The organism is Seinonella peptonophila (genome assembly GCF_900129355.1).
GTDB lineage: Bacteria > Bacillota > Bacilli > Thermoactinomycetales > Thermoactinomycetaceae > Seinonella > Seinonella peptonophila.
On record NZ_FQVL01000005.1, the window covers coordinates 57,672 to 115,342 of the forward strand.

Below are 57,671 nucleotides of genomic sequence, written 5' to 3' on the forward strand. Positions count from 1 at the left end.
CATAGCCATAGGAAAAATAGTATTATTATAAATCAAGCCGCGTAAATCAAGCTTCTCAATCGCTCTTTCTGCTCGATGCATAAAGTAAACATTGATCACCGTATTTTGTAATGTCTCAACAATTTGTCCAATCAGAGCAATTGGTAAAGCGGTTGCAATAGCAAGTTTTGCCCCGCCTCCTCCAATCACTGCGAAAGCAGTGGCAATCGCTGTACTGATTGTAGGATTTGGTGGTACCGCTGTACCGACAAAGATGACAGCTAAAAACATCAATTCAACCGTTGCACCCACAACAAGTCCTGACTGTAGATCGCCCATGATGAGTCCGACAATGGGGCCTGTAAATATAGGCCGGAAAATATGCAATTGAAACGTATGGGAATCGATAAAAGCGATTGTTACCCAGACCCCGACAAGTATTGCTTTGAGCAGTAAAAGATCCATCCGGCACCACCCCTTTATCTAAAATGTTTATCAATCAATTCAATTGCATCCTGACTACGATCTGTTGGTACTGTTCTGACATCAAGTTTTACTTGTAACGCTGCTAATTTGCGAAAAGCGGCAACTTCTTGTTCATCCAACCAAAGACTAGACAAAATTTTCGTCTTTCCTTTTTTCATATTGATATTGCCTACATTTAGGCTTGCAATATCCAAACCATTCTCGATTAACGCTAGTGCTTGCTGAACACCTCTTACAATTAGAAAGGATGGCTCATCGGATTGATCTTCCTTGATAAGAGAACGCGCCTCTTCCTCCGAGACCATTGTTAGTTTCACATTTGCAGGAGTCGCCATCTTTAATAAGGTCTGTTGAAACTCATCATTTGCCACTAGGTCATCGACTACTAGAATTCGATCTGCATTTGCATAAGCAATCCAAGCTGTTACGATTTGCCCATGAATTAAACGGTCATCAATTCGCATCAGATTTATTTTCATAATTGTCCTCCTAAAACATCCCGATTCCTAAACTATTTGCAGCATTTGTAGCTAACTCTTCAGCTAAAGCGTTTACATTTTTCCCTTCTCTTTGCATGATTGCTTCTAAAAAGATGGGTAGATTCACACCATGAAAAACGACAATATGCTGATTTTGATAGGATAGTTTACTTGCGATGTTAAAAGGTGTTCCTCCTAAAATGTCGCAAAAAATAAGACATTGTTGATGTTCATCCGTTTCTCCAATCAATTGAGCAAATCTTTCTTGGAAATGATCAATATTTTCTCCTGCTTGCAGTTGAATGGAAGCAACATCTTGCAATACTCCAATTAACATCTTAGCTGCATGGATCAAACCTTGAGATAGTTCCCCATGTGTGGCAACGATTATTTTCATCACTCGATGCACTTCCTTTACATTCTCCATAAATACTCAGCATTCTTATGGAAAATATGTTCTAATTGCTGTTCAGGTATTTTAAGCAAATAAAACTTTTCCACTTCAATATTTACCAACTTATAGGGCCAATCGACACCAAAGGCGACTCGTTCTGGGCCTAGTAGGTCAATTGATTTTGTTAAGACCTCAACATCCATTTGCCCTGATGTTTCTACCCATACATTTGAAAGCTCTCTCACCGCTTCAATGCTTGCAAAGCCAAATTCATAAAACCCTGTATGAGTGAATAAAAAGTCTAGTTTTGGAAATTTCTTTGCATACTCTGCCCATATAAATGGGGTGCTAAGTGGTGCAGTTCCTACATGTGTTTGAACATGGACACCATACTTCTGGATTTCAAATAAGATATCTGGCAAACTTGGACAATTATCTGGATAATAGCCATGTTTCCATGAATGAAACTTGATTCCATTCATTTTGTATTCACCTAAACACTTGTGTACCTCTTCAATTGCTTGTGGATCTTTTGGATTAATAAAGGCGTACCCTTCGACTACACCGGGAAATTTACACATTGCGTCATAGATCAAATCATTTTGTGCTCGGGTGGAGACACCTGATAAAGAGCTGATTCCCACCTTTGAAATACCAAATTGACTTAATTCATTTACTAATTGTTCAGGGGAATTTTCCTCCCCTGAGCTTGTTTTTCCAAGGTGAGAATGAATATCATATATTTTCATATTCTCCCCTTCTTCCTACCGATATTTCTCTACAATTTCCATCAATCGAGCAGTACGGTCATAGTCAACTGGGTTCCACCAAGCCCCATCTTCTTTCAATGACGACCCAACAATCGCACCATCAATATGTGGTAATAGCTCATCTGCATGATCAGTATCGATTCCACTTCCAACTAACACTGGTAACTCAGTATGATCCTTGATTCCTAAAATTTCACTCAACATGGTGGCATCACCTGTTCGATTTCCGGTAGCAATCAGGATGTCCGCATCAAAGAAAATATTATCCCGAGTCTGTTCTTCCAAACTTCGATCCGCTACAATCGAGTGACTCCCATGCTTCACATGTACATCAACCATCACTTTTACTTGATCCGCCTGAATATTTGCCCGGTAACGCATCGCCTGCGAGGAAGCCCCATTCATAATCCCCTCGTTGGCTACATATGCATTTACCCATTGATTACAACGAACCCAATTCGCGTTCGTTGCTTTTGCTGAAGCCAACGATTGGATAACACCATTTGCCAAGTAATTAAAACCAAATGGTATCTGCACAGTTCTTGTCACTTCATTTGCTAACACAGTCAATGCAGCAACCGTTTCATAACCAATATCTTCAGGTCTAGGGAATGGAATATCTCCGGCATTCTCAAACATCAATCCATCAATGCCAGCTTTTTGTAAAGTGATTGCATCCTGCAAAGAGTATTCAATAATCTCTTGCATACTCTCACCTTTGTAACGTGGTGCACCAGGTAATGGTTTAACATGAATCATGCCGATGATCGCTTTTTTCTTCCCGAAAATCTCAACAATCGCATTCTCTTTTTGTGGAAGTACACTAATTTTCGACATTTACAAAATCCTCCTGATTAATAGTAGCGTGGTCAAATGGTTTATTTTTTTATCTTCATCGAAGCCTTATAGCGATAATGGTCAGCTAGATAAAAAATCTCTACATACTCGATTGGTTTATCCAGTAAATCGTAAGTGACACGTTCCTTATAAAAAATCGCTTGTTCGCCGTTTACCTTTAAAATTTCTTTCAACTCGTTATCTGCGATTCTTGCTTCTATGACTTCATCTGCATGATCCAACTGGACCCCTTTTTCCGTTAATAAACGATACAAAGAAGTCTCACTATGAATCTCATTTGGATCAATCTGGATTCGTTCATTTTTAATGATATAGGTTTTATGCAAACCAACGATCCGATCATCACTAATACGTAAACGTTCAAGATAATAGACCGTCTCTCCTATTTCAACACCTAGTGCACTGGCAATCTTGATATCTGCTTCCATCTCTTGAAATGCTCGAACGACAGACTTGGATGTGCCACCGATCTTTTCAATATCAGAACTAAAACTGGTTAACTCTTCTAAGCTGTAATCATGCTTGACCGGCATAACAACAGTGCCAATCCCTTGGCGCTTTTGGACATATCCATCTCTCTCTAAATCTTCAATTGCCTTTCGAACCGTAATTCTGCTCACATCAAATATCTTTTGTAAGTCTGTTTCAGAAGGAATTTTATCCCCTTCTTTCCATCTCCCTTCTTCAATCGATTCCTTAATCTGTAAAAAAATCTGATGATGCAAGGGAATTCTTGCCTTTTTATCAATTTGAAAGCCAAAATCTCTCATATAAATCTCCTAGCTCTAGATATAATGACATAACGTCATGACGTTTGATTGCGCTTTCATCATATAGCAGGAGAATTTAACTGTCAAGCAAAATATATATTTTTATACATAATTAAAATGATATCAGCTTGTAGACAATGTATAAGTCGCTATCATTATTAGGAGTCAAGGTTTATGCTACGTGTTATTGAAAAGGATGGATGCCTCCAGTTCAAGCTACATCGCAAACCATCTCCTCCTTTAAACATGCTTTTTTTCATTTGGCTATAACCATAATATAGGATTTTCATCAATCTGAATGAGATTATCTATTCTAGGGAATCCAGTCTATTCATTTCTATATTCAATAAAAACACTCTAATATAACCCATTATTCAGCCTATTGATATATAATAGAATCAACCATGTACAGTCGAATAGTATGAAGAAGGGATTAAAAAAGCACTTTCGACATGCCGATCTGATCGGAGCATACCCCTTCGAGCTTCGAAAGGAGTGAAATCTTGAAGCTGCCCCTTGTCCCAGGCAAAGGACCTGAGGAGAATGATGATGACATCACCGACACTCGTGTCTTCATCGATGATGCAGATCCCGAGTAAGAGCGGTTGCAACTGATCCAACATCGGACCGAGCAGGGAGCGTATCCTGCTCGGTCCTTTGTTATATTATATATCGAAATATTATAAATACTTCGGCTACCTATTAGACTACTCTATACCTGCATTTCTCTCCTCAAAAACAAACAACTTTTCAGAACACATTTTCAGATACTCCTATATTTATTCATCAATCTGCTGACTGTGATCCCTAGCTCGACGAAAACCGCCAGCAACAGCCCTACTCTATCTTTCCCCTTTGCACGGCGTGTGCAGACAGTACTACCGCCTATTCTTCGCTACACAGTCGTGGCTTTGTAGCGCCTAGGCAAATACGGGGTAAGGAGCATTTGTCCGGTCATCGCAAACCATCTCCTCCTTTAACCATAATATAGGTTTTTCATCAGTCTGAATGAGATTATCTATTCTAGGGAATCTAGTCTATTCATTTCTATATTCAATAAAAACACTTAATATAAACCATTATTCAGCCTTTTGATATATAATAGAATCAACCATGTACAGTCGAATAGTATAAAGAAGGGATTAACAAAACACTATCGACATGCCGATCTGATCGGAGCATACCCCTTCGAGCCTCGAAAGGAGCGAAACCTTGATGCTGTCCCTTGTCTCAGGTAAAGGACCTGGGGATGATGATGACATCACTGACGATCGGCCGCACGTCGACGGCAGGGACCCCGACGAAGATGATGACTAAGAGCGGCTACAACTGATCCAACATCGGGCCGAGCAGGGAGCGTATCCTGCTCGGTCCTTTGTCATATTATATATCGAAATTTTATAAATACTGTGGCTACCTATTAGACTACTCTATATCTGCATTTCTCTCCTCAAAAACAAACAACTTTTCAGATACTCCTATATTTATTCATCAATCTGCTGACCGTGATCCCTAGCCCGACGAAAACCGCCAGCAACAGCCCCACTCTATCTTTCCCCTTCATCAGACTGTATGACAAAAATCTTCAAGCATCATTATATAGAGATACGAATAATACTGTGACCTTTCATCCAGAATATATTAGAGAAATGACTGGCTAGTATATTTACATATAACACCCTAAGGTGTTATAATAAATTTGACACCTTAGGGTGTTATAATCGATTAGGAGGTATATCATGCAAAAACAAGAGTTTATGCCAGAAATCAGAAAGACAATACGACTTCATGCACCCATTGAAAAAGTATGGACAGCAGTCGCAACGTCAGAAGGGATTGCTTCTTGGTGGATGCCCAATACGTTTGAGCCAAAACTCGGTCATCATTTTATTCTTCGTTCAGATCAATTTGGGGACTCACCTTGCAAAGTTACAGAATTAGAACCACTAAAGCGAGTTAGCTTTGACTGGGGAAAAGATTGGCAACTTACCTTCGAATTAACAGCATTAACAAATGACATTACAGAATTTACGCTCATTCATTCTGGATGGGATGAAAATAAAACAACAGAGTTTGATCAACCGCATACGATCATACGCAGCATTATGGACGGCGGATGGGAGAAGATTGTCACAGAGAAACTTCCTGCATACATCGAGGGTTAACATGGCTGAAACCTCACCTCACCAAGATGTATTTCAAGCAATCGCTGATCCGAACAGAAGAAGATTATTAAAATTACTCGCTGACAAAGAAATGTCGATTACAGCGATTGCGCAACACTTTCCCATCAGCCGTACTGCTGTTAACAAACATTTGCATGTACTTACCACTACAGGTCTTGTCAGTCGTCGAAAATTGGGCCGGGAAACACGTTATCGACTGAAACCCGAACGCTTAATCATCCTCAAACATTGGCTCTCCTTTTTTGAGCACTATTGGGATGAGAAGCTACTTTCTTTGAAAGAATTTGTTGAACACGATGAAAAATAGTCATTTGCTTAGGTATGAACCGAATAAAGATACCAAAGCCTACAACTATAAATCTACAAAGGAAAGAAATTGAACAATTTTCGTTATCAATCCATCTGCCGAACAGTCTCATAAAACAAACGATAAGATTGACGTCTTGCTTGCTGATCATAAATATGAGATACAGCGATTAATTCATCAAATTCAACTTCACTTGCTAGATATTTTAGTTGTGATTGAACTGTTCGGGGACTCCCTTTGATAGTGTAGTAGGCCATACTCTTCACTGATTGCTTCTCAAAGGCAGTCCATTGGTCTTCAACCGAAGTTACTGGTCGAGGAGTTAAACCCTCGCGACCTTGGATAATCTGCAAAAACAATTGCTCCGTCGTGGTAAATAGAAAACGTGCCTCTTCATCAGATTCTGCTGCTACGACATTGACACAAACCATTGCATATGGTGATGACAGGAATTTTGAGGGACGAAACTCGCTACGATAGGTTTGCATTGCCTGAGTAAGATAGGTTGGTGCGAAATGCGCTGCAAATGCATAGGGAAGACCCAATTCAGCAGCCAAATGAGCGCTCCATAAGCTCGATCCTAAGACATATATCGGAATTTCAGTCCCCACACCTGGATACGCTCGAACAGATGATTGTTTTTCAAGGGGCTGTAAATATTGTTGTAGCTCCATTAGATCATCAGCAAACGTTTCTGCTCGCTCCTCCACTGTTCTACGCAAGGCAATCGCTGTTGCTCGATCTGTCCCTGGGGCTCGCCCTAATCCCAAATCTATACGGTTTGGATATAATGTTGCTAATGTCCCAAACTGTTCGGCTACTGTAAGTGGTGAATGATTGGGCAACATCACGCCTCCAGAACCAACGCGCATCGAATCTGTATGTTCAAGTACATGCTTGATCAAAATGGGAGTTGCGGAACTAACTACACGAGGGTTATTGTGATGCTCTGTTAGCCAATAGCGATGGTATCCCAGTTGCTCTGTATATTGGGCAAGTTTTACCATATGTTGAAATGCTTCCTGAGCGCCCTCGCCTTCTAAAACATTTACTAAATCTAATACAGAAAGTGGAATTCCCCGTAATTGTCTAGTCAATATTAACGCATCCTTTTTAGTTATAGGTTGTTATTATTCTGCCACATAAAAGAAAAAACAAAAAGTTGCCAAAGGGCAACCATCTCTATAAAGAAAGGATTCATCCTGATTCAAATTCATCAATCCATAACGCCCACAGGCCATTCACACAACTGTGCAAATGGCCTGTAGGTAGAGGCTAATGGGAACAAGGTCAAGACTTCGTTCATCAAAAATCTACTTGGTGGTCACTGTTACCCCTGAGTAGCGGGCTAGTGTAGTCAGTGTTTGTCCTTTTTTTGCGCCTTCCGTCGCTGGATCAATCCTCCCACAACAACACGGATGGAGCAGATCAACATCAAAACGATCAAAACCCAGTAGAATGCCGGGCTCAAGGTGTACATGCAGATCAAGGCCACCAACCCGATCAAGGCCGCCAGCCAGACTTCCCATTCCGTCATTGTTCCTCCTCAAAGACTACATTGTCTCGGACTGAAGTCCGTAGCTTCGGATCACGAAATCGTTTGGGATTGCTCCTACGATAATGACTATGATATATATTTAGTTTAGCTAATTTGCTTTGCTTTATAAAGAATGTTCATGACGGATCGAGCAAAACAAAAATTGCTAAATGAAAAAGTCATCCTAAAAAAGATGGTTCTTGAAATGAATTTTGTTGCACCTACCAGGATTCGAACCAGGTGCACAGGTTCGAATCCTGGTAGGTAGGGGAATAAAACGAAATTTGAACCAATAAAGTACAATGTATCAAGGGTTTGATGAATAGCCAATAACTTGATGAAAGACAAGTAAACTTGTTATGTTTACAGTTATGTTTACAGTTTTGTTTGCAATTGCAATTTTAAGTTAAAGAGAGTCTAGTCTGAAAACCCAGCTCTCTTTTTCGATATGCAGAAATATAAATTTCACTTAGTGTAGGGGCGTTCTATGATCATATTTAGCGATCTTCCTTCAAAAATGACTCTTCTTATTAACTTATTTCGCATGTTTGTTCAAGACCTTATTAGCGCTCTCTTCCATCTTCTTCTTTCAAACCATAATGGTCTTCTTCTGCTATTTCGTCTAATTTTTTTCCTCCATCTTTACCTCCTGGACGTAAAAATTCCTCTTCAGAAGTTCCTTGTTGTCTTTGATGTACCTCAGTAGCAACCTCAAAAAGCGCTGCTTTTATTTTATCTTTAAATCCCATTCAACCATCTCTCCATTTTTGCAATTACAATCAATATAATATATATCTACTAAAATAATAAGATCGTTTATCAAGTGATCAATTAAGTAACAATAGATTTCTAAATATATCCCTCCTTATCATTTTCATTTTTTATATCCTTTATTTGATTGATATAAGTAATTTGCTTGTTGATAGACAAACGTAGCGATTATTTAGATATATCTTTAATGATATACTAGAAGGAATATTTATATAGTCATATTTCATTCATTCTATTTATGGATCTTATATATCGATTTAAAGGTAGGCAAATAAATGGGAAATATATCGTTATTTGAGATTGAAGGAACGAAAGTATCAAAACTACATGGAGCTCCTGCACGAGTAGAACGGACATTGCAAATGTTGGTGGAAAATAATTTGGAGACATTGCTGGGGATTCGGTTTATAGCAACTGAATATTCAACTGGTGAGATACATGGGGGGCGAATTGATTCGTTAGGGATTGATGGGGATGATTGTCCTGTGATTATCGAATATAAAAAAGCAACGAATCCAAATGTGATTAATCAAGGGTTGTATTATCTCAATTGGTTGATGGATCATAAAGCTGAATTCACCTTGCTGGTTATGCAAGTCTATGGAAATGAGATTGCCGAAAAGATAAATTGGACAAATCCGCAGTTGATTTGTCTGGCAAATGGGTTCAATAAATTTGATGGACATGCAATTCAGCAGATGAATCGTAATATCAAGTTATATGAATACAATTATTATGACGATCATATTTTGATGCTCAATCTGGTGCATGAAGCAATCCCTTCATCAGCTGTAGCAAAAGGAAAAGTCTCAATACAAAAGGACGGAACTCCCAAGCGGAGAAAAGGAAAAACGAGAAATAGAGCAATAAACAGCGCAGAGTCGATGAAGAACCAGGATGTAAAAATGGATTCGACCGAAAGTAAGCATCGTAAAGCGACAAAGAACCAATCAAACAATAGACGTAAAGCACCAACGGGAAATAGTCAAGTCAATGTGGCTCAAACAGATAGGAAACGAAAATCTGTACGGGGAAGATCAACAGTGACAGGTAAGCAGATTCAATCAACGATTAAGGGTAAGGCAAAGCTCCATAGCGAACAAATTTCACGAAGTAAGACAGGGGATAATATCACCAAATTATCAGATGAGTCTACGGCTCTCTATAAATCACTTAAGCAGTTTCTCATGTCATTGGGTGATGACGTGCAAATGAAGGTGCTGAAAAACTATATCGCCTTTAAAAGAAACAAGAATAATTTTGTTTGTGTCGTTCAGACAAAATCGCAAAAAATCAAACTCTATCTGAAAGCAGATCTGAACAAAATAAGGCTGAAAAAGGGGTTCAGCCGCGATGTTCGAGAAAAAGGACATTGGGGAACAGGGGATTTGGAGTTATCGATTTTAAATGATGCCGATTTTGAAAAAGCGAAATCGTTTATTATGACCAGTTATCAATCAAATGATAATTAAATGATATAGGTGTCAGGACGGTAAATATCGTCAAGCCAAGACATGATCTACCGCCTAGTTTGTCATATCATTTTAACCAACTTCACACTGATGGCACTTTTTTGAATTCCACGATCAAGGGGACATGTAACAAATTAAGTTTTTCCTCAGTCTGAGATGGACAGTTTTTAGCTGTCCATCTTTTCATCAAAATTACGAATTGGTTATTACTCACAGGGTTCCAATAAACTAATTAAAAGAGTAAAACAGCAATCCAAAGGGTTCCCTCATGTACGCTTTCACGATTTAAGACACACATACAACTTTGCTGATCGATCAAAAAATCCATGTAAAAGTAATATCTGAAAGATTAGGTCACAAATCAATCGATATTACTATGAACCTATACTCGCATGTTTTGCCGAACATGCAAGAAGAGGCCGTCCAAAAACTAGACAACCTCTGCTTCCCACAGCAAACGCTTTAGTCGACTAAACGTTAGCAATTCGTGAGCAATTGGGCTTTTTGCAGTAAAGAGGTGATTTCTTCAACCCCTCAAAACCTTAATATAACTGCGTTTATGTATGGTGCACCTACCAGGATTCGAACCTGGGCACCTGGTTCCGGAGACCAGTGCTCTATCCCCTGAGCTATAGGTGCATGATAAATAGCAGTATTCATTCTATCATGAAACAGTATAGTGAGCAAGTTTCTTTTCAGCTAAATGGATACCTAGGAAAATCCCCGCCAAACGATCAGCGGGGAATCGGAAAACAGTTTTATAAATTATTTTCCTTTAATAGTCGCTCAATTTCTTCCTTATGCCTTGTTTCATCTGAGATCATGTCTTCAAGTTGAACTTTAAGGGCGATGTCACCCACCTGCTCAGCTTGGTCGATTCGTTTTTTATATCGATCAATCGTATCGATCTCTTCTTGCAGTGTATGCTGTAGCATTTCTCGGACGCCGGTTACATGTTTGACCGCTTTTGGTCGGACACTCGGCTGTCCACCTAAGTAATTAATTTTCTCAGAGAGGTATAGGGCATGTCTCATCTCATCTTGTGCTTCTTCTTCAAAAAAAGGTTTAAGGATACGCCGACTCAGTCCAGATACAACAGATGCATTATATAAATATTGGATCATGGCACCATACTCAGCCGACAAATCTTCATTTAACCCTTCGATTAAGGTTTCTACCTCATTTGTTTGATATGTCTGCAAACCAATTCCTCCTTAACATCATTCTCTTACCTTGGTATGCCCTTTATGAATTAACGACATTCAAACAATGGAGTCTTTCTTCAGTCTTTTTTTAAACGCTCTAAGACCCAATGACACCAATTGATCTCTTCTTGCTCTAGACGCGTTTTTCGCTGCAAAATCATATAACGCCCAAACTGAGGGGAGTGAGGATCATACAGATCATCAGACCATCTTTCTTCCATCTCTCTAATTTTTAACAACCGATCAGTCAGCATATCTGTAAAATACTGAATTCGTTCATGCAACAGCTCTCTTGCTCGCTTTGTGCTTGTCAGCCAAATGGCATAGATTTTTGTGAGAAACTCGTCCCGTACGACTGGCACTGCCGGTTCCTCGTGAATCCAAGCGCTTAAAATTTCCCGTCCCTGCTCCGTCAAACGGTAAATCTTCTTATCAGGTCGACCATTTTGTTTTACCAAACGATGTGCTACATATTGCTTTTGCTCTAACTTCGCTAATAATGGATACACTTGGCTATGTTTTGCTTGCCAAAATAGTTCGAGTAATTGTACCAATTCATAACCCGAACAATCCTTTCTTGCTACCATTGCTAATAATGCATATGCTAAAGAATTCATTTCAATTTCTGCAAATATGCAGTTCTTCACCTCTCTTTTCATATATAAATATTGACATATTAAACAGATAAGCATATTATAATATATAAATATTTATATATGAAAGGAAGTCTTGCATGGATTACAAAGCACGTCAACGTGGACGAAACATTACTGTTTTGGCCACCTTTTTCGCGTTTATGGGGATTGGCGTTGTTGATCCGATCTTACCAGCTATTGCTGAACAAATCGGTGCGAGCCATTGGCAAGTTGAAACTTTATTTTCAGCATATATGTTTACAATGGCGATGATGATGTTACCCGCGGGGTTACTTATTTCTCGCTTGGGCGACAAAAAAGTGATGATGGTCGGTTTGATCGCCGTGACCGCTTTTGCCATCTGTTGTTCTCTATCAGCTGAAATTCTACAACTAGCACTTTTCCGCGCTGGATGGGGTATGGGCAATGCGTTCTTCTTTGCTACAGCGATGACCTTATTAATCGCCTTATCTGACGACACCAACAAAGCTGTCGGACTATATGAAGCTGCAATCGGTCTTGGAATGGCAGCAGGGCCTTTACTTGGTGGTGTCCTTGGTGAAAACTCTTGGCGGCAGCCGTTTGTAGCTACTGGTATCTTAATGTTTATCGCAGCTTTACTTGTCTTTTTCTGGGTGCGGCAGCCACAAGAGAAGCCGTTAGAACCCACTGCAAAAACAACCAATTTATCAGATATGGGACGACTCTTTGTCCATAAGCCATTTATCACAAGTGCGCTTGCCGGGATGCTTTATTACTACGGATTCTTTACTATCTTAGCTTATTCTCCCCTTGTCCTACATCTTTCAGCAGTCCAGTTAGGATTTGTCTTTTTTGGGTGGGGTCTACTACTCGCTTATGGTTCCGCTATCTTAACACACAAGCTTGAAAAACGCTATGCAATGGATCAATTATTAAAAATCTCACTTGGCTCCTTTTTCGTATTACTAACCCTACTCGCAGTTATCAATCATCATGCTCTTTTCATCAGTTTACTAATCTTGTCAGGGCTGATCTGTGGTGTAAATAACGCTCTCTTTACGAGTTATACAATGAAACAATCTCCTTACTCTAGAGGTGTTACTTCAGGAACTTATAATTTTGTCCGTTGGCTTGGAGCTGGTATTGCACCGATTCTTTCTGGATTTTTAGGTCAATCCTTTACACCTGTATTACCCTTTGTGATCGCTGCGGCATTGATCGCAATCGCTTGGTTTGCAATCCACTTGAGCAGAAGATTTCAACACAAACCTATCGTAGAGCTTAGTTCTTAGAGGCTGAAATTCCCCACTCGTCTGGTGAAGGCTCAAATGATATTCAGCTGAATGAATGGAGAGTACTCGCTCGTTAGGTTTGATTACAGACTTAGAAAAAGCTTTTCAAACACACAAGCGGTGTCCAGGACAACATGCCCCAGACACCGCTTGTGTCGGCGGTTACCGCTTCCTGTCGGGAGCGGCGACGATCACCTTGATGCAGTAGTCACCCGTACCGTACTCCTTGAAGGTGCTGATTGACTGGACATCATCGGGGGAGAAGTGAACCTCCTGTTTCATGCTCTGCCTCGCGATCTCCCTCACGATCTGAAACGACACCCCTTGGAAGAACGGGACGGGTTGCGGTTCCTGTTCGAACTTGAGAGTGAAGACGAACCTCTCTTTCTCTGCCCGTCGGGCGCTCTTGGAGGTGTACTGAGCGTACAGTACCTGATCCGGATGAAGCTTGTCCTGCCCGAAGTGAACGACACTGCATCGGATCGGCTCGTCACCCTGCCAACGGCTCATCTTGTGTCCTTCCCAGTTTCGAGGAACATAGAGCCAGTCACCTTTTTAAAAGGCTCCCATCTATCTATCCAGTAGATTGGTGACAATTAGCTCTCTTACCATATAGACAACCCTATTTTCCAAAAAATGTCCATATCTTTAGGAGGGAAAATTTTTGAATTCATTTTTTAGACAAACATTATGTAAAGTACAGATCAATTTAAAAGCAAGTAACCAACTGCAAAAATAGGAGATGCAGCAACAATGATCAAATGTATCTTTAATGCAAGATAAGAAGGATAATGAGGATAATCCAACAAAAAGCCAATAAAAGCAAGAGGAATTCCTAGAACTATGCTATAAAAAATAAACCCAGCAATTAATAATGACATTTCAACGTCAATGGAAAATGAGGTAGAAAGTAGAAAGAATGCATAGACAGATAGCTGTAAAACGACCAGGAAGAGAGAAAATGTTCCAAATACCGATGCAAAAAATTTTTTAGCCATATAAATCCCTCGATTATTGAGCTAATTTTAAGATCATTATAGCACATGTTTGCTATTTGACCTTTTTTGACCTTTGAGGTATGATAAAGATGATCAAAATTCCCAGCAGGAGGAATGCGACAATGAATCTTGTACCTATGGTTGTAGAACAAACCAATCGTGGGGAACGCTCCTACGATATTTATTCACGCCTATTAAAAGATCGGATTATCCTGATTGGAAGTCCAATCGATGATAACGTTGCCAATCTGATCGTTGCTCAGTTATTATTTTTAACCGCAGAAGATAGCGAAAAAGATATTTCGATGTATATTAATTCACCTGGTGGATCTATTTCAGCAGGAATGGCGATCTATGATACGATGCAATTTGTGAAGCCAGATATCCAAACGATATGTATTGGAATGGCGGCATCAATGGGAGCTTTCTTGCTATCTGCTGGTACAAAAGGGAAACGTTTTGCCCTCCCAAATAGTGAAGTCATGATACATCAACCACTCGGCGGAGCCCAAGGTCAAGCAACTGATATTGAAATCAGTGCAAAGCGAATTCTTCGTACTCGTGATCGAATCAATCAATTGCTTTCAGAATTTACAGGTCAGCCACTAGAAAAAATCGCAAAAGATACTGATCGCGATAACTTTATGACTGCTGAAGAAGCTGCTGAATATGGTTTAATCGATAAAGTAATGACCAAACTTTAAAGATGAATGAAAGGGCACTCTTAAAGGAGTACCCTTTTCTATTTCTAAAATCATTAAGCGTAATCGTCTGATCGTAATTTCCACTCGCTTAAAACCAATGTAAAAACTAATAAAAACTCCCATAAGGAAGACAGCCACAAGCTACCAAAAGCAATAGAAAAAAGACTTAACACAAAGCAGAGCACCACACCGCCCAAAAGCAAAGGCCACCGCTCTTCTCTCCACACATAGACACCTGCAATCCATAGTGGCACAAAGGTTAACAGGATTCCATAAGGAAATGGATGCCCTTGCTGTACATAACGAAGTACCCCTCCTGCTTCAACTGGCTGAAGCGTAACAAGCAAAATCTCAGTGAATACTCCGATTACAGTCACTACAAATGTACAAAGATTAAATGCAATCCGAGCAGATAAATAATTTGACCATTCCACTTTTACTCTTCTTAAAATATCCCAAGCAATAAAAATAACTGTCGGCATTAGAAACACTTTTAAAAAATACCGAAGTAGGCTGAAAGTCTCTAACAATGAACCTGGGCCTATGCAATTCCCAAGTGATATAATTGTCGTATCGTAAATGAGACCCACCATAATAAAAAGTAACCAAGAGGTCCCCCAGAAAGAGGAATCATGGAATGTTCGAAAACTCCATATAAATAATCCCAGATAAAAAATAGTTAAAACTGGGTATAGCAATGCATCCATTTCATCCCTCCTATTGCAAAAACCGTTCAGCCCTTTCTCTTCATCTTATCTATTCATTCCCTTCTCTAGACACTCTAATTGTTACAAAAATCCGAGCTAACTTTGTTTTGCTGATAAAAGTAAAAAAAACGCCTCAATTACTCACAGCTTAGGCGAGTACGAAGCGCAGAATCTCATTTGAGTCTCACTATTCAGCTTTATCCACCATACCAATCAACACATCAACCGCTTGCTCCTCATCAGGACCTTCAGCTTGAATCGAAATCTCCATTCCCCTAGAAACTGCAAGGCTCATAACTCCCATGATACTTTTCGCATTCACTTTTTTATTTTCCTTCACCACATAAATCTCTGATGCAAATTTATTTGCCTCTTGCACAAAACGCGCCGCAGGACGCGCATGCAAACCTGTTAATAATTGTACTACCACTTTTTTCTCAACCAAGGAAAATTCCTCCTTCATCCTGATCGTTCGGTTATAATCGTTTCGCGATCTCCTCAATTTTTCGTAATCGATGGTTGACTGCCGATTTACTGATTGTACCACTTGGAATTTGCTGCCCTAACTCAGCTAGATTTAATTCTGGATATTGCACCCTCACTTCTGCGACCTCCCGCAAACGCACTGGTAACTGATCCAAACCAATCTCTTGCTCAATTTTACGAATGTTTTCGATCTGTCTCATCGCCGCCTGAATAGTTCGATTCAGGTTAGCTGTCTCGCAATTGACAAGGCGATTCACGGAATTACGCATATCTTTCATGATTCGAACATTTTCGAAATGAAGCAAAGAAGGATGCGCTCCAATAATGTTTAGAAACTCCCCAATCTTATCCCCTTCTTTGATATAAACCACATGCCCTTTTTTTCGCTCAATGATCTTCGCATGGAGATGAAATTGATTCATTAATTCACAAAGAGCGACAGCATGATCTTCATACGTAGAAACGATTTCCAAGTGATATGATGCACTGTCAGGGTTGTTCACTGAACCACCCGCCAAAAATGCACCCCGTAAATAGGCTCGTTTACAATTGAGATCTGTAAATAGTTGTGGTGAGATTCCTTCTACAGGCTCTAGCTGCTTCGACTGAATAATGTGTAAGTCAGCTAGCATTGATTGTGTTTTTGCATGAATCCGTAGTAAATAAACATTATTTTTTTTCAGTCGGGCTTTTTTTCTTACTAACACTTCTGGTGATTCATTATACAATTCTTTGATTAAAGAAAAAATATGCCGAGCTGTAGAAGGGTTTTCGGTTACAATCTCCAACGTCATCCGTTGTTGTCTTAATTGAATCGTGCCATTCATCCTTACTAAAGCGGATAATTCTGCTAATCTGCAACAGCGTTTTTCTTCTAATTGTGTTAGTTCTTTTTTCATCATCGAAGTAAAAGACATGGATATCCCTCCTATCCACTTTGCCGTCTTTTCATTCGATCGGAAATCAAACGATAGATATGTTGGCTAACTCTTTGTGCATCGTGGCGGATCACAGAATGGTACAGAAGTAAATTGTCAGCAATCACCTGGCACCCTAACTGCTGAATGCGCCCTTTATCTGGAAGTACCATACATTGATGATTGAGAGCATAGCGATTTAAGATCGATCCAGGCGGAACTTCATTATTAATGATTGCAGTTTCAAATAGCTGCTCACCGACATGATCATAAATGACACGTATATGATCATATGCGGAAAAATCGTCCGTCTCCCCTTGCTGCGTCATAACATTACAGACATAAATTTTAGTTGCCTGAGAAGCGCGGATCGTTTCCGTCATATCTTTTACCAATAGATTCGGAAGAATACTGGTATAGAGACTCCCAGGCCCGACTACAATGCCATCTGCCCGCTCAATTGCCTGCACTGCCTCTTCTAGAGGCTTTGGGTCAGGCGGATGAAGAAAAACGCGGCGAATCTTCTTACCCGTTTTAGGGATCTGGGATTCCCCTTTTACAATGGAACCATCCGACATTTCAGCCACTAATGTAACATCTTGTTCACTCGCAGGTAAGACACGACCACGTACTGCTAATACATGGCTCATCTCTTTTACTGCCTGCGTAAAATCTCCTGTAATCTCTTGCAATGCTGCAATCATCAAATTACCTAACGTATGACCATCCAATTCGCCTCCACTACGAAAGCGATGTTGAAGAAGACTAGCTAGTAATGGTTCTGTATCTGCAAGCGCTATCAAAACATTACGGATATCCCCAGGTGGGGGCATCTGTAATTGATCCCGCAAACGACCAGAGCTTCCACCATCGTCTGCAACAGTCACAATGGCTGTGATGTCAATTGGTAAATTCTTTAAGCCACGTAAAATCACACTAAGACCGGTACCGCCACCAATGCAGACGACATGTGGTCTCTTCTCTAACCCGTTTTTTTTCAACAACGTCATTTATCCGCCTTTCTCGATATCACGATGAATCACTTGAGTTTGCTCTCCTTCTTTAAAGGCTCGATAAAAGTATTCCGCAAGGGCGACTGAACGATGCTTCCCCCCAGTACATCCTATTGCAATCACCAGTTGTGTTTTTCCTTCTTTTTTATAATAAGGAAATAAAAAACGGAATAGATCTTCTAATTTGTGAACAAATTGTTGTGTTTCTTGCCACTTCATTACATATTCATAAACATCAATGGCCTTGCCTGTTTGAGGACGTAATTGATCAATGTAATGAGGGTTTGGGATAAACCGAACATCAAAGACAAGATCAGCATCGATCGGTATCCCATGCTTAAAGCCAAATGAAAGAAAACTGATACTCATGGATGAAGGTTCATCTTTACTAAAGAGAGCAGTCACCTGTCGTTTTAGTTCCAATGGTTTCAATGAGCTTGTATCAATCACTTCTTCTGCTTTCTCTCTTACATCAAGGAGTAATTTTCGCTCATGTTGAATACGCTCTAAAAGCGTCCCTTGGAATTGTAATGGGTGTCGGCGTCTCGTTTCCTTATAACGTCGAACAAGTGTTAAATCATCTGCATCAAGAAAGAGAATACGGTGGCGAATACCAGCATTTGCTTCAAGGCTTTTCAACGAATCCATCAGTGTATCGAAAAATTCGCGACCTCGTAAATCCACAACAATCGCTACCTTCTGTAATCCTTTCTCAGCCTGCTCCAAGAGTTCGGCAAACTTTGGTAATAGTAATGGTGGTAAGTTATCGATACAAAAATAACCTGTATCTTCAAGGCTTTGTATAGCAACTGTTTTTCCAGCACCTGACATTCCCGTAATCACAACAAGGTTAAACTCTCTATTTATCATCTTTCTCCCCATCCTATTGCTCAATATAGAAGAAATCTCGTGCAACGTTCATTTAATCATGATGGGTCTTCGAAAAGAGCGACTAAGCCTGCCGCCCCGATAATACCTGCTTGATTCCCTAGCTTTGCTGGAACAATCTCTACATCTTTAGCGGAATGTTGCTGCGCAATCTGCCTATATGCCTGGCGCAATGGTTGAAAAAGAGCTTCACCTGCGTTAGAAACGCCACCACCAACCACAAAACGCTGCGGATTAAGGATGACAGAGAGATGAGCAAATCCTTGTGCAAGCGCCTCTACTGTGCGTTGAATGATTTGTTTCGCTAGCGCATCACCTTTTGCAGCCGCTGCAAAAATTTCTGCTGGCGTAATGGTTGGCTCTTGCGTTAACAGTGTTGAGGTGCCTGCCTGGATCGCCGATGTTGCTTGATTCACCATACCAGTAGCTGATGCAATCGTTTCTAGACATCCGTTGCATCCACAGTTACAAGCTTGACCATGGGAATCAACTTGAATATGCCCGATTTCACCCGCAAAGCCACGAAATCCTGAGACTAACTGTCCATTCGCAATAATCCCACCGCCAACACCTGTGCCCAATGTTACACAGACAAGATCATCAACACCAACACCTGCGCCAACCCAAGACTCACCCAATGCAGCCACATTTGCATCGTTATTCATGATCACAGGTTTATCTAATGATGATTCCATTTGTTTGCAAATTGGCACTTGCTCCCAATGGAGATTCGTGAGATGGATGACAATCCCTTGCTTTAAATCGAGAAATCCTGGGAGTCCAAGCCCGATCCCCGAGACTTCATCCCATGAGATACCGGCTGATGCTACAAGTTCTTTAATATGAACATTCAAACGATGAATAGTTCGTTCTGCACCTTCTTCAGCTATAGTTGGTTTTTCTGTTTGTGCCAATAAATTCCCTGTAGAATCTGTCACACCGATCTTCATCGATGTTCCCCCCAAATCAACTCCGACAAAACTCTTCGTCAAGCGTCTTCCACCTCTTCCCCAAATATCCTATTACGTTCTTAACATATCATCTTTCATGCTTTATCTCAATTTTATGGTGGCTGAAAATGAATAAATTTACATATTTGACAAATGCACAAACCCATTATTCTTCATTTCAAGCAATCTACCTTTGTACAGATCAAGAGTCAAACCTATTTACTTCAATACTTGCTCCATAATAGGTAGTAGCTCTTTTGTATGATGAGAGACAGTTGATGGAGAAACGCCATATTTCTCGGCAATCTTTCTTTGGCTCAATTCAAGATGATCATAACGCCCTATCATATACTCAAAAGCTGCTGACCAAGCACCAAAACTGCGAACTTTTGGCAAGTTGCCACCCTTCTGACAGATAAAACCTGCCCATAGCCACTGTACATCTTCGCGCTGCCGATCCGTATACGTCGTCATTCCGTCTAAAGTACTTTCGAGTATTTTTGACCAAACTTCAAATTGTGTAGACAGAGTAGCCTCTCCTTGATCATCCAGACCTAATTCCAGTAGCTGTCCCTGAAACCAGATCATGTAGGGTGGCTTGGTACCCATCTGTCGTAGTACTAGCAGTGTCATTCTTTTTAGTTCATCATCTTCATGAGGCTTCACTAAAATGCGGCGCAAAAAGGCTTCACTTTTATCATTTGCCAAGTGCCCAAGAATTTGTACGACCTGTAAGCGCGATGACTGTGATCCCTGTGAGAATGCCCAAAGCATTGATTCAAATAATACCGTATTTAACTCTATTTTCACTCGCTTATGCCAGGAAAGGCGCATGAAAACTTCTTGGAATGGAAGATAAAAATAATAGCTTAAACGACCCAATTCTGTTTCACGCCCTTGCCAACGCTCTGCTTGTTCAAGATAGTATCGAAATACTTGAGAATCTGGAACCAATTCTAAGCCTAGACGCCAGTACCGTGCAGCTTCACGAAAACGACCAATATTCCAAGCCGCTACAGCTAAATAATGATATAAGTTGGTTTCTGCGGTCATTTCTAAGCGCAAAAAGCGATCAAATAATCGGTAAGCCGTTTGATCTTCACCTAAAATCCCCAATGAAGTAGCCAACTTATACAGCAAATCTGGATGCAATGGAATTAGCTTCTTCAAGACTTTCGTAAGCATTTGACTCATTTCCGTCTCTTCTACAGCATCTGAGAAAATAGCCAAGTTACATAATGCATGGATATTAGCGGAGTCTTGATCTAAGACTTTTTTGACGGTTGCAAAAGCCCGAGTAAAGTCTCCTAAATAATAATAAGCTAAGGAAAGGTTATTTTGAGCAGCGATAAAATCAGGATGCTCCTCTACTATCGGTTGTAGAAGTTCTACAGCTTTTTGGAACTGACCATTTTCTAACTGACGACGCGCTTCTTCGTGCTCTTTCATATATGCAGGCATCAATGTAGCGGTTTTCGGATCACGGGGTGAACGTCCTAACTCTGCCGCAATCATATACAAAAGCTCCTCTGCATCTTCAGCATACTCTCCATAAGGCTCATTTTGTAGATATTCTAGTAAAAACTCTTCTGATCGTTCGAACTCTTGGAGATTGGCATAGTTATTAGCCAGATAAAACCGACATTCATGCATTTCAGGTGCTACCTCATGAATCACTTGCTGCAAAATCTCGTTTGACTCTTCATAATAGCCCAACTCGGAGAGCAAACCTGCTAGATTGCAATAATTAATCGGATTATCTGGTTCTTTTTCAACACTGAGTCGAAAATAACGCAGTGCTTTTCCATATTGATGCTTGTCTAACGACCGAACGGCGCGTTCAAAGAAGAATCCGGCATCCAATTCCAAATGGACGACGTTTTCAGCCTGATCACTCTGTCCGAAAGGTGATTTTTTCATATTTCCCCTCCACCCAGCAAAGTCCATGCAATCGGCTGGTGGTTTGAAAAAGATTACATACCATCACGGAATAATGTACTGATCGAACCACCGTTATCTACAATACGAATTGCCTGACCTAACAGTGGTGCAATTGATAGAATTGTATAATGATCATCTGTTGTAGTTGGTAAAGCAATCGAATCGGTGACAACAATTTCACGTATGCCTGGATGCTTTAGTTTTGTAAATGCGTCATTTGAAAAGAGTGGATGTGTTGCACAAATATATGCTGGATGAGCGCCTTTTTCAATTAATCCTTCGATTACACTCACTATCGTTCCACCAGTATCGATCATGTCTTCAATGATAATCGGTGTATGATCTTCAACCTCACCGATAATATGCGTAATCTTTGCTTTATTATGACCGGGGCGCTTCTTCATCATAATAGCAAATGGCGCATCTAGATAGGTTGCTAGTTTTTCAGCAGTCTTCGCTCTACCTGCATCAGGTGAAACAATGACTGGTTTATGGATTCTCTTATTCTTTAAATATTCTGTAATATAATCAAGCGCAGTTAAATGATCTACAGGGATATTAAAGAAGCCCTGAATTGCAGGTGCATGAAGGTCAACTGTTATTACCCGATCAATTCCGGCAACTTGCAGGACATCGGCTAACATCTTTGCTGTAATCGGTTCACGTGGAGCGTCTTTCTTCTCCTGTCTCGCATATGCAAAGTATGGAACAACAGCTGTTATGCTTTTTGCTGAAGCGCGTCTAGCTGCATCCGCCATAATCAGTAGCTCCATTAAATTCTCATTTACAGGGTCTCCAAGTGTCTGTATTAAAAAGACATCCGCATTACGAACGCTCTCCTCATAATGTACATATATCTCACCGCTTTTAAACCGACTGATTCGCACTCTACCAAGGGGAACATCTAAATATCTTGATATATCTTCTGCTAATTTTGGATTTGATGTACCTGAAAAAATCATTCTTCTATCCATTACAACCACCTATTCATCGAAAAAAATAATTGCCCATTTCGCTACCATTATAACGTAGTCATCTTTGACAAGCCAACTTTTTAACTGATGCGTTCATATTCAGTTCATAGATGGTTCTTATAATCAAGCATACAAAGCAATAAAACAAGGAGGGAATAGCAACGGAACCTATAATCTATGTTAAAAATCCTGTTAAAAACTATAAGAGGGCAAAAAAGCTACTTTCAATGAGATTTACTTTAGGGCAACCTTTATATAAGCAAATAATGTGCGATACTCTTCAAACTGAATAGAGGTGAAAGATATGGCAAATATATTCATCGTTGATGATGATTCATATATTCGTGAATTAACAAGCTTGGTTTTACATAGAGAGGGCTTTCATATCTTTGAGGCATCAGATGGATATGAAGCCTTAACTTTGATTGAATCAGTAAAGCCTGACCTCGTCGTCCTAGATATTATGATGCCCAACATGGATGGCTGGGAACTTTGTCGTCAATTGCGGCAGTTTGACTCCACTCTCCCTATATTGATGTTAACAGCAAAAGGAGAGACTTCTCAAAAACTAAAAGGTTTTCAATTAGGAACAGATGATTATCTTACCAAGCCCTTTGAGACGGCAGAGCTAGTAGCTCGAGTAAAGGCATTGCTCAAACGATACCAAATTGTGTTTTCGCAGGTGATCCAAGTTGGTAAAATCCAGCTCAATCGCAAAACCTATGAAGCCCAGCTTGCAGGAGATCACTTAATTTTGCCCCTAAAAGAGTTTGAGTTACTATTTATGCTTGCAAGTTATCCAAATCAAACACTTCCACGAGATCGACTCATTGAACAAATCTGGGGTTATGACTATGAAGGAGATGAACGGACAGTCGATGTCCATATCAAGCGATTGCGCAGCAGATTTCCTGAAGAGAACAGCGGTTTCAAGATTACTACGGTACGTGGACTTGGTTACCGTTTGGAGGAAAAACAATGAAAAGGGATGTAAAAGAATTGGGCAAGAGAACCATTGGATTAATTGGCTTACTCTTAGCATTAAGTTTATTATGGGCCCTCTCCTTCAAAATAACCGCATATATCTATGATCTATTTGCAATTCAACCACATGAGCTGGTCAGACAATTAATCAATTCTCTGTTAGGTTTTTTCCTGTTCTTCTTTGTGATCTACCTGATCTCCAGATTGGGGTTGGACAGACAAAAAGATCGCCTTGATCTTTTTGTAAATGCGATTAGACAAATTGCCCAAGGCAACTTTCATATTCAATTACCCAAAACCAAAAATCATATGTTCATAAAATTGGTTGAAAGTATCAACGATATGGCACAGCGATTAGGCCATATGGAAACCATGCGTCAAGAATTTATCTCTAACGTATCCCATGAAATCCAATCCCCGCTTACTTCGATTCGCGGATTTGCTAGAGAGTTAAAGGAAGGTAACCTACCTCCGCAAGAGCAAAAACGATATTTAGAAATTATCGAGATTGAGAGTAAACGTCTTTCCAATATTAGTGAGAATCTATTAAAGCTAACCTCTTTAGAATCTGCAGAGCCACCGTTTGAACCGAATCGATACCGATTGGATCAGCAAATTCAATCTGTCATTCTGATCTGTGAGCCACAATGGTTGGCTAAACAGCTTGATATAAACATTTCATTACCTAAGACAGTGATCACAGCAGATGAGACCCTAATGAGTCAAGTCTGGATGAACTTGATTCATAATAGCATCAAATTTACACCAAACAATGGAACCATACACATTTCAATAGAGTCAAATGTTGATTCAATTCAGGTCATCATCCAGGATAGCGGCATCGGAATGAGCAGGGAAGACCAATTTCACATATTTGAACGATTTTACAAAGCAGATCGTTCTCGCAACCGCAAAACGGCAGGAAGCGGTCTTGGTCTGTCCATCGTAAAGAAGATTATAGAACTGCATCAAGGAAAAATCGAAGTCCAAAGTCAACTCAAACAAGGAAGCACATTTGTGGTCACACTTCCTTACAACAATAAGTCTCATCCAAATTTAGAAAAACTTAGTAGCAAATAGGCCTAGAAAAGGCTCGCAATCAGTCCACTTTCAGTCGCTAATGAAAAGGCTACAAATTAAAACGGAGCTTACATGAGTAAGCTCCGCTCCTGATTGACTGACCGAATACGCTCAGCCATATGGAGATGGATTGATTCACAAATTTTTGGGAAAGTTGTTCAATGCTAGGTATTGCTAGAAAAAATTCCTACGCTTTATAGCATACAGCCTCTTGACCGTAAAATCAAGAGATCGTTTTCATTTACTTATTTTGATGTCTTTCGGCAAGGACGGACAAGACATCTGCAAGTGGAAGTTGTTGTTGTCTAAGCAGTACCAAAAGATGATACAACAAATCGGCTGCTTCATTACTTAATTCATGTGCAGAGTGATTTTTAGCGGCAATAATTACTTCGGATGATTCCTCGCCAACTTTTTTTAGAATTTTATCAAGCCCTTGTTCAAATAAATAGGTCGTGTAAGCACCCTCAGGTCGCTCTTGCTCACGTTCCGCAATCAATGCTTCTAATTGCTGTAAAATGGTTGTCTGCGTCACCTGCTGTTCGCTTGATGATTGGAAACAACTATAACTCCCAGTATGACAAGCAGGCCCTAGCGGTCTAACACGAACAAGAATCGCATCCTGGTCACAATCCGCCTGAATCGAAACAACACGTTGTCGATTCCCTGATGTCGCTCCTTTATGCCAAAGCTCTTGCCTAGAGCGGCTGTAAAACCAAGTCTCACCACTTTCAATCGTGCGCTCCAGCGATTCTCGATTCATATATGCAAGTGTTAACACATCGCCTTGTTCTGCATCCTGTACAATTGCAGGTATGAGACCTTTTGCATCAAATTTCATTTCATTTGGATTTAGATCAACTTTCATCGCATCTCAAATCCTTTCTCACGTAGAGATTCTTTCACGCTGGCAATGGAAACCTCTTGATAATGAAAAATCGATGCCGCAAGTGCTGCCGATACGGAGGTTTGGGCAAAAACATCAACAAAATGTTGTTCATCTCCAGCTCCTCCCGAGGCAATCACCGGAACAGACACCGCTTCTGTCACTTGCTGATTTAAGCGAATATCAAAACCATTTTTTTGTCCATCTTGATCCATACTGGTTAAGAGAATTTCCCCTGCACCACGATGAACAGCTTCTTTTGCCCATTCAACTGCTGTCTTTTCCACTCGTTGACGCCCACCATGTGTATAGACAAACCAATCTTCTCGCTCTTCATCATACTTTGCATCAATTGCAACCACGATACATTGATTTCCAAAACGAACAGCACCAGCAGTAATTAATTCAGGATTTAACAAGGATGCCGTATTGAGTGACACTTTATCCGCTCCAGCATGAAGAATGCGTAACATATCTTCGACCGTACTAATCCCGCCCCCAACAGTAAAGGGAATCGTCAGCTCGGCAGCCGCCCGGCGAACAATTTCCACCATTGTTTTCCGCCCTTCATGGGAAGCGGAAATATCGAGAAACACCAGTTCATCTGCACGTTGTTGATCATATAGAGCTGCTAGTTCGATTGGATCACCCGCATCGCGCAGATTTACAAATGAGACACCTTTGACGACCCGACCATCCTTCACATCTAGACAAGGGATAATCCGTTTGGTTGTCAACGCCCAGTCACCTCCTGCCGTGCTACTGTGAGCGCTTCGAGAAGTTGAAATGCATGGGTATAAAGCGCCTTCCCGATAATGACTCCACCCACACCATCTGTAGATACGGATGCAAGTTGTTTGATATCTGTTAATGAACGAACACCGCCTGAAGCAATCACTTCCCGTCCGCAAGCCTTCGCAAGAGCTGCCACAGCTTCCACATTTACTCCAGATAACATACCATCCCGAGCAATATCTGTAAAAATAAATGTTTCTGCCCCTAAGTTCGCCATTTCAATCGCACATTTCTCTGCTGAAATCTTTGATGTATCTAACCAGCCGTGTGTTGCGACCATTCCATCTCGGGCATCGATTCCGATGGCAATTCGTCGTCCATATGCTCGCAATGCTTGAGCCACAAACTCAGGATGATCAATAGCTGCTGATCCGATAATGATGCGGTCAACTCCAATCGATAACAAGCGCTCTAATCGATCCATATCCCGAACGCCCCCACCTACTTGAATCGGGATACCAGTTGCTTGTACCATATTACGGATCACCTGAAGATTGATTAATTCACCTTCACGCGCGCCATCCAAATCAACGACATGAATCCATTCTGCGCCTTCTTGCACAAATCGCTCTGCTACCTGTACTGGATCATCTGCATAGATCGTCTCTTGTTGGTAATCTCCTTGTTTTAGGCGAACGCATCGCCCTCCGCGAATATCAATCGCGGGATAAAGTGTAAACTTCATGCTTGAAACTTCCCTTCTGTAGCAAACTGAGCAAATCGAGCCAATAGTCTGCGACCTAATTGTCCGCTCTTCTCCGGATGAAATTGCATCCCAAAGATATGATTGCGAGCTACCACAGCTGTCACGGGTTGATCATAGTCAGTATCTGCGATTACATCGCTTTCGTTATCTGCTTCCACATGAAAAGAATGGACAAAATAGACATAATCCTCTTCTAAATTTTGAAAGAGCGGATGGATTTGGCGAAAGCGGAGCCAACTCCAACCCATATGCGGAATTGGATTTGCTGTCACGAAGGGAACAACACGTCCAGGTAATAAATTAAGCCCTTGATAAAACCCATGTTCATTACTACTCGTAAACAATAATTGCATTCCTAGGCAAATACCAAGCAATGGTTTTCCTGTCAGTGCCTCTTTACGGATCCATTCTATTAAATTACGCTTTGCTAACTCTTCCATCGCATTACCAAAAGCGCCTACTCCGGGTAATATAAGACCATCCGCAGCTTGTAAGCGCTCTGGATCAGCTGTGATTTCCCAGGAAAACCCCATCTTCTCTAACGCTTGGCTCACGCTATATAAATTCCCCATCCCATAGTCGATGATCGCAATCATTTATAAAACTCCTTTTGCTGAAAGTACACCTTCGATTCTCGGATCGATCTGTGTTGCTTCATCCAAGGCTCTTCCCAGCGCTTTAAAGAGCGATTCAATCATATGATGGGAGTTTTGCCCATAGTGTAAGACTGCATGAAGATTGATCCTCGACTCTAAAGCAAACTTCCAAAAGAATTCTCTTACTAATTCTGTAGCAAATGACCCGACTTGCAAGGTAGGAAAAGTCGCTCGATATTCCAAATGAGGGCGATTGGATACATCGACTACGACTTGTCCAAGAGCATCATCCATTGGGACAAAACTATTGCCAAATCGTCGAATCCCCCTTTTCGCCCCTAAAGATTGCTGAAAAGCCTGTCCCAGGCAAATCGCAATATCCTCCACTGTATGATGGTCATCGATCTCGATATCTCCTTTTGCATCTATATCTAGATCAAATTGCCCATGCTTTGCAAAAGAATCTAACATATGCTCGAGAAAAGGAACGCCTGTATGAAGCTTTGTTTTCCCCGTACCATCCAAATTTAATGTAAGATCAATCTCTGTTTCCAATGTATTGCGCTGAATTCGTGCAACGCGTGATTGGGTCATTCTGATTCCCGCCCTTTCTCTTCTTCAACTCGTACACGCAAAGAGTTAGCATGACCTCTTAATCCCTCTGCTTCAGCAAGTGTGATCACATGGTCAGCATCACGCAAGCAATCTTCACGGCTATAGGCGATCACATTGGTTCGTTTGATAAAACTATCGACACCTAATGGTGAGAAGAAGCGAGCTGTACCACTTGTGGGAAGTACATGATTAGGTCCTGCATAATAGTCTCCTACAGTTTCAGGACTATAATGTCCTAAAAAGACTGCCCCGGCATTCTTTATCTTTGGCAACCAAGTCCAAGGATCATTCACAGCTAATTCCAAATGCTCAGGCGCCAATTGATTAGCTAGACGAGCAGCTTGATCTAGATTCTCGACAAGCGCAATCGCGCCTTGGTCCTTTAAGGATGCCTTGGCGATTTCTTCACGAGGCAATTTTTTTAACTGCCGATTTACCTCTTTCGCTACTTGCTCTGCTAATTCTGTCGAAGGTGTGATCAAAATCGCAGCTGCCATCGGATCATGTTCTGCTTGTGAAAGCAAATCAGCAGCTACAAATTTTGCCTTGGCACTATCATCTGCTATGATCACCACTTCGCTTGGCCCAGCAAAACTATCGATGTCGACCTGACCATAAACATGTTCCTTTGCCAATGCAACAAAGATATTTCCCGGACCTACAATTTTATCTACAGGAGAGATCGTCTCGGTACCATAAGCGAGTGCAGCAATTGCTTGCGCACCACCTACTTTATGGATGGTAGAAATCCCTAGCTGCTTCGCTGCTACAAGTACTGTTGGAGCAATCGTTCCATCTGCTTGTGGTGGAGTGACAAGCGCAATCTCCTTTACACCAGCAACTTGTGCTGGAATGACATTCATGAGAACAGTAGATGGATATGCAGCCCTACCTCCAGGTACATATACACCCACACGCTCCAACGGCTGGATAAGCTGTCCTAACTGCGTTCCTGTCTCCTCTTGCATCAACCAAGAATTTTGACGTTGTCGTTCGTGAAAAGCTCGAATTCGCTTTCCAGCTTCTTCTAAAGCTTGAATAAAGTCAGATTCTACTTGCTGCATCGCCTGCGCAAATTCATCTTCCTGCACAGTGAATGTAGACAAATCGGCGCCATCAAATCGCTCTGTGAATCGATACAGGGCTGCATCACCATCATTTTGCACCTGCCCAATAATATCTCGAACTACCTGCCGCTCCCGTGCTGTTCCCATCGAACGTTCACGCTTAACTGTCAACTGTGCTCCGTTCACGATTTGGATCAATTGTTTCACTCCCTTGCACAACTTCTGCTAGACGATCAGATAGCTTTTGAATTTGTGTATTTTTCATCCGATAGCTTGCCCGATTCCCTATCAATCGAGAGGTGACAGAGACGATTTCTTCTAATTCAACAAGTCCATTTTCACGCAATGTCTGACCTGTTGATACAATATCAACAATCCTGTCAGCCAATCCGACAATCGGCGCTAACTCGATTGAGCCATTCATTTTAATGACTTCTACTTGTTCCCCTCGGCTTTTAAAATAATTTTCTGCTATAACCGGATATTTTGTTGCCACACGAGGATTGGGAGCTGGCTTCCAACTAGGCAAGCCAGCTACAGCCATCTTACATGGACTGATTCGTAAATCAAGCAACTCATAGACATCCCGTTGTTCTTCAAGCAAAACATCTTTCCCAACTACGCCTAAATCGGCAACACCGTATTCAACATAGATGGCTACATCCATTGGTTTTGCCAGGAAAAACTGCAATCCTGCTTCAGGCAAAGTGACCGTTAATTTGCGTGAGTCTGAAGCAAATTCATCTGGAATGGCAAAACCTGAACGACGCATTAAATCAAGCGCTTCTTCAAAGATTCTACCTTTAGGCATAGCAATCGTTAAAGGTTCAACCGCCATCCTCGCTCACTCCTTTCCTATATAGATAACATGCAGATCATCTCTATCGATCTCCTGATCTACTAAAATAGAATCAACTCTTTTTAAAATCACTACATTCCCTTGCTCTCGCATTTCTTGTGCAACCAAAAATGCTTTCTGCTTGTATGCTTGTTCATAGTAAACCCAAGTCGAGGATGGTTCTACTTCTTGCAGCGATGATACTTCAAGAAGTCGATCCAACTGTAACGCAAATCCAGTAGCAGGTAATGGTCGTTTAAAGCTAGATAACAGTTGATCATATCGACCACCACTCAATAAAGGAAATCCACTATCAGCGGCATACGCTTCAAATACAATTCCAGTATAATAACCCACATTTCCCGTGAGAGAGGGGTCAAAGACAATTGATTCTGCCTCACCTAACGCCATCAAAAGTTCCCAGGCATCCAGTAAATGCTGATGATCAGTCTGCAAACTTCCCTGAAAAAATGGACTCTCTTGTGGATGCTTTCGCACCCGCAAAAGTGCTAACAATTCATCTTTTAATTTCTGGTCATTAATCCACTGCTCGACATATTGCTGGTAACCCGCTAAGTTTCGCTGTTCCAATGCCTGCTTTAAAGCAATTACTTGCTCATTTTGCTCAATCCGTTCTTTTAACCAAGTATCGAGCAATCCAATATGACCAATGGCAATCTGAAATGGTGTACTCTCACATGCACGAACCGCTTCCATCGCTAACCGAATCACTTCCACATCTGCCTCCGGTCCAGCTAATCCGATCAATTCAATACCAGATTGAAGCAATTCTGCTTTTCGTCCCGTTTCGCTTTCCTGTGCGCGAAAAACGGAGGAATGGTAGCTGAGCCGAATGGGCAATGGTTCTTCTTTTAATAAAGAAGCGACCACACGGGCAATGGGTGCCGTCTGATCAGGCTTTAAGACAAGAGTATTTCCTTCTCGATCCATACATTTAAACATCCGTTGTTCAGCGACCGCACTGGCACTTCCCACTGTATCATAAAATTCTAAGGTCGGCGTAAGGATCTCCTGATATCCCCACTTAGAAAATTGTCGTTGAAGCCGCTCTTCCAACAAACGTTTTTTACGCGCAAAAGGCGGGGTAAAGTCCCGAAACCCCGTTGGTTTCTCAAATGATTGTGGTCTGACCAATACATTGACCTCCTCAAACACTTTAACTTGCTAATATGATAAAGCAAAAATGTATCACTCATTATAGCATTCCCTTACAGCATTGACTACTACTGTCTTATAATCAAACATAGCTAAATAATGGTATCGAAAATTTTTCCTTCTCCATAACATGGGGTCGATCAAACCATCACTTGAGATGGACTACCAAAACAGTTTGTCTTTAAAAAATCATTAGCAGAGACTCTCATCATCTTTTACTTCTTTCATCCAATGAATCATTTGTTCCAACGCTTTTCGTCGATAGGAATGATACATTTGCCGTTCTATGCTTAATTGTTGTGTAACTTTGGTCTCTCCATCAGGAATAAAGATCGGGTCAAAAGGTAACCCTGGTTCTGGTTGTGGCTGTGGTGGAAATGGATCAACCATTGATCCTTCTGTCTTAGCATGGAAAAAAGCCATTTTCCCACGAAAAGCAAGCCCAATCACTCCTTCAAACCAAGCTGTCCGTTTTTCTCCCACCAGTAACTTTTCGAAACCGCGATACCCAATTCGCTCAAATATCCGTTTGGAAAGGATTCCTGGAAATTTAGGATAAGCAGTGAGAAAAAGCCCTGAATCCTCAACCATTATCGGCTCGACTCCGATGGCAACCGCTTGTGCTAACTTTTGTTCAGCTATGGTTCGAATGGTTCCTGTTATTGCTTCTTCTAGTTCGATCTCCAATGGAACCACTTCGATCCCATAAGGAAGAAGTACTTTGTTCACTTCTTGCTGTTTACCTTTGTTCTGTGTTGCAAAGTAGAGTTTCAATCGTAACAGCAGCCTCCTCGATAGATGTATTTTCCTCTTAAAATATGATATCCTACGTTACGATAAAGATGCTGTACGGAAAGGATGTCGCACATTGTACTCCCTCATTCGAAAAATACTTTTTCGCGTTGATGCTGAAATGGCGCATCATTTGACGGTAAACTTGCTAAAAATCGTTCAACAAGTCCCTGAGGTAAGACGTAACTTAGAACGATTTTTCCAAGTCCAGGACCCACGTCTAACGACCCACTGTATGGGACTTACATTTCCAAATCCAGTAGGTATGGCTGCTGGTTTTGATAAACACGCAGAAATTTATCCTGCTCTTGCCGCGCTTGGCTTTGGATATATTGAGGTAGGGACTTTAACACCTCGTCCCCAATCAGGAAATCCGCGACCAAGAATCTTCCGGCTTCCAGTTGACCAAGCTGTAATCAACAGGATGGGATTTAATAACAAAGGAGCAGAGGCGGCAAAACAATCTTTTATCCGATTGCCTCGTCCAAGAGTACCCATTGGTATTAACCTAGGCAAAAACAAAACAACCCCTAATGATCAGGCTGCTGAAGATTATCTATTAGGCTTGGAAACCCTGTATCCATATGGGGACTACTTTGTCATCAATATTAGTTCCCCTAATACAGCAGGTCTTCGCGATCTGCAAGAAGTAGAGTTTCTCCGTGATCTATTAGAGCGTATTATTATGAAGCGTAATCAACAAGCGGTGGAAAATGGGAGCAAACATCCTATTTTAGTTAAAATAGCACCTGATCTGACCGATGAACAACTCAGCGATATTATAGCAACTGCTAAACTTGTTGGGATCGATGGAATTATCGCTACCAATACCACCATTGAGCGTTCTCATCTACAATCCATGCATCGAGAACAAACGGGTGGTTTAAGCGGTCGTCCATTGACACAACGATCACTCTCATTTATTCGGACCTTATATCAAGAGTTGAAAGGTACGATTCCGATCATCGGAGTAGGTGGTATTTTCACAGGTCGTGATGCATTTGACAAGATTACAGCTGGAGCAACATTGATTCAGGTATATACAGGCATGATTTATCAGGGGCCAGCTATTGTAAAACAGATCAACCGAGAGTTGATCCAAATTTTGAATCAGTCTGGTTTATCCTCAATCGAAGAGGCAATCGGTAACGCACACTCTGCTTCATTATAAAATAGTCGGACAAGTGTCCGACCCAGATTGTGCGTCCGATATTACCCCTTCTTTTTTATAATTTGCATTGGGTTGCCGACTACAAATTGATAAGGCTCAACATCTTTACTTACTACCGTGCCCGCACCAATGACAGCATGATCACCTATCGTTACGCCTGGCAAAATGGTCGTATTTGCGCCGATCATCACTTGATCTCCAATTACGACATGCCCCAAGCGATACTCATCAATTAAATATTCATGCGTTAGAATTGTTGTATTATACCCGATAATTGTGTTTTTCCCTATTTTAATCCGTTCAGGATAGAGTAGATCAAGCATCACCATAAAGGCAAATGCTGTCTGCTCTCCAATCTCCATTCGTAAAAAAACTCGATATAACCAACGTTTCATCGCCATCCAAGGAATCATTCGTCCTAATAAAATGATACATGTATTCTTTAACACTTTAAAAAATGATACTGTCTGGTAAATTTGCCACAAAGCGTTACTACCTTGAACAGAAAATCTTTCAAGCCGACGCATTGACTATTGTTCTCCCACTTGTTGTGCATTTGTTGGTACTGTCAGGCGAGGCATCGCATCCATATCACGGTATTTTTCAGTAACTCCCTTCACACGTCGCCAAACCACACAAACAATCGCCAATAAGATTAAGCAAAAACTTACCAACTGGGCAATTCGGATATTTCCTCCTTCAAGCAAACCTGGTTGAAAGAGTAGGCGCATGGGCGACCAGATGAAGTTAAGTAGATGTTCCAACCAGCTAGGTCCATAGAAAGCTAAACTATCTGTGCGAATTCCTTCGATAAAAAAGCGACCAAGTGAGTACCAAAAAAGATAGGCAAAAAAGACTTCACCACGCAGCGGATTCCAATAACGTAGTAATAGTAAAAGCGCGACTCCAACAAGGCTCCATATAGATTCATATAAAAATGTTGGATGGAAGTATGTACCTTGAATATTCATCTGCTCGATGATCCAATTGGGCAGATGTAAATGCTGTAAGAAAGAGCGGCTGACAGGTCCTCCATGCGCTTCTTGATTAATAAAGTTACCCCAACGCCCAATCATTTGTCCTAAAAGGATACTAGGAGCAATTAAATCAGCCAAAATTAAAAATGGAATTTTCTTCACACGAACAAACAGATATCCAACTAAAAAGGCCCCGATTAGTCCACCGTGTATTGCTAATCCGCCTTTCCAAACGGCAATAATATCTGCTGGATGGGCAAAATAGTAGTCCCATTGAAAGATCACGTAATAAAGTCTAGCGCCAATGATGGCAGCTGGAATACACCAAATCATCAAGTCAAGAACGATTTCGCTATCAATCCCTCTTCTTTTCGCTTCCCATGTTGCTAGCCATAAACCGATCAAAGCGGCAGATCCCATAATAATGCCATACCAATGGATTGAAACCCAGCCAAATGAGATCGCAACAGGGTTAATTACAGTCGCAAACATATGCAAATTCCTTTCTTTAATAACTCTAACCCCTTCATAGTACCGCAAAACACGCCGAAAGAGAAATCGATCCGATAATTGACAAAATAAAAAGAAAATGATAAAATCTGCATATTATCATTTAGATGATTATGTTTTAATTATTTTTATGCAAACGCTGTATTTCTTTAAAAAAAGGACTTATTATTTCATATATCCTCATCTAAGAGACCGATTTTATCGAATATGAGGGAGTTTGTTGAATGTTCCAATTAAAACCGAATATAGATAAGCAAATAGATACATTTGATTGTGTTGAATGTGGCAGCAAAAAATCCGTTACTGTCAGAGATAATCGTGGTTACTGTCAAACAATCGGTTGTTTACAAGGAGACTTGGTACAATTTGTCTTTCATCCAGACTGGACCAAGCCAAAGACAAGCCGTGCAGGCCGCGAGATTTGGTGGCTATCATCATGACTACACTCTCTCGTGGAGTGTGGTTTTTTATTCGTCGGAAAAATCATCTGAGTCTTCAATCGCTTTTCCTAATTGTTGTACAAATTGCTGCGCTGCATGAAAACCTAATCGTTTTAATCTAAAATTCATTGCGGCTACTTCAATGATTACAGCAAGATTTCGTCCCGGTCGAACAGGAATTGTTAACTTGGGGATCTCCGTTTCAATAATTGTATAATTCTCTTCATCTAAACCGAGTCGATCATAATGCTGCTGTTCTTGCCAAGCTTCAAGCTGGATCACTAAGGAAATACGCTTTCGATCCCGAACGGCACCTGCGCCAAACAGTGTCATAACATTGATAATGCCAACACCACGAATCTCTAACAGATAGCGGATCAGCTTTGGTGCGGTTCCTACCAATGAGTTCTCATCGTATTGGTAAATCTCCACCGCATCATCCGCAATCAGGCGATGCCCTCTTTTTACTAATTCTAAAGCAGTTTCGCTCTTTCCAATGCCACTTGATCCCATCAATAAGACACCTACACCATACACATCAATCAAGACACCATGAAGCGTTGTAGACGGTGCTAGATTATATTCGAGATAATTTGTAACACGGCTACCAAAGCGAGTAGTCGCTTGTGAAGTTCGCAAAACAGGAACACGGCTTTTTTTTGCCCCATTGATTAATTCGCGGGGAATTTCTAATTTCCTTGTGATAATAATACAAGGGATATCAGGATGACAAAATTCCATCAGTCGGTTTGCACGTGTCTGTTCATCTAGCCCCTGTAAAAAAGTAAGTTCTGTCCTACCCAACAGCTGAATTCGTTCCACGGGATGATAGGTAAAGAAACCTGCCATTTCTAAACCTGGTCTATGTAAATCACTGACTTCAATTGGACGGTGAAGCTGATTCCAATCCGTCATCACTTCTAAAGAAAACTCTTTTACCAAATCCTTCACTGTTACTTTTTTACTCATCTTTGGATGTATCCCTTCTCCATCAATTTCTTCTATTATAGTGAAGTACATTACTCTTTGAAACATACATGAAGTTAGATAGAATGAAGGTAACCATCTGACTTAGTTGAACATTTACGAAAGGAGTTTTAATATGAAATCCTTGATAAAACGAATTATCATAAACAAGTTGATCACTTTGATTTCCCGACTTTTAAAGCGATAAATATTTTCATGAAAACAAACGTATATATCACACCTTTCTTCAAGACTAGGGACATATTAACTAATTTTGTTGAAATCTTAAACAAAAACAGGGTAAACTACTTACAAATCAACATACTTTTATGATCTAAATTATTCTGATTTTTTCTACTCACTTAATATGCAATAATTCTTCAACAGGCTTGTTTCTTTTCCTTCTTTCAAAATTTTTTACTTGAAGCCGTGTTCTAAGGAGATGAATCAAAAATCATGATGTTATCTGATATTATTCCAAGAGTAGTCGCTTGGATTATGATTGTAACGGGATTAGGGCTAGGAGGATATAATGGCTACCAATGGTGGGATCAAAGTAATCCTGAAGTAGATGATCCCCAACTTGCAGCCCAAGTCACAAAGATATCTAAAAACTGGAATAGTACAAAAGAAGAGAAATCTTTAACCACAGTTGGAGATTCAATGCTGAATCAGGAATCACCGACCCCTGATCAGACAACGAATAATCCGCCTGAAAATCAAAATACAACACAAGTTACACCAAATCAGCAGCAACAACAACCAGAAAAGACAGAACAGCCCAAACAACAACAGCCTGAGCAGCAGCAAACGCAAACCAAACCTCAACAAACACAAGTTGAAAAAAAGCCCACTACCCAAGTAACCACACACAAACCGGATAAAATAGGTAGCAAAATCGGAACTCTTTATATCCCACGGATGGGAAAAACTTATCCTATTATTGAAGGTACGGATGATAATTCATTAAAAAAAGGTGTTGGTAAGTACATTGGTTATGGTACTGTTGCACCTGATCAAACAGGACATGTTGTTCTCTCTGGACACCGGGATACCGTCTTTCGTGGACTAAACAAAGTAGTGAAGGGCGATAAGCTTTACGTACATTACCATGGGAAAATATACGCATATCAAGTACGTAAAATCTGGAGAGTAAACAAAGATGACCGCACTGTAATTGTGCCGACCAAGACACCTGTACTTACCCTGACCACCTGTTATCCATTTGATTTCGTAGGTTCAGCACCTGAACGGTATATTATTCAATCTGACCTGATTCCGTTAAGTCAATAATTTGAAAGCAACGAACTGTTGCTTTCTTTTTTGTATACTGTTCGCTTTTTATCCGAATATACGAACATTCCCGTTTAAAAACAACGAAATTAATATAAAAAAACAAACATTCCATAAAAACTTTTTGTATTATTTTATTCAATGTATAAATGGTTTGATATTTATGAAAAGGTGTATTTCGGCGAGATCACTTATAAAACAAGCACTCTCTGTGCACTGCCCATATTAAAAACATCCTTAAAACAGATAAGAACATTCACAAAAATATATTTGGTAAACAATCCAATTTCTGTTATAATGCAATTGCTGAATTTTCAGCACTATTTTAAGGGGGGTTTTCATGTTAAATCTATCCATTGCAGGGCCCAAAGAAGAGCGCAAACGCTTTCTTGACCATTTCCGAGTACAGCCTTACTATCAGTTACTGTCACCTGATGGTGACTACGAGTTAAAAGAGGATGCGGCAACTGTCGTTCAATTTGAGTTTCAACATCAAGTACTAAAACCATCGTTGCGCAAATCTTTTTGGGTTGAGTTGGTGACAGAAGATCAGGAAAAGCTTCGTATTCATCTACTGGATGGAAATGTCATCAACATGGGGAATGGGAATACGATCATCTATGGGAAAAATTATGACATATTTTCTCCCAAAAAAACCCACTGTTCCTCGAAAACAGTGGATTATAAAAAAGAAGGACTGATGCTATTATAGTATAGACAGCCGCTTCAATATCAGAATAGTCAAATAACCATTCGCCTCTGCCGATGATTCCAACATGGAAATTCCGACCTTCCCAAGCATCGACAGAGGTATTTTCTATATATTCATACATTCGCTTAATCTTACTAAAATCCTTTATTTTTATTAACGAACCACATTCGATTATGCATTTATTTTCAACACAGGTTAAATTTTTACAGCATCTTTTATCGAGCTTGAACTCGCTTTACCAATTCAATCATTTTCCCTTCCCACTGTCGTAGCCAATAACTGACTCGATTCATTTCATTGGAAAGAGATTGTGTAGGTAAAAATAGACTAATGGTGATGAGTTCACTTTCTTTGTGGGGATAGATCGCAATTCTACCTGGAAGATAGAGACCCGCTAGCAAATCTGTTAAGAGAATGTTTTTACTTAGATCAGGCTCAATAAATTCAAGTATCCAATAAAAATGACCGAGGGAGATCCCCCGTTCTAATAACTTTGTTTGCATATCTGTCTTTCTCACAAGGGCTAGTTTAGACTGCTTGCTCTCTTCTTCAAAAGCACGAACTACATCTTCAATTGGGCCACTTACTTGTGTTGTATATGCAGTCATCAACGTTCACCCTTTCACTTTACCAGTTCTGGTTGATTTGAGGCTAATACAGGTGCTAAAAAATGTCCTGTATGTGACTCTGCTACTTGTATGATCTGTTCAGGAGTCCCTTCTGCAACGATCATTCCGCCCCCAGTACCACCCTCAGGTCCCAAATCAATCACATGATCGGCTGTTTTGATCACATCAAGATTATGCTCGATAACAAGTACACTTTCCCCGCTCTCAACTAAACGTTCTAATACTTTTAAAAGCCTTGCCACATCCTCCATATGAAGACCTGTGGTAGGTTCATCTAAAATATAGAGCGTTCGACCTGTACTCCGTTTGTAGAGTTCTGAAGCTAGTTTGACGCGCTGTGCTTCCCCACCGGACAACGTCGTTGCCGGTTGACCCAATTTCACATATCCTAATCCAACATCAACCAGTGTTTGCAACTTTCGATTGATTCGTGGGATCGCTTCAAAAAAGACAAGCGCATCCTCAACAGTCAAATCTAAGACATCAGCAATTGTTTTGCCTTTATACTTAATTTGCAATGTATCGCGGTTATAACGTTTTCCATTACATTCTTCACATGGGACATAAACATCTGGCAAGAAGTGCATCTCGATCTTGATGATTCCATCACCTCTGCAAGCCTCACAGCGGCCTCCTTTCACATTAAAACTAAATCGCCCCTTCTGATACCCACGTACTTTTGCCTCCGGTGTAGAGGCAAAAACTGACCGAATATCATCAAAAACGCCTGTGTAGGTGGCTGGATTACTGCGTGGTGTCCGCCCAATTGGTGCTTGATTGATATCAATGACCTTATCAATATGCTCCAAACCTTTGATATTACGATATTTCCCTGGAGTTACTTTCGACCGATAAAGATGTCTAGATAATGCTTTGAGTAAAATTTCATTTACCAAAGTACTTTTTCCAGAGCCTGATACGCCCGTTACACATGTAAATAGCCCCAACGGAACTTTTGCATGCACATTTTTGAGGTTATTTTCAGCAGCACCAACGATTTCTAACCATTTCCCATTTGGTTTGCGACGCTGCTCAGGAATCGGAATCTCTTTTCGTCTACTCAAGTATTGCCCTGTAAGGGACTTGGGATGTTTCATTACTTCCTCAGGTGTTCCAATCGCAATGATCTGTCCACCATGCACACCAGCTCCTGGACCAACGTCAATCAAATAGTCCGCAGCCCGCATTGTATCTTCATCATGCTCTACAACAATTAAAGTATTACCCAAATCACGCATTTTTTCCATGGTTGCGATTAATCGGGCATTATCTCTTTGGTGCAAACCAATACTTGGTTCATCCAAAATATACAGAACACCCATCAAACTTGATCCGATCTGTGTAGCTAGTCGTATTCGCTGTGCTTCACCGCCAGATAATGTAGCTGCCGCACGATGCAAGGTTAAATAATCGAGCCCTACATCGATTAAAAACTGCAAACGACTCTTAATCTCACGTAAAACAAGACGTGCAATTTGATACTCTTTTTCAGTCAGTTGTAACTGGGTAAAAAATTGGTGTGCTTGCTGAATGGAAAGACGTGTTAACGCAGTTATATTCTGCTGATTGATCAGAACATGTAAGCTCTCTTGTCGCAATCGATCTCCATTACATGTTGAACACTCTTTCTCTACCATATACCCTTCAATATAATCTCGAGCCATGTCAGAATTCGTCTCGCGATGTCTCCGCTTTAATTGAGGGATTAAACCTTCAAATGTAACTTCCTTTCGGTGCGAAAATCCAGACTCACTTTCATATTCAAACAAAAATTTCTGCTTAGAACCATATAGAATCTTTTTCTTATCTGCTGCTGGTAAATCTTCATATGGACAATCCATATCAATCTTTTGTGCTTTACAAAAAGAAGTTAGCATTTGAAAGTAATAAGTCCGTTTTTCAGATGACCAAAAGCCCAGCGCACCTTCACGCAACGACTTATGGGGATCGTTGACAACCAATTGTGGATCAATCTCCATTCGTGTCCCCAAGCCATCACAAGTCGGACATGCGCCAAATGGATTATTAAATGAAAACATTCTAGGTGTTAATTCATCCATACTGAAGCCGCACTCTGGGCAGGCATAATTTTGACTAAATTTCAACTCTTGTTCTCCGATTACATCGATTAAAACATCCCCATCAGAGAGTTGAAGGGCAATCTCCAATGAGTCGGTCAGCCTTGTTTCAATTCCCTCTTTTAAAATTAAGCGATCAACAATTACCTCAATTGTATGTTTCTTGTTTTTCTCCAATTGAATCTCTTCCGAAAGATCACGAATTTCGCCATCAACTCTGACACGCACAAATCCTTCTTTACGAATCTCTTGAAGTTTTTTTTGATGCTCTCCTTTTCTACCCTTTACCAGGGGAGCAATCACTTGAATCCGGCTTCGCTCAGGCAGTTCTATAATCCGATCAACCATTTGTGGAATGGTTTGAGACCGAATCGGGATACCATGTTCTGGGCAATGCGGCTGTCCAACCCTAGCAAACAGAAGTCGGAAGTAATCGTATATCTCCGTAATCGTCCCTACAGTAGAGCGAGGATTACGACTAGTTGATTTTTGATCGATTGAAATTGCGGGAGACAATCCTTCTATTCGGTCTACATCCGGTTTCTCCATCTGCCCTAAAAATTGTCGTGCATATGCTGATAAGGATTCGACATAGCGTCGTTGTCCTTCTGCATAAATGGTATCAAAGGCAAGTGAGGACTTTCCTGAACCAGAAAGCCCTGTAATCACTACAAGTTGATCGCGTGGAATCACAACATCAATATTTTTTAGATTATGAACACGCGCACCGTATATCTCAATATTTTCTTGAACCATCTTTTGCTTTATGCTCCTTCCGCTTTTAATTGCATGAGTAAATCACGTAACTCCGCCGCTCGTTCAAACTGCAAATCTTTTGCTGCTTGTTTCATTTCTTGCTCTAATTGCTCCAATAGAGCAGCTCGTGCCTTTTTATCTGAAAGGCGATCTGACGAAATACTATACTCAGCTTGATCTTCAGCCACTTTCGTCGCCTCGATTACTTCTTGCACTGCTTTTTGAATCGTTTGAGGCGTAATGTGATGTTCTTTGTTATATGCCTCTTGTTTCCGACGTCTTCTTTCTGTCTCCTCAATTGCTTTCTTCATTGAATCAGTCACATGATCGGCGTACATAATCACTTCGCCATTTGCATTACGAGCAGCACGTCCAATTGTTTGGATAAGTGAACGCTCAGCCCGTAAAAACCCTTCCTTATCAGCATCTAAAATAGCTACTAATGATACCTCTGGCAAGTCTAAACCCTCGCGTAATAGGTTAATTCCAATAAGCACATCGAATTCACCTAAACGCAAGTCACGCAGAATTTCCATCCGTTCAATTGTTTTAATATCAGAGTGCAAGTAGCGCACCTTAATACCAATTTCCTTTAGATAATCTGTTAAATCCTCAGACATCTTTTTCGTAAGTGTTGTAACGAGTACTCGCTCATTTCGCTGAATCCGTTCACGGATTTTACCGATCAGATGATCAATTTGCCCAGCAATCGGCTGAACTTCGATTTTTGGATCAAGTAGCCCAGTCGGACGAATAATCTGCTCTACAAAATCAGGGGCAATTTCCAGTTCATAAGGACCTGGTGTAGCAGAGACAAAAATCATCTGCTTCACTCTACTTTCAAATTCCTCAAATTTAAGCGGACGATTATCTTTAGCAGAAGGAAGACGAAAACCATGATCAACTAGCACTTGTTTGCGTGCTTGATCGCCATTATACATCGCCCGAATTTGGGGAATCGTTTGATGCGATTCATCTGCTATGATCAGAAAGTTTTCTGGAAAATAATCGATCAGCGTATAGGGGGACTCTCCTGCTTTTTTACCAATCAAATGACGCGAATAGTTTTCAATCCCAGAACAGAAGCCAATCTCACGCATCATTTCCAGGTCATAACGTGTCCGCTGTTCTAATCGTTGTGCTTCAAGAAGCCGACCTTCTTGCTGAAATAGTGTAAGCTGTTCTTTCAACTCAAACTCAATATCGCGAATTGCTCGAGCTAACACTTCATCTCTGGTCACATAATGAGAAGCAGGAAAGATCGCCACATGTTCCCGATCTCCAATCACTTCACCTGTTAAAACATCGATCTCCCGAATTCGTTCGATCTCATCTCCAAAGAACTCAACGCGAACTGCTTGCTCACTTCGAGAGACAGGGAAAATCTCTAGTACATCGCCACGCACACGAAATGTCCCCCGTGCAAAATTCATATCATTTCGTTGATACTGGATATCAATCAGTTTACGAATGATTTGATTTCGATCTTTTTCCATTCCTACACGAAGAGACAAAACCAAATCTCGATACTCAGAGGGAGAACCTAAACCATAAATGCAGGAGACACTTGCAACTACGATTACATCTGTACGTTCAAACAATGCACTGGTAGCTGAATGTCGCAATTTATCAATTTCATCATTAATCGATGAGTCTTTTTCAATATAAGTATCTGTTGCTGGTACATAGGCTTCTGGCTGAAAGTAATCGTAGTAACTAACAAAATACTCTACTGCATTTTCGGGGAAGAATGACTTCAACTCTCCACATAGTTGAGCTGCAAGTGTTTTATTTGGTGCAATCAACAGTGTTGGTTTATTTACACGAGCAATGGTTTGAGCGATTGTAAAAGTCTTCCCAGTACCTGTTGCCCCCAACAGCGTCTGATATTTATGATTCTCTTGGATACCTTTGACAAGTTTTTCAATCGCTTGTGGTTGATCACCCATTGGTTGAAATGGTGCTGATATTTTAAATGTTGACTTCACCAGAATCGCCTCGTTTTCTCTATGATTAACAGATCGTAGCTGAATCATGCTAACCTTTCAATGATTCTTCTTAAAATCAATTTTAAGCCCGTAAATTGTCTAGTTTACTATTATGTACTTTTCTATTATAGCACAATCATTAACAAATAGAGAACAAGGGTTCCATACGTGAAAAATCTGGCATTCATATAGACCGCCAGATTTAGAATGTTTCACTCTTTTTTTCGATTCACTAGGACAAAGGTAGTGGTGCTGTTAATATTTCATACTTATGACGCAGGTTCAGGCTGCATAAATGTCTTCAAGACTCCGTGAAATATGACTCTACTTTTCTTCTCTTTTTATCCAAATGCTACTGCTTCTTCTTTTAACAAATCAGATTTTCTTTGTTTCAAATACTTTGTTCCTTCTGTTCATCTTCCTCAGACTGATCAGCAATCGCACCTATCATTCCAAGATGATAAGGATCATTTTCAAACAAGGGACGTTGAAGATTATGATGATCTAATTCCTCATCGAGTACTTCTAACTTACAGTAAGCCGCTTTCTGAGTAATGGTTGTAACATCATCAATTGTACGGACGGTTTCTCCGTTTAATCGGAATAAGATATCACCGTTACGGATTCCCATATCATCAGCAGGCGAATGTGGAAACACATCTAAAACCCGCAATCCTTTCTGATTTGAGATAAAAAGAGGGGTCATCTTCCGCTCTTGATAACAGCGCCATTGATACAATCCTTCATGACCTATCAAAGTAAAAAATAGCGCTGCATAAGTAATTATTGGATAAAAAGAGGATAAAATCAATAAACAAACAAGTCCAGTGGCGTATAGAAAATAGATTGTTCCAGATTGACGCTGATGTCTACGAATGGTACGAGATAAATTGAGATCGGAAAAACTGAGCAAAAAGGGACAGGGAAATAGCCCCATCGGTGTAGGTAGTAGTAGTGGGATTGGCCACACCTGAGAGAAGTAAAATCCATTCACAATCTGTTGATTCAGATGCTTTTGTTCAATAATTTGTTTTCCTGATGAGCCGTCAATTCGTACCAAAAAGGCCTCACATAAATGTAACAGAGCAACAAGCCAAAGCCAGTTCCGTAACGGAAATTGCTGTAAACACTTCCACCATTGATAATAGAAAGTAGATAAATCAGGAACAAAAGGAATCAGTTTGATCAAAAGATGTAGAAACCCACAACAAGTAACCGCATAGCTGAAGCATGCAAAACGCATTCCAGCAATTGAGAAAATAAGTGTAAACAACCAAACAAGGTAAAATTCATATAAAGTAAAAGGGAATGTGACAGAAAATAATGAAAATAATCCGGAAAGAACAGCCCCGACAAAGATGCCGAGGCAATATGTCCGCAATAGATAAGGGATTGGTGGATGTAAAGAGCTTCCCCAGCGATTTCGTTCCCTAAAATTCAACAGGGTAATATGAATCAGAGGATAGCAGAAACTTAAAACCCACCACGGCTGTGCAAAAAAGGTGGTCCAATTCAAATGGAGCATAATCACGTGCTCACAACCTCCCATTCAAAGCAGATCATGAATCTCTACTTTGTACGCATTTTGATCACTTTCGATTCAATTCGAGATTCATGATATATTTTCCTTTTTTTTCTTATTTATGCTTTTGGAGTTTTTGAACGGCTGCCTGGATTTGCACATCTTTCTTCAAATCATTTAACATGTCCACAAATGCATCTCTCAAATGCTCTGCGCTCACTTGATCAAAAGCCCCATTGGCAGGGATTTTCTGTGCTTGTTGGAACCTTTTGAGTGCTTGTTCCGTTTTATCATCAAAATATCCGTCGACTCGACCAGATTCATAACCAAGCGCTTGTAAAATAATTTGCATGTTTTTCACGAGCGTGGAATTATTATTTTTTACGAGTGGTTGTTTGGGTTCTGGGAAAATCGCCTTCATATACTCAGGATATTTCACCAAATCTGTTGGTTGAATCCCCTTGCTGCCACCATGTTGATCAATCCAATTTCCCTTGGGTGTTAACCATTTTCCCATGGTTAATTTAATGTTACTGCCATCTTCAAAATCGACTGCTGTCTGTACAGTTCCTTTACCAAAGCTCCGTTCGCCCAACAAAAAGGCATTGGCAGATTCATTTAAACCGGCTGCTAGAATCTCTGCTGCACTCGCACTTCCATTATCAATTAAAACACCGATTGGATAAGGTTTGAATGAATTGGCCCGACCATAGAATGACTCCTTATTCCCATCTCGATCTTCAGTCATCAAAATCTTTTTATCAGCAGGTATAAATTCTTCAAGAATCTGCTGCACAGATTCAAGCAATCCTCCTGGATTCCCACGTACATCGATCAATAAACCAGTAATCTTCTTCCCTTCTAGTTTACTTAGCTGGTTTACAAACTCTTGCCGTGTATTCTCGGAAAACTGCTTAATCTTAATATATCCAATGTTATTGTCAAGTACTTCTGATGTTACCGTATCCTGCTTAATATCATCACGAGTTAATGTAAATTCGACAGATCCTTCAGAACCAGGTCGATGAATATCCAGCTTTACTTTTGATCCTTTTGGCCCTCGGATTTTACTGACTGCTTCATTTAAATTTAATCCGTCTAGTGATTTTCCATCTACTTTCAAAATCTGATCGTTCGGTCGCAAGCCTGCTCGTTCAGCAGGAGACTCTTTAATTGTCGTGCTAATCGTCACTTTTCCATTACGCATCTGAACCTCTGCACCAATTCCCGAGAAGGAAGATCGAAGATCAGACATAAAGTCTGCTGCGGTTTTTTGATCCATGTATGTAGAGTAGGGATCTTTTAACGCACGAACCATTCCATCAATCGCGCCATCGATCAGTTGCTGATCTGTGACTTGGTGAAGATAACGAGATTTAATTAATTTAAAAGCCTTGCCCAATTTTTCGTTCTGAACAGAAGAATTTTTTAAGGAGACATCCTTTGTTAAGTCGAATTGATCAACAAAGTCTGTCACTGCAAAAGTGACCACACTACTAAAAATCATGGTTACTAGGATGATGCCTAATACAACTTTCCCTCGGAATACCATTCTTTCACCGCCCTCGGCTAAAAACCGAATATATATAATAAATCATTATGCCATATTCCCTGTTAAATAAAAGTCTATAAAAATCTTATCTGATAAAAAAAGAGTGGAATATCTTTTCCACTCTAATTTGTTAGAAATATGTTTCTGGGTCAACTGGTGGTGGTTGGGCACTATTTCCAAGACGTACTTCAAAGTGAAGGTGTGGTCCAGTCGACCAACCATTATTTCCAATCGATGTGATCTGTTCTCCGGCTACAACTTCTTGTCCTGCTTTCACTTTTACTTGATTGGGATAACTATGTGCATAACGCGTGTAAACCCGTTTACCATTCTGCGTTCCGTGGTAAATAGTTATTAGCCAGCCATATCCATTAGAAGGGCGACTTTCAACAACTACACCGTTACCAGCTGCTAAAACCGGGGTGCCAATCGGTCCTGCAAAATCGATTCCTGCATGTAGCTTCTTTGTATGGTGGATGGGATGAATTCGATAACCAAAAGCTGAAGTTTGACGTAGATGAGAAGGCCTTTGCAAAGGTCCAACATAAGGAAAATTCAATTTACCACTACGCAAATCCTCTAGGTTAATACGAATCATTTCTTCCTCATGCATTTCCTCGATTTCTTGGATCTCACTCAGTTTTGTCTTATCTTTCTTTTGAGCTGCCATCAACTGATCATATGCTTTTTTTGACTTTTGCACTTCTTGATTTTGCTCATCACGCAATTTATTGAACGCTGTCAACTTTTGTTTCACTTTATTCTTTGCTTGCCTGCGTTCTTCAATCAAAGCGTAATCTTTCTTCATAATCACACGCACGATCTCAAAACGATGTAAAAACTTACCAAATGAATCGGCAGCAAACAGCGTTGCCATGTAACCCATTTCGCCTCGTTGATAAAGTTTACGAACCCTTAGTTTAAACTTATCATCATATATTTTTAATTCTTGTTCAGCCTGATTCAAAGCAATCTCTACTTTTGCAGCATCTTGTTCGATTGTATCGATTTTTTGTTGCGCAGCTTTCATTTTATCGATTTCTTTTTTCATTGCCGAATCTTTTGCTGTTATTTGATCTAAGACCGTTTTCTTCTGCGTTTTAATCTGATTGATTTTTTCACGTGATATCTTTTCTGCAAAGATCAGATCAGGCGATAGAATAAAAGAAGCTACTAGAATAAATAGACTGAGCGTGATGGCTACTTTTTTAACCAATTTGAAAGTCCTCCCCGCCAACAGAACTCATTAATCATCTGTACCCCCTTCGTTGGAAGGATCAATTGATGTAGCCTCGTGGATTGACTGGATTTCCATTCTTCCACACTTCAAAATGCAAGTGAGGCCCTGAAGAGCGACCATTATTTCCCACTTCAGCAATTTTCTGTCCTTTGCTCACCTTTTGACCAACACTTACCAATACCGTACTACGATACATATGTGCATATAAAGTGGACAAGCCTCCACCGTGATTGATCATGACATAATACCCATATCCACCAGGATTCGCCTTGGTCAGTGACACAACTCCCGAGTCAGCAGCATAGATTGGTTTCCCAATCGGTCTTGGAATATCTACTCCCGCGTGTATATGATCGCCACGGTTTTGCCCATAATTCCAATAAACCATTCCCTGTGTCGATGGGAACCCTAACACGCCTGAACCAAAGTTATTATTGAAGTCCCCAGAAGCTTTCTTTGCCAACTTCTGTAGTTCTTCAATATCTTTCTTTGTAGCCTCTTCTTCTTTGGTGATTTTTTCTAATTGTTGACTATTTTTGTCATATGTACTTTTAATTGTCGCTAATTTTTTCTGAGCGTTTTCAATCAATGGTTGTTGTTTTTGTTTAGAAGCCGCTAGTTGTTTTTGTGCTGTCGTGATTTTTTCTTTGGTTTCTCGATAGCCAGTGACTACATTTGACTCTCTTTTGGCTAATGTACTGATTAATTGATAACGAACCAAAAACTCTTCGAAGCTTTTCGAGGTAAGAATTTTGGACATATATCGAGTCTCACCTTGAATGTACATGCGGCGAATAAATTTTTTTAATTGTTGCTCCTTCTTCGCCAATAATTTCTGGTTTGCTGCCATTTGTTCGTTATATTGAGCCATTTTCTTATCCAGTTCTTCAATCTGTGTCTCTAGTTTTTCAACTTCTTGTTTCGATTGATCCAGTTGACCTTTTACTTTGTCAACTTCTTTTTCGACATTCTGTTTCTGCTTTTGTATCTCTTTTAATTTTTCTTGTGGTTTTTTCTCAGCAAAACTAGACCCTGGAATCCATGAACTGACCAGAACGATAGTTGCCACCAAAGTGATGAATAGTTTTTGCTTCAAAACTAGACCCTCCTGATGTTTTAGCAAATAAGGATTCACTGTTAGTCTTTCAGTATAATCATTTTCTAAAAATTGGCAAATTACAACGTTAAATCTTTAAGAATCGATGGACGGAGATGATACTTCCTGTTACTCCAATGAAAGCACCTAGTAGCAAAATTGATCCACCTACATATGGCCCGAGTGAAAGCATAGGCATCAGTTTAAAAATACCATAAGTTGGTCCATCATTTATCACGCTAAGAGCTGCTTGATAGAGGATCAAGACTAATATGATCGGGAAGACCGCTCCACTTACTCCAATAAAGGAACCTTCAAAAAAGAATGGCCATCGAATAAACCAGTTACTCGCTCCTACCAGTCGCTGAATTTCAATCTCGCGATGGCGTGCAATAATCGTCAATTTAATTGTGTTGGAGATAAGGAAAGCAGAAAGTCCTGCTAATCCAAAGCCAAAGATCAACACGATATTTCTAAGCCATCCAGAAAAGCTGAGTAGCCTTTCAGTAACCCCTTGCCCATAATCGACCGCTTCAACGCCTGGCATACCTTCAAAACGAGCAGCCATTTTGCCAGTCATATCTGGATTCTTGGGCTGGATTCGGATGACATCTGGCAATGGATTTGATCCATCATCGCTTAGTCCTTCAATAAACTGCGTATCTGACCATTGCTCTTTGATCTGTTTTAAACCTTCTTCTTTTGAAACATACTCAACTGACTTCTGATCTGGATCAGCTTTTAATTTGTTTACCATTTCACTGATCTTTGCTTGTCCCAAGTTCTCTTTTAATGAGATTGTAATCGCAACTTGTTTATCAAGCTCATTGGAGATATAGCGCATATTAAAGGCCACGATTAGGAAAATTCCAAAGACAAACAGGGTAACTGCTACAGCACTGATAGCAGCAAAACTCATCGCCAAGTTTCTTTGCACCCCGCGGTACGCCTCACGCAGATGACGAGTCAGGGTCTCAATCTTCATATCCGTACTCGCCCCCTAGTTCATCTCGAACAATCAGACCTTGCTCAATCGCAATTACTCTTTGTCGAAGTGTATTTACTATCTCTTTGTTATGGGTTGCCATCACAACAGTCGTGCCTCTATTATTGATCTCTTCTAACAGATACATAATATCCCAAGAGTTCTCAGGGTCGAGATTACCTGTCGGCTCATCCGCGATCACAAGTGATGGGTTATTCACAATGGCACGAGCGATAGAGACACGTTGTTGTTCGCCCCCTGAAAGCTGATTAGGCTTTGCATGTATCCGATCAGATAAACCAACCAGTTCTAACACCTCTTCAACACGTGCCTTCATTTTCCGCTTAGGCGCTTCAACTGCTTCCATCGCAAATTTCACATTTTCAAATGCTGTCATATTCGGCAATAATTTGTAATCTTGGAATACAATGCCAATTTTTCTTCGGACGTGAGGAATTTTCCAATCTCTCACACGCTTAACATTTACTCCATTAACCAGTACTACCCCATGATCAGGTTTTTCTTCTCGATACATTAACTTGATAAAGGAACTCTTACCTGCACCACTAGGCCCGACCACATAAACAAATTCGCCCGGTTCTACACGTACATCAATTCCACGTAAAGCCTCTACACCGTTTGGATATACTTTCCAAACACCATGCATTTCAATCACAACATCACCTTCCAAACCACAAACTCTCATTGACTGTCACTCAATGCAAAAGAGAATCTCAGGTCACATATGATCCTTTGATTCTATCTCTCTACGCCCAGCTGATGCTCATATGCTCATCTTGATATGTAGGGAAGGTCTTACTTGATCGAAATCAATTCCTCCCAAAATAATGGGGTGTACCATGCCTGACATTATACAACAAAAATTGCCTTTACAAAACTCACAATCTATTATAACACGTTTCACATTTTATATTAAAAAGGAAGTATACGGCAAGTTTATTCCATTTTGCAGACAAAGATAGGGGTTCTGTCATTACTTCACGCTTAGTCTCTATTTAAGCTATGAAGATGTATGCAAAGTGCCGCCATATATTAACTTCACGATTTCTTCTACTTCTATCCAAATTCGTCCAAGAGTACTCCCGCTTCTACAAGCGGTGAGGTGAATGGGACGTGGTTCGGTATCCCTTATGCGGGGATGCTTAGAACCACTTTTTTTGTTAGAATAGTTGTAGCTCTTTGAAAACTGGAGATATGGGGTTGTTGCTGGAAAGGGTCAGTAACGTAAAATCTTCAACCACCCAGCTCACCGAAGTTGCGAAAACCAAGCGAATGTAGGGAGCATAGCAGAGCATACTTTGTTTTCACCGCTGGGACGGCGGGTAGAGCCTGCTAAGATAACTGGACGTTGGTCTGGTGTTCGCAGGAATCTACCACCTCTATAGGTGGTAGTAGTTCAACAAGATACTTCTACTTTTCCTCTTAATAAAATAGGATTTTCCTTCACTCTATGATAAGCTCGATCTGCAATCAATTTGTTAGTATTTTTATTCCATCAATGAGTACATGAGCATGGGGGTCAAAACGTTCAGCAGTCACTCGCATATCATCCCTCTGTTCACTGGGATGAATCCTGACAAACAGATTATCATTAAGCTCAATCAAATATCCCATAAACTGGAAAAATCTGATCTCCCCCTCCTTCGGCAGACATCTTCGTCAGGAGGCAAGTGGAATGACACATGGAATATTCACACTAATATCAAGAACCAATCCCCATACTAGGATTGGCTCTTCTCATGCAACCAAACTTTGGCTGCCTCAATCTGCTTTTGTTTCCGTTTCCATGTTGCTTCTACTTGTACACGTGCAGTCCCACCATAGCTCTTTCTTGCTTCAACCACTTGCTCTAAGCTAATCGCTTTGAAAATATCTTCTTCTACCAATGAAGAAAACTGTTGAAACTCGCTTAAACTACATGCATTAAGCGTTTTCTTCTCTTGTATACAATGAAGTACCAAACGACCCACGACTTCATGTGCTTCGCGGAATGGAAGACCTTTGTTCACAAGGTAATCCGCTAAGTCGGTTGCATTGGTAAAGCCAGATTCTGCACCTGATGCCATTCGTTTCTTATTTACCGTCATGGTGGCAATCATTTGTGCCATCAACTGTAATGAACCTTGCAGGGTGTGAACAGTATCAAACAGACCTTCTTTATCCTCTTGTAAATCCTTATTATAGGTGAGAGGAAGTCCCTTAATTGTGGTTAAAATGCCCATTAAGTGACCAATGACGCGTCCACTCTTCCCACGCACTAATTCAGGGATATCAGGGTTTTTCTTTTGTGGCATCATACTGCTACCTGTGCAAAAGGCATCATCTAACTCAATATACCGAAACTCATCACTTGACCAGAGGATCAACTCTTCCGCCAAACGCGAAAGATGAACCATAATAAGCGAGCTATGGGCTAAAAACTCAACTACATAATCACGGTCACTCACTGCGTCCATACTATTGTCATAGAGTCGAGCAAAACCGAGCTGCTCAGCTACATCGTGCCGATCAATGGGAAAAGTAGTGCCTGCCATTGCCCCTGCTCCGAGCGGACAGAGATCGACACGTTTATAGCTATCGATCAGTCGCTCTATGTCGCGTTCAAACATCGAAACATAGGCAATGAGATGATGAGCGAGTCTGACAGGTTGCGCTTTTTGCAAATGTGTATAGCCTGAAAGAATCGTATCCACATGCTCTCGTGCCTGTGAAAGTAATGCCTCCTGTAAAGCGACTAAAAGTTCTACCATCTGAACTGTCTGCCGACGCACATATAGATGGAAATCAACCTGCGCTTGGTCATTCCGACTTCTTCCTGTATGTAGCTTCCCGCCCACAGGTCCAATCTCTTCAATTAATAATCGTTCAATATTCATATGAATGTCTTCATCTTCAATTCGAAATTCAATCTCGCCACGACGAATTCGCTCACGAATTGTGATAAGGCCTTCCTTGATCTGCTCAGCTTCCTCTTTGGCTATAATTCCGCATCGACCTAACATGGCAACGTGGGCAAGACTGCCCGCAATATCTTCTTCAGCTAACTGTTGATCAAAAAGAATCGAGGCATTAAACGCCTCGACTAGTTGGTTGGTCTCTTTTGTAAACCGTCCACCCCATAATTTCATACCTTCTGTCCTTCTTTCTTTGCCTCCCGTTGTACATTGGCATAAACTTCTGTAGGTAATCCCCACAAACTAATAAAACCTACTGCCGCTTGATGATCAAAAGTATCGTCAGGTGTATAAGTAGCCAATTGTTCATTATACAAGGAGTATTGTGATTCTCGTCCTGTCACTGTAGCATGCCCTTTGAAAAGGGATAAACGCACTTTTCCTGTCACTGTTTTCTGTGTCTCCGCAATAAATGCATCTAGAGCTTGCTTGAGTGGTGAAAACCAGAGCCCATCATAGATCAGTTGTGCCCATTGTTGTTCTACTTGTGGCTTAAATTTAGCAATATCCCGTGTCTGCGTCAAAAATTCAAGCTCACGATGTGCTGTTAGCAAAGTGATCGCACCAGGCGCTTCATAAACCTCACGTGATTTAATCCCTACCAAACGATTCTCAACATGGTCAATTCGACCAATCCCATGTTCTCCAGCAATTTGATTCAGCTTTGTAATGATCCGGTCTAGGCTGAGTCTCTCACCATTTAATTTTGTTGGCACACCTTTTTCAAATGTAAGCTCAATCTCTGTTGGCTGATCTGGTGTCTCTGCAAGTGGCTTTGTTAATTCATAGGCAGCTTCTGGAGGAGCGTTCCAAGGATTTTCTAATTCACCGCATTCACAGCTACGTCCCCATAGATTCATATCGATACTAAATGGATTATCCAAGTCAACCGGAATTGGAATTTCATGCTTTTGCGCATAAGCAATCTCTTCATCGCGTGACATCTGCCACTCACGAACAGGCGCGATCACTTTTAAATCTGGCTTTAATGCTTTCACTGCTACTTCAAACCGAACTTGATCATTTCCTTTTCCTGTACAACCGTGTGCTACAGCGACCGCACCTTTTTCCTCAGCAATCTCAACAAGTGCCTGTGTGATTAAGGGACGTGATAAAGCGGATACAAGCGGATATTTCCCCTCATACAACGCATTAGCTTGCAATGCAGGGGTTAGAAACGCCTGTGCAAATGATTCTTTAGCATCGATCACAATCGATTCAATCGCCCCTACTTTTAAAGCTTTTTCTCGAATAAAATCAAGGTCTTTACCTTCCCCAACATCAAGTGCAACTGCAATTACATCATAGTTATATTTTTCATTGATCCATTTAATCGCTACTGAAGTATCTAATCCGCCAGAATAGGCGAGTACTACTTTCTCCTTGGTCACTTTTCACGTGCCTCCACTCATAAAAATTCATCACTTTGTATTATTATACATATTTACAGCCAAAAGTCCATTACTTTCTTAAAAAAACCATTCCTAGACAAAAGTAAGGCTTCTTCATCCATATTTCACCCTTCAACCGCAAAAGCAATGAATGTTGTAAGTCTCACTTTCACGCATGCAACTGAGTTGATACAGCGAGTAGAAACACCTTTTATACATCTATGCAGCCTGAACTGAAGGCGAAGCTGAAATATTGACGGAACGACTACCTTTGCCCACCCTCTGATTTACTTCTTAATTTTAATGAAAGGTTTTTATTAAACTTGATTAGTATATAATACTAAAAGAATCTTTTGTTGAAAGAGAGGATTTACATGATTCGTATAATGGCAATGGATGAAACGGGTGAACTACATTATCCCAAACAGATTGATGATCTACTGCAAAAAACATGGAATTGGTATTGGGTTGATTTTTCAACACCAACACCTGATGAAGCGCAAGAACTAGAACGATTCTCTTTTCATCCATTAGCTGTGAAAGATTGCTATTACTATACCCAAAAACCAAAACTCGATTATTATGATGACTATCAATTCTTTGTTCTTCAAGCAATGAACCAAACGAATTATCAGGCTGAAGAAGTGGATCTCTTCATTAGTCCTACATTTGTCTTAACCTTTCATTATGATCCACGTCCTGAAATCGACATCATCTGGGAGCGGCTCTGTGTAAATGAAGAAGGCATTCGCAATCGCGGCACACATGGTATTACATATAAGATTATAGACAAGCTTGTAGATAACTATTTCCCTGTTGCACAGAATATGGAGGATCAATTGACCGAGTTTGAAGCACACATTTTAAATCAACGGGGTACTTCCCATCATTTTATGCGAGAAATATTTCGAATTCGTGGTCATTTACTTGACTTGCGAATGGCGATCTGGCCGATGCGCGATCTACTCTATCGAACACTAAACTCACATCGGATGCTTTTAAGTGCTGAGGAGCGTTTCTATTACTCTGACATTCATGATCATCTAATCAAGTTAGCAGGAATGATCGAATCGAGTGGCGCACTTGCTAATGATATCCGTGATCACTACCTATCCGTTAATTCACACCGGATGAATTTACATATGATGACACTTACCATTATTACAGTTATCTTTATGCCACTCACCTTTATCGCGGGTATCTATGGCATGAATTTCAAATATATGCCCGAACTTGAATGGAAATATGGGTACTTTGCGGTACTACTGATTATGCTAGTGATTGGACTCATACTTTTTTATAACTTTAAAAGAAAAGGTTGGTTCAACTCAGACTAAAAGAAAGGGATGGAACTATGCATCATCGTCAATGGCTTTTCTTAATCATCCTGCCGCTTTTATTAACGGCAGCTTGCTCGGTGACACCAGTGATCAAACAAGTAGATGCTAGTAAAGTCAAAAAAACAACCCCGAAAAAAGAGACTGGACAAGCCCCTATTGATCAAAAAATAATAGCGCAATACCAAAATCAAAAGCCTACTGCATGGGGTGAACATATTCCTGGTGTTCGAGAGCGCTTACAAACAAAAGAACGAGTGATCGCTTTGACTTTTGACGCCTGTGGTGGTTCAAAAGGGAGTAAATATGATAAAAAACTGATTGAATTCTTACGCAAAGAGCGAATTCCTGCGACACTTTTTATCAATCGCCGATGGATCGATGTTGACCCACAACGATTCTTACAGCTAGCTCATGATCCCTTATTTGAAATTGAAAATCATGGAACTGAACATCGTCCATTATCGATTAATGGACATTCCGCCTATGGAATCAAAGGAACAAAAAATATTAAAGCACTATTGGCAGAAGTGGAAGGGAATGATAAGCGTATCCAAGAGCTGACTGGGCGGAGCCCTCATTTTTTCCGCTCAGGAACCGCTTTTTATGATGACATCGCTGTGAAAGTGGTACAAGCACTTGGGGATCAAATTGTCAATTTCGATATCTTGGGTGACGCTGGAGCGACTCTACCCAAAAACGAAGTAAAGCGAGCATTGCTCAAAGCAAAGCCAGGTTCTATTGTTATCCTGCATATGAATCAACCAAATGGTGATACTGCGGAAGGACTTCAAGCTGCTTTGCCTGAACTCCGTCAAAAAGGCTTTCGCTTTGTAAAACTAGAACAGTATCCTTTAGTAGACCGATAAAAATGATGATATGAGTAGAGAGGTGATTGAAAATGGATTGGGGAAAGTTACTGATCATGCTGGGTTTCCTTTTTATGATATTGGGAACAACATATCTAAAGCGAAAAGCTGCAAAATTCAATTTGGAACAACAAAAAGATAAATCTCAATAAACAATGGGTAAGTAATAGGCCATATCTCCTGTAATCTCTCGATCTACACGAGCAATAATGGCTGAAGCTTCACCACCGATAAAAAAAGAGCCCCACAGTACTTTTCCTTGAAACTTACCTTTTAAGGTAGGAGTCTCAATTGTCTCTAACTCTACTCTTTGTTGATATACCATTGGCTGATCCACATATTTCCGTTCTACATCTGTAGCCTCCATGATTCCTGACTGATCAAAGAGTGTGACGCCACCTCCTTCACGACCAAAAAAGGGCTTTTGAACATACGGAGTTACACCACGGAACACATTATCTAAATAAGTGGGTAGCAAGTAAGTTTCGATCAGTTCATGTTCTTCATCTGTAAAAAAAGTTTTTTGTTCATGAAGATTCCAAATTAATGCTTGCACAGCCTTACTTTGCATCAAAAAGGCAGATGGCGGATTCACAATTGCCACTTTTTTCTCAGCGATTAATCGAAGTAGCTGGGAGCCAATCGGAAAACCTTTTTCATCTACTTCATGTGCCATGATCTCCAGTGGGTAAAGGCGATAAAGCAGATCAATCGGCTGCTGTTCCTCTGTTTCTGGATTGATTGCATATACCCTTTCTCGGCTAATCGATATCCGATTTAACGGGACAAACTGCGCATTGGGAAGACCCGACTGCTTCATCAAGTAGATTGCAGTGCCGCGATCTTCTCGATGCCAATCTAATGCACTAAAAGCAATTGAGTCAATGTGATAACCACTTTTTTGATAATCATCCATCATTTGCTGAAACGCTTTTGTCAACTGTTGCT

The 57,671-nt window shown here is 40.6% G+C and carries 58 protein-coding genes, 1 tRNA gene and 1 pseudogene (2 of these 60 cut by a window edge); 14 read left to right on the top strand and 46 right to left on the bottom strand.

All coding sequences use genetic code 11. The features are described 5' to 3' along the window. The 6 genes in view from BUB71_RS09870 to BUB71_RS09895 are tightly spaced (at most 41 nt apart) and all read right to left on the bottom strand, a layout consistent with a single transcriptional unit that may run on beyond the window. Positions 1-444: the 5' portion of a PTS mannose/fructose/sorbose/N-acetylgalactosamine transporter subunit IIC gene (locus BUB71_RS09870; RefSeq protein ID WP_073154682.1), read on the bottom strand. It extends 327 nt beyond the left edge of the window; 444 of the gene's 771 nt are visible here — the first part of the coding sequence; the start codon lies at positions 442-444; its stop codon lies off the left edge, out of view. A 14-nt stretch (positions 445-458) separates the two neighbouring features. Next, positions 459-944 carry a PTS sugar transporter subunit IIB gene (locus BUB71_RS09875; RefSeq protein ID WP_073154683.1) on the bottom strand — a complete coding sequence of 162 codons (486 nt, stop codon included), beginning with the start codon at positions 942-944 and terminating at the stop codon, positions 459-461. A 10-nt stretch (positions 945-954) separates the two neighbouring features. Next, positions 955-1,341: a PTS sugar transporter subunit IIA gene (locus tag BUB71_RS09880; RefSeq protein ID WP_245815569.1), complete on the bottom strand. Its 387-nt coding sequence runs from the start codon at positions 1,339-1,341 to the stop codon at positions 955-957. A gap of 17 nt (positions 1,342-1,358) precedes the next feature. Beyond that, positions 1,359-2,087, bottom strand: a complete 729-nt coding sequence (locus BUB71_RS09885; protein WP_073154685.1) for an amidohydrolase family protein — start codon at positions 2,085-2,087, stop codon at positions 1,359-1,361. 15 nt (positions 2,088-2,102) lie between these two features. Beyond that, on the bottom strand, positions 2,103-2,945 hold the full coding sequence (locus BUB71_RS09890; RefSeq protein ID WP_073154686.1) for a BtpA/SgcQ family protein: 843 nt from the start codon (positions 2,943-2,945) through the stop codon (positions 2,103-2,105). 41 nt (positions 2,946-2,986) lie between these two features. Beyond that, positions 2,987-3,736 carry a GntR family transcriptional regulator gene (locus tag BUB71_RS09895; protein ID WP_073154687.1) on the bottom strand — a complete coding sequence of 250 codons (750 nt, stop codon included), beginning with the start codon at positions 3,734-3,736 and terminating at the stop codon, positions 2,987-2,989. Positions 3,737-5,475: 1,739 nt separating this feature from the next. Between BUB71_RS09895 and BUB71_RS09900 the strand changes: the two genes are divergently transcribed. Beyond that, positions 5,476-5,901, top strand: a complete 426-nt coding sequence (locus tag BUB71_RS09900; RefSeq protein ID WP_073154688.1) for an SRPBCC family protein — start codon at positions 5,476-5,478, stop codon at positions 5,899-5,901. A gap of 1 nt (position 5,902) precedes the next feature. Beyond that, positions 5,903-6,229 (top strand): ArsR/SmtB family transcription factor, encoded by a 327-nt coding sequence (locus tag BUB71_RS09905; RefSeq protein ID WP_073154689.1) that lies wholly within the window; start codon positions 5,903-5,905, stop codon positions 6,227-6,229. An 86-nt stretch (positions 6,230-6,315) separates the two neighbouring features. Here the strand turns inward: BUB71_RS09905 and BUB71_RS09910 are convergent, their stop codons facing one another. The 3 genes from BUB71_RS09910 to BUB71_RS09920 all read right to left on the bottom strand — a co-directional run bounded on the left by BUB71_RS09910 (position 6,316) and on the right by BUB71_RS09920 (position 8,515). Next, complete coding sequence (locus tag BUB71_RS09910) at positions 6,316-7,326, bottom strand: LLM class flavin-dependent oxidoreductase (RefSeq protein ID WP_073154690.1); 1,011 nt, start codon at positions 7,324-7,326, stop codon at positions 6,316-6,318. A 260-nt stretch (positions 7,327-7,586) separates the two neighbouring features. Then, positions 7,587-7,766: a hypothetical protein gene (locus tag BUB71_RS09915; protein WP_139279056.1), complete on the bottom strand. Its 180-nt coding sequence runs from the start codon at positions 7,764-7,766 to the stop codon at positions 7,587-7,589. Positions 7,767-8,329: 563 nt separating this feature from the next. Continuing rightward, positions 8,330-8,515 carry a hypothetical protein gene (locus BUB71_RS09920; RefSeq protein WP_073154692.1) on the bottom strand — a complete coding sequence of 62 codons (186 nt, stop codon included), beginning with the start codon at positions 8,513-8,515 and terminating at the stop codon, positions 8,330-8,332. 297 nt (positions 8,516-8,812) lie between these two features. On the opposite strand from BUB71_RS09920, the gene BUB71_RS09925 reads away from it, so the two are divergent. Both BUB71_RS09925 and BUB71_RS20470 read left to right on the top strand, forming a co-directional pair. After that, entirely contained in the window at positions 8,813-10,009 is a 1,197-nt protein-coding gene (locus BUB71_RS09925; RefSeq protein ID WP_073154693.1) for a DUF5655 domain-containing protein, read from the top strand. A 258-nt stretch (positions 10,010-10,267) separates the two neighbouring features. Then, positions 10,268-10,475 (top strand): annotated as a pseudogene (locus BUB71_RS20470) (tyrosine-type recombinase/integrase); the annotation flags it as partial. 98 nt (positions 10,476-10,573) lie between these two features. Here BUB71_RS20470 and BUB71_RS09930 read toward each other — a convergent pair. The 3 genes from BUB71_RS09930 to BUB71_RS09940 all read right to left on the bottom strand — a co-directional run bounded on the left by BUB71_RS09930 (position 10,574) and on the right by BUB71_RS09940 (position 11,831). Beyond that, a tRNA-Arg gene (locus BUB71_RS09930) sits at positions 10,574-10,648 on the bottom strand. Between the two features lie 119 nt (positions 10,649-10,767). Continuing rightward, on the bottom strand, positions 10,768-11,211 hold the full coding sequence (locus BUB71_RS09935; RefSeq protein WP_073154694.1) for a ferritin-like domain-containing protein: 444 nt from the start codon (positions 11,209-11,211) through the stop codon (positions 10,768-10,770). Between the two features lie 80 nt (positions 11,212-11,291). Next, positions 11,292-11,831: a PadR family transcriptional regulator gene (locus tag BUB71_RS09940; RefSeq protein WP_073154695.1), complete on the bottom strand. Its 540-nt coding sequence runs from the start codon at positions 11,829-11,831 to the stop codon at positions 11,292-11,294. A gap of 116 nt (positions 11,832-11,947) precedes the next feature. Here BUB71_RS09940 and BUB71_RS09945 point away from each other — a divergent pair, with 116 nt between their 5' ends. After that, complete coding sequence (locus BUB71_RS09945; RefSeq protein ID WP_073154696.1) at positions 11,948-13,123, top strand: MFS transporter; 1,176 nt, start codon at positions 11,948-11,950, stop codon at positions 13,121-13,123. A gap of 162 nt (positions 13,124-13,285) precedes the next feature. On the opposite strand, the gene BUB71_RS09950 is transcribed toward BUB71_RS09945, so the two are convergent. Continuing rightward, positions 13,286-13,633, bottom strand: coding sequence for a hypothetical protein (locus tag BUB71_RS09950; protein ID WP_073154697.1), 348 nt, complete (start codon positions 13,631-13,633; stop codon positions 13,286-13,288). A gap of 194 nt (positions 13,634-13,827) precedes the next feature. Further along, complete coding sequence (locus BUB71_RS09955; protein WP_073154698.1) at positions 13,828-14,121, bottom strand: hypothetical protein; 294 nt, start codon at positions 14,119-14,121, stop codon at positions 13,828-13,830. A gap of 122 nt (positions 14,122-14,243) precedes the next feature. On the opposite strand from BUB71_RS09955, the gene clpP reads away from it, so the two are divergent. Further along, positions 14,244-14,825, top strand: a complete 582-nt coding sequence (gene clpP / locus BUB71_RS09960) for an ATP-dependent Clp endopeptidase proteolytic subunit ClpP (protein WP_073154699.1) — start codon at positions 14,244-14,246, stop codon at positions 14,823-14,825. 53 nt (positions 14,826-14,878) lie between these two features. Here clpP and BUB71_RS09965 read toward each other — a convergent pair whose 3' ends face one another. The 8 genes from BUB71_RS09965 to BUB71_RS10000 all read right to left on the bottom strand — a co-directional run bounded on the left by BUB71_RS09965 (position 14,879) and on the right by BUB71_RS10000 (position 22,701). Then, positions 14,879-15,532 (bottom strand): hypothetical protein, encoded by a 654-nt coding sequence (locus BUB71_RS09965; RefSeq protein WP_073154700.1) that lies wholly within the window; start codon positions 15,530-15,532, stop codon positions 14,879-14,881. A 187-nt stretch (positions 15,533-15,719) separates the two neighbouring features. Further along, entirely contained in the window at positions 15,720-15,977 is a 258-nt protein-coding gene (locus tag BUB71_RS09970; RefSeq protein WP_139279057.1) for an HPr family phosphocarrier protein, read from the bottom strand. Between the two features lie 31 nt (positions 15,978-16,008). Continuing rightward, a complete protein-coding gene (gene whiA / locus BUB71_RS09975; protein ID WP_073154702.1) occupies positions 16,009-16,935 on the bottom strand; it encodes a DNA-binding protein WhiA in 927 nt (308 codons plus the stop codon). Between the two features lie 11 nt (positions 16,936-16,946). Continuing rightward, positions 16,947-17,936 carry a gluconeogenesis factor YvcK family protein gene (locus tag BUB71_RS09980; RefSeq protein WP_073154839.1) on the bottom strand — a complete coding sequence of 330 codons (990 nt, stop codon included), beginning with the start codon at positions 17,934-17,936 and terminating at the stop codon, positions 16,947-16,949. 9 nt (positions 17,937-17,945) lie between these two features. Then, positions 17,946-18,818, bottom strand: a complete 873-nt coding sequence (gene rapZ, locus BUB71_RS09985) for an RNase adapter RapZ (RefSeq protein ID WP_139279058.1) — start codon at positions 18,816-18,818, stop codon at positions 17,946-17,948. Positions 18,819-18,874: 56 nt separating this feature from the next. Beyond that, entirely contained in the window at positions 18,875-19,828 is a 954-nt protein-coding gene (locus BUB71_RS09990) for an ROK family protein (RefSeq protein WP_073154704.1), read from the bottom strand. Positions 19,829-20,005: 177 nt separating this feature from the next. Further along, the gene (locus BUB71_RS09995; protein ID WP_073154705.1) at positions 20,006-21,706 is read right to left on the bottom strand and encodes a tetratricopeptide repeat protein; all 1,701 of its coding nucleotides are present in this window, start codon (positions 21,704-21,706) and stop codon (positions 20,006-20,008) included. 53 nt (positions 21,707-21,759) lie between these two features. Continuing rightward, positions 21,760-22,701 (bottom strand): ribose-phosphate diphosphokinase, encoded by a 942-nt coding sequence (locus tag BUB71_RS10000; protein WP_073154706.1) that lies wholly within the window; start codon positions 22,699-22,701, stop codon positions 21,760-21,762. A 304-nt stretch (positions 22,702-23,005) separates the two neighbouring features. Here BUB71_RS10000 and BUB71_RS10005 point away from each other — a divergent pair, with 304 nt between their 5' ends. Both BUB71_RS10005 and BUB71_RS10010 read left to right on the top strand, forming a co-directional pair. After that, on the top strand, positions 23,006-23,683 hold the full coding sequence (locus BUB71_RS10005; RefSeq protein ID WP_073154707.1) for a response regulator transcription factor: 678 nt from the start codon (positions 23,006-23,008) through the stop codon (positions 23,681-23,683). Continuing rightward, positions 23,680-24,765 carry a sensor histidine kinase gene (locus BUB71_RS10010; RefSeq protein ID WP_073154708.1) on the top strand — a complete coding sequence of 362 codons (1,086 nt, stop codon included), beginning with the start codon at positions 23,680-23,682 and terminating at the stop codon, positions 24,763-24,765. The genes BUB71_RS10005 and BUB71_RS10010 overlap by 4 nt, the downstream gene beginning before the upstream one ends. Before the next feature lie 241 nt (positions 24,766-25,006). Here the strand turns inward: BUB71_RS10010 and hisIE are convergent, their stop codons facing one another. The 9 genes from hisIE to BUB71_RS10055 form a co-directional block, all read right to left on the bottom strand. Further along, positions 25,007-25,633 carry a bifunctional phosphoribosyl-AMP cyclohydrolase/phosphoribosyl-ATP diphosphatase HisIE gene (hisIE, locus tag BUB71_RS10015; RefSeq protein WP_073154709.1) on the bottom strand — a complete coding sequence of 209 codons (627 nt, stop codon included), beginning with the start codon at positions 25,631-25,633 and terminating at the stop codon, positions 25,007-25,009. Next, entirely contained in the window at positions 25,630-26,388 is a 759-nt protein-coding gene (gene hisF, locus BUB71_RS10020) for an imidazole glycerol phosphate synthase subunit HisF (RefSeq protein WP_073154710.1), read from the bottom strand. Before hisF ends, hisIE begins: the two co-directional genes overlap by 4 nt. Then, the gene (gene hisA / locus BUB71_RS10025) at positions 26,385-27,131 is read right to left on the bottom strand and encodes a 1-(5-phosphoribosyl)-5-[(5-phosphoribosylamino)methylideneamino]imidazole-4-carboxamide isomerase (RefSeq protein ID WP_073154711.1); all 747 of its coding nucleotides are present in this window, start codon (positions 27,129-27,131) and stop codon (positions 26,385-26,387) included. The genes hisF and hisA overlap by 4 nt, the downstream gene beginning before the upstream one ends. Next, positions 27,128-27,748, bottom strand: a complete 621-nt coding sequence (gene hisH, locus BUB71_RS10030; RefSeq protein ID WP_073154712.1) for an imidazole glycerol phosphate synthase subunit HisH — start codon at positions 27,746-27,748, stop codon at positions 27,128-27,130. The genes hisA and hisH overlap by 4 nt, the downstream gene beginning before the upstream one ends. After that, a complete protein-coding gene (gene hisB / locus BUB71_RS10035) occupies positions 27,749-28,342 on the bottom strand; it encodes an imidazoleglycerol-phosphate dehydratase HisB (RefSeq protein WP_073154713.1) in 594 nt (197 codons plus the stop codon). Then, a complete protein-coding gene (gene hisD / locus BUB71_RS10040) occupies positions 28,339-29,625 on the bottom strand; it encodes a histidinol dehydrogenase (protein ID WP_073154840.1) in 1,287 nt (428 codons plus the stop codon). The genes hisB and hisD overlap by 4 nt, the downstream gene beginning before the upstream one ends. Continuing rightward, positions 29,591-30,268, bottom strand: coding sequence for an ATP phosphoribosyltransferase (gene hisG, locus BUB71_RS10045; protein WP_073154714.1), 678 nt, complete (start codon positions 30,266-30,268; stop codon positions 29,591-29,593). The genes hisD and hisG overlap by 35 nt, the downstream gene beginning before the upstream one ends. Positions 30,269-30,274: 6 nt before the next feature. Further along, positions 30,275-31,423, bottom strand: coding sequence for an ATP phosphoribosyltransferase regulatory subunit (hisZ, locus tag BUB71_RS10050; protein WP_073154715.1), 1,149 nt, complete (start codon positions 31,421-31,423; stop codon positions 30,275-30,277). Between the two features lie 213 nt (positions 31,424-31,636). Next, a complete protein-coding gene (locus BUB71_RS10055) occupies positions 31,637-32,218 on the bottom strand; it encodes a non-canonical purine NTP pyrophosphatase (RefSeq protein ID WP_073154716.1) in 582 nt (193 codons plus the stop codon). Positions 32,219-32,312: 94 nt separating this feature from the next. Here BUB71_RS10055 and BUB71_RS10060 point away from each other — a divergent pair, with 94 nt between their 5' ends. Further along, on the top strand, positions 32,313-33,407 hold the full coding sequence (locus BUB71_RS10060; protein WP_073154717.1) for a quinone-dependent dihydroorotate dehydrogenase: 1,095 nt from the start codon (positions 32,313-32,315) through the stop codon (positions 33,405-33,407). 41 nt (positions 33,408-33,448) lie between these two features. Here the strand turns inward: BUB71_RS10060 and BUB71_RS10065 are convergent, their stop codons facing one another. Both BUB71_RS10065 and lgt read right to left on the bottom strand, forming a co-directional pair. Next, positions 33,449-33,934, bottom strand: a complete 486-nt coding sequence (locus BUB71_RS10065; RefSeq protein ID WP_073154718.1) for an acyltransferase — start codon at positions 33,932-33,934, stop codon at positions 33,449-33,451. Positions 33,935-33,937: 3 nt separating this feature from the next. Further along, positions 33,938-34,876, bottom strand: a complete 939-nt coding sequence (lgt, locus tag BUB71_RS10070) for a prolipoprotein diacylglyceryl transferase (protein WP_073154719.1) — start codon at positions 34,874-34,876, stop codon at positions 33,938-33,940. Positions 34,877-35,118: 242 nt separating this feature from the next. Here lgt and BUB71_RS10075 point away from each other — a divergent pair, with 242 nt between their 5' ends. Beyond that, entirely contained in the window at positions 35,119-35,334 is a 216-nt protein-coding gene (locus BUB71_RS10075) for a hypothetical protein (protein ID WP_073154720.1), read from the top strand. A gap of 27 nt (positions 35,335-35,361) precedes the next feature. Here BUB71_RS10075 and hprK read toward each other — a convergent pair whose 3' ends face one another. Beyond that, complete coding sequence (hprK, locus tag BUB71_RS10080) at positions 35,362-36,303, bottom strand: HPr(Ser) kinase/phosphatase (protein WP_073154841.1); 942 nt, start codon at positions 36,301-36,303, stop codon at positions 35,362-35,364. Positions 36,304-36,756: 453 nt separating this feature from the next. On the opposite strand from hprK, the gene BUB71_RS10085 reads away from it, so the two are divergent. Further along, a complete protein-coding gene (locus tag BUB71_RS10085; protein WP_073154721.1) occupies positions 36,757-37,593 on the top strand; it encodes a class D sortase in 837 nt (278 codons plus the stop codon). A gap of 340 nt (positions 37,594-37,933) precedes the next feature. Continuing rightward, positions 37,934-38,305, top strand: a complete 372-nt coding sequence (locus tag BUB71_RS10090) for a hypothetical protein (protein ID WP_073154722.1) — start codon at positions 37,934-37,936, stop codon at positions 38,303-38,305. A gap of 215 nt (positions 38,306-38,520) precedes the next feature. Here BUB71_RS10090 and BUB71_RS10095 read toward each other — a convergent pair whose 3' ends face one another. The 11 genes from BUB71_RS10095 to BUB71_RS10145 all read right to left on the bottom strand — a co-directional run bounded on the left by BUB71_RS10095 (position 38,521) and on the right by BUB71_RS10145 (position 54,517). Next, positions 38,521-38,913 carry a DUF302 domain-containing protein gene (locus BUB71_RS10095; RefSeq protein ID WP_073154723.1) on the bottom strand — a complete coding sequence of 131 codons (393 nt, stop codon included), beginning with the start codon at positions 38,911-38,913 and terminating at the stop codon, positions 38,521-38,523. A 14-nt stretch (positions 38,914-38,927) separates the two neighbouring features. After that, positions 38,928-41,768, bottom strand: a complete 2,841-nt coding sequence (gene uvrA, locus BUB71_RS10100) for an excinuclease ABC subunit UvrA (RefSeq protein ID WP_073154724.1) — start codon at positions 41,766-41,768, stop codon at positions 38,928-38,930. An 8-nt stretch (positions 41,769-41,776) separates the two neighbouring features. Then, positions 41,777-43,717 (bottom strand): excinuclease ABC subunit UvrB, encoded by a 1,941-nt coding sequence (gene uvrB / locus BUB71_RS10105; protein ID WP_422785140.1) that lies wholly within the window; start codon positions 43,715-43,717, stop codon positions 41,777-41,779. A 430-nt stretch (positions 43,718-44,147) separates the two neighbouring features. Then, a complete protein-coding gene (locus BUB71_RS10110; protein ID WP_245815570.1) occupies positions 44,148-45,281 on the bottom strand; it encodes a PDZ domain-containing protein in 1,134 nt (377 codons plus the stop codon). 112 nt (positions 45,282-45,393) lie between these two features. Continuing rightward, positions 45,394-46,830: a S41 family peptidase gene (locus BUB71_RS10115; protein ID WP_073154727.1), complete on the bottom strand. Its 1,437-nt coding sequence runs from the start codon at positions 46,828-46,830 to the stop codon at positions 45,394-45,396. 130 nt (positions 46,831-46,960) lie between these two features. Then, entirely contained in the window at positions 46,961-48,046 is a 1,086-nt protein-coding gene (locus tag BUB71_RS10120) for a peptidoglycan DD-metalloendopeptidase family protein (protein ID WP_073154728.1), read from the bottom strand. Positions 48,047-48,107: 61 nt separating this feature from the next. Next, on the bottom strand, positions 48,108-49,166 hold the full coding sequence (locus tag BUB71_RS20205; protein WP_073154729.1) for a murein hydrolase activator EnvC family protein: 1,059 nt from the start codon (positions 49,164-49,166) through the stop codon (positions 48,108-48,110). An 88-nt stretch (positions 49,167-49,254) separates the two neighbouring features. Next, on the bottom strand, positions 49,255-50,151 hold the full coding sequence (gene ftsX / locus BUB71_RS10130; protein WP_073154730.1) for a permease-like cell division protein FtsX: 897 nt from the start codon (positions 50,149-50,151) through the stop codon (positions 49,255-49,257). Then, positions 50,141-50,827 (bottom strand): cell division ATP-binding protein FtsE, encoded by a 687-nt coding sequence (gene ftsE / locus BUB71_RS10135; protein ID WP_073154842.1) that lies wholly within the window; start codon positions 50,825-50,827, stop codon positions 50,141-50,143. Before ftsE ends, ftsX begins: the two co-directional genes overlap by 11 nt. Before the next feature lie 1,066 nt (positions 50,828-51,893). Continuing rightward, a complete protein-coding gene (gene argH, locus BUB71_RS10140; protein ID WP_073154731.1) occupies positions 51,894-53,300 on the bottom strand; it encodes an argininosuccinate lyase in 1,407 nt (468 codons plus the stop codon). Beyond that, entirely contained in the window at positions 53,297-54,517 is a 1,221-nt protein-coding gene (locus BUB71_RS10145) for an argininosuccinate synthase (protein WP_073154732.1), read from the bottom strand. The genes argH and BUB71_RS10145 overlap by 4 nt, the downstream gene beginning before the upstream one ends. Before the next feature lie 374 nt (positions 54,518-54,891). On the opposite strand from BUB71_RS10145, the gene corA reads away from it, so the two are divergent. Together corA and BUB71_RS10155 are read left to right on the top strand one after the other, a co-directional pair. Beyond that, positions 54,892-55,854, top strand: coding sequence for a magnesium/cobalt transporter CorA (gene corA / locus BUB71_RS10150; RefSeq protein ID WP_073154733.1), 963 nt, complete (start codon positions 54,892-54,894; stop codon positions 55,852-55,854). A gap of 17 nt (positions 55,855-55,871) precedes the next feature. Further along, entirely contained in the window at positions 55,872-56,723 is an 852-nt protein-coding gene (locus tag BUB71_RS10155) for a polysaccharide deacetylase family protein (RefSeq protein ID WP_073154734.1), read from the top strand. A gap of 145 nt (positions 56,724-56,868) precedes the next feature. Here the strand turns inward: BUB71_RS10155 and BUB71_RS10160 are convergent, their stop codons facing one another. Continuing rightward, positions 56,869-57,671, bottom strand: partial view of a glutathionylspermidine synthase family protein gene (locus BUB71_RS10160; protein WP_073154735.1) — the 3' portion only. It continues 439 nt past the right edge of the window; the window shows 803 of its 1,242 coding nt (coding positions 440-1,242); its start codon lies beyond the right edge, outside the window; it ends in the stop codon at positions 56,869-56,871.

Coding starts and splice junctions, on each gene's coding strand:
- corA (WP_073154733.1), top strand. CDS start 54,892: ATGATTCGTATAATGGCAATGGATGAAACGGGTGAACTACATTATCCC.
- BUB71_RS10005 (WP_073154707.1), top strand. CDS start 23,006: ATGGCAAATATATTCATCGTTGATGATGATTCATATATTCGTGAATTA.
- BUB71_RS09995 (WP_073154705.1), bottom strand. CDS start 21,706: ATGAAAAAATCACCTTTCGGACAGAGTGATCAGGCTGAAAACGTCGTC.
- BUB71_RS09875 (WP_073154683.1), bottom strand. CDS start 944: ATGAAAATAAATCTGATGCGAATTGATGACCGTTTAATTCATGGGCAA.
- hprK (WP_073154841.1), bottom strand. CDS start 36,303: ATGAGTAAAAAAGTAACAGTGAAGGATTTGGTAAAAGAGTTTTCTTTA.
- BUB71_RS10010 (WP_073154708.1), top strand. CDS start 23,680: ATGAAAAGGGATGTAAAAGAATTGGGCAAGAGAACCATTGGATTAATT.
- BUB71_RS09925 (WP_073154693.1), top strand. CDS start 8,813: ATGGGAAATATATCGTTATTTGAGATTGAAGGAACGAAAGTATCAAAA.
- BUB71_RS09915 (WP_139279056.1), bottom strand. CDS start 7,766: ATGACGGAATGGGAAGTCTGGCTGGCGGCCTTGATCGGGTTGGTGGCC.
- uvrB (WP_422785140.1), bottom strand. CDS start 43,717: ATGGGTGATCAACCACAAGCGATTGAAAAACTTGTCAAAGGTATCCAA.
- uvrA (WP_073154724.1), bottom strand. CDS start 41,768: ATGGTTCAAGAAAATATTGAGATATACGGTGCGCGTGTTCATAATCTA.
- BUB71_RS09885 (WP_073154685.1), bottom strand. CDS start 2,087: ATGAAAATATATGATATTCATTCTCACCTTGGAAAAACAAGCTCAGGG.
- BUB71_RS10095 (WP_073154723.1), bottom strand. CDS start 38,913: ATGACTGCATATACAACACAAGTAAGTGGCCCAATTGAAGATGTAGTT.
- hisA (WP_073154711.1), bottom strand. CDS start 27,131: ATGAAGTTTACACTTTATCCCGCGATTGATATTCGCGGAGGGCGATGC.
- lgt (WP_073154719.1), bottom strand. CDS start 34,876: ATGTTTGCGACTGTAATTAACCCTGTTGCGATCTCATTTGGCTGGGTT.
- rapZ (WP_139279058.1), bottom strand. CDS start 18,818: ATGATAAATAGAGAGTTTAACCTTGTTGTGATTACGGGAATGTCAGGT.
- BUB71_RS10155 (WP_073154734.1), top strand. CDS start 55,872: ATGCATCATCGTCAATGGCTTTTCTTAATCATCCTGCCGCTTTTATTA.
- BUB71_RS10085 (WP_073154721.1), top strand. CDS start 36,757: ATGATGTTATCTGATATTATTCCAAGAGTAGTCGCTTGGATTATGATT.
- BUB71_RS10115 (WP_073154727.1), bottom strand. CDS start 46,830: ATGGTATTCCGAGGGAAAGTTGTATTAGGCATCATCCTAGTAACCATG.
- BUB71_RS09950 (WP_073154697.1), bottom strand. CDS start 13,633: ATGAGCCGTTGGCAGGGTGACGAGCCGATCCGATGCAGTGTCGTTCAC.
- hisB (WP_073154713.1), bottom strand. CDS start 28,342: ATGACCCAATCACGCGTTGCACGAATTCAGCGCAATACATTGGAAACA.
- BUB71_RS09940 (WP_073154695.1), bottom strand. CDS start 11,831: ATGAATTCTTTAGCATATGCATTATTAGCAATGGTAGCAAGAAAGGAT.
- BUB71_RS09965 (WP_073154700.1), bottom strand. CDS start 15,532: ATGGATGCATTGCTATACCCAGTTTTAACTATTTTTTATCTGGGATTA.
- ftsX (WP_073154730.1), bottom strand. CDS start 50,151: ATGAAGATTGAGACCCTGACTCGTCATCTGCGTGAGGCGTACCGCGGG.
- BUB71_RS10065 (WP_073154718.1), bottom strand. CDS start 33,934: ATGCGTCGGCTTGAAAGATTTTCTGTTCAAGGTAGTAACGCTTTGTGG.
- hisIE (WP_073154709.1), bottom strand. CDS start 25,633: ATGAAAGTTGATCTAAATCCAAATGAAATGAAATTTGATGCAAAAGGT.
- BUB71_RS09920 (WP_073154692.1), bottom strand. CDS start 8,515: ATGGGATTTAAAGATAAAATAAAAGCAGCGCTTTTTGAGGTTGCTACT.
- BUB71_RS10000 (WP_073154706.1), bottom strand. CDS start 22,701: ATGGATAGAAGAATGATTTTTTCAGGTACATCAAATCCAAAATTAGCA.
- BUB71_RS09955 (WP_073154698.1), bottom strand. CDS start 14,121: ATGGCTAAAAAATTTTTTGCATCGGTATTTGGAACATTTTCTCTCTTC.
- BUB71_RS09900 (WP_073154688.1), top strand. CDS start 5,476: ATGCAAAAACAAGAGTTTATGCCAGAAATCAGAAAGACAATACGACTT.
- BUB71_RS10075 (WP_073154720.1), top strand. CDS start 35,119: ATGTTCCAATTAAAACCGAATATAGATAAGCAAATAGATACATTTGAT.
- BUB71_RS09890 (WP_073154686.1), bottom strand. CDS start 2,945: ATGTCGAAAATTAGTGTACTTCCACAAAAAGAGAATGCGATTGTTGAG.
- hisG (WP_073154714.1), bottom strand. CDS start 30,268: ATGGCGGTTGAACCTTTAACGATTGCTATGCCTAAAGGTAGAATCTTT.
- BUB71_RS10110 (WP_245815570.1), bottom strand. CDS start 45,281: ATGCTCCATTTGAATTGGACCACCTTTTTTGCACAGCCGTGGTGGGTT.
- BUB71_RS09945 (WP_073154696.1), top strand. CDS start 11,948: ATGGATTACAAAGCACGTCAACGTGGACGAAACATTACTGTTTTGGCC.
- BUB71_RS10090 (WP_073154722.1), top strand. CDS start 37,934: ATGTTAAATCTATCCATTGCAGGGCCCAAAGAAGAGCGCAAACGCTTT.
- BUB71_RS09905 (WP_073154689.1), top strand. CDS start 5,903: ATGGCTGAAACCTCACCTCACCAAGATGTATTTCAAGCAATCGCTGAT.
- argH (WP_073154731.1), bottom strand. CDS start 53,300: ATGAAATTATGGGGTGGACGGTTTACAAAAGAGACCAACCAACTAGTC.
- BUB71_RS09895 (WP_073154687.1), bottom strand. CDS start 3,736: ATGAGAGATTTTGGCTTTCAAATTGATAAAAAGGCAAGAATTCCCTTG.
- clpP (WP_073154699.1), top strand. CDS start 14,244: ATGAATCTTGTACCTATGGTTGTAGAACAAACCAATCGTGGGGAACGC.
- hisH (WP_073154712.1), bottom strand. CDS start 27,748: ATGATTGCGATCATCGACTATGGGATGGGGAATTTATATAGCGTGAGC.
- whiA (WP_073154702.1), bottom strand. CDS start 16,935: ATGTCTTTTACTTCGATGATGAAAAAAGAACTAACACAATTAGAAGAA.
- BUB71_RS09880 (WP_245815569.1), bottom strand. CDS start 1,341: ATGAAAATAATCGTTGCCACACATGGGGAACTATCTCAAGGTTTGATC.